General features: G+C 62.5%; 50 protein-coding genes (2 of these 50 cut by a window edge). 16 read left to right on the top strand and 34 right to left on the bottom strand.

Going from position 1 to position 57,671, the window contains the following annotated elements:
• Both QQK16_RS19945 and QQK16_RS19940 read left to right on the top strand, forming a co-directional pair.
• On the top strand, positions 1-804 hold the end of the coding sequence (locus QQK16_RS19945) for a transglutaminase TgpA family protein (RefSeq protein WP_284198252.1). 1,140 nt of this gene lie to the left of the window's left edge; the window shows 804 of its 1,944 coding nt (coding positions 1,141-1,944); its start codon lies beyond the left edge, outside the window; the stop codon is at positions 802-804.
• Positions 805-968: 164 nt separating this feature from the next.
• Entirely contained in the window at positions 969-1,418 is a 450-nt protein-coding gene (locus QQK16_RS19940) for a hypothetical protein (RefSeq protein WP_284198251.1), read from the top strand.
• Between the two features lie 177 nt (positions 1,419-1,595).
• Here QQK16_RS19940 and QQK16_RS19935 read toward each other — a convergent pair whose 3' ends face one another.
• The 13 genes from QQK16_RS19935 to pcnB form a co-directional block, all read right to left on the bottom strand.
• On the bottom strand, positions 1,596-3,008 hold the full coding sequence (locus QQK16_RS19935) for an FAD-dependent oxidoreductase (RefSeq protein ID WP_284198250.1): 1,413 nt from the start codon (positions 3,006-3,008) through the stop codon (positions 1,596-1,598).
• A 132-nt stretch (positions 3,009-3,140) separates the two neighbouring features.
• Positions 3,141-7,595, bottom strand: coding sequence for a glutamate synthase large subunit (gene gltB, locus QQK16_RS19930; RefSeq protein WP_284198249.1), 4,455 nt, complete (start codon positions 7,593-7,595; stop codon positions 3,141-3,143).
• Between the two features lie 507 nt (positions 7,596-8,102).
• Positions 8,103-8,978, bottom strand: a complete 876-nt coding sequence (locus QQK16_RS19925; RefSeq protein WP_284198248.1) for an AEC family transporter — start codon at positions 8,976-8,978, stop codon at positions 8,103-8,105.
• 7 nt (positions 8,979-8,985) lie between these two features.
• A complete protein-coding gene (locus tag QQK16_RS19920; RefSeq protein ID WP_284198247.1) occupies positions 8,986-9,552 on the bottom strand; it encodes a hypothetical protein in 567 nt (188 codons plus the stop codon).
• A gap of 211 nt (positions 9,553-9,763) precedes the next feature.
• Complete coding sequence (locus tag QQK16_RS19915) at positions 9,764-10,693, bottom strand: substrate-binding domain-containing protein (RefSeq protein ID WP_308447088.1); 930 nt, start codon at positions 10,691-10,693, stop codon at positions 9,764-9,766.
• Between the two features lie 113 nt (positions 10,694-10,806).
• Positions 10,807-11,706 (bottom strand): oxygen-dependent coproporphyrinogen oxidase, encoded by a 900-nt coding sequence (gene hemF / locus QQK16_RS19910; protein WP_284198246.1) that lies wholly within the window; start codon positions 11,704-11,706, stop codon positions 10,807-10,809.
• 169 nt (positions 11,707-11,875) lie between these two features.
• The gene (locus QQK16_RS19905) at positions 11,876-12,343 is read right to left on the bottom strand and encodes a GNAT family N-acetyltransferase (RefSeq protein ID WP_284198245.1); all 468 of its coding nucleotides are present in this window, start codon (positions 12,341-12,343) and stop codon (positions 11,876-11,878) included.
• A complete protein-coding gene (panC, locus tag QQK16_RS19900) occupies positions 12,336-13,172 on the bottom strand; it encodes a pantoate--beta-alanine ligase (RefSeq protein ID WP_284198244.1) in 837 nt (278 codons plus the stop codon). Before panC ends, QQK16_RS19905 begins: the two co-directional genes overlap by 8 nt.
• A gap of 140 nt (positions 13,173-13,312) precedes the next feature.
• Positions 13,313-14,104 carry a 3-methyl-2-oxobutanoate hydroxymethyltransferase gene (panB, locus tag QQK16_RS19895; protein WP_284198243.1) on the bottom strand — a complete coding sequence of 264 codons (792 nt, stop codon included), beginning with the start codon at positions 14,102-14,104 and terminating at the stop codon, positions 13,313-13,315.
• 375 nt (positions 14,105-14,479) lie between these two features.
• Positions 14,480-15,118, bottom strand: a complete 639-nt coding sequence (locus QQK16_RS19890; protein ID WP_284198242.1) for a deoxynucleoside kinase — start codon at positions 15,116-15,118, stop codon at positions 14,480-14,482.
• 17 nt (positions 15,119-15,135) lie between these two features.
• Positions 15,136-15,798: a DUF2238 domain-containing protein gene (locus QQK16_RS19885; RefSeq protein ID WP_284198241.1), complete on the bottom strand. Its 663-nt coding sequence runs from the start codon at positions 15,796-15,798 to the stop codon at positions 15,136-15,138.
• Entirely contained in the window at positions 15,795-16,277 is a 483-nt protein-coding gene (folK, locus tag QQK16_RS19880) for a 2-amino-4-hydroxy-6-hydroxymethyldihydropteridine diphosphokinase (protein WP_284198240.1), read from the bottom strand. The genes QQK16_RS19885 and folK overlap by 4 nt, the downstream gene beginning before the upstream one ends.
• Complete coding sequence (gene pcnB, locus QQK16_RS19875; RefSeq protein ID WP_284198239.1) at positions 16,274-17,611, bottom strand: polynucleotide adenylyltransferase PcnB; 1,338 nt, start codon at positions 17,609-17,611, stop codon at positions 16,274-16,276. The genes folK and pcnB overlap by 4 nt, the downstream gene beginning before the upstream one ends.
• A 108-nt stretch (positions 17,612-17,719) precedes the next feature.
• Between pcnB and QQK16_RS19870 the strand changes: the two genes are divergently transcribed.
• Positions 17,720-18,556: a PhzF family phenazine biosynthesis protein gene (locus QQK16_RS19870; RefSeq protein ID WP_284198238.1), complete on the top strand. Its 837-nt coding sequence runs from the start codon at positions 17,720-17,722 to the stop codon at positions 18,554-18,556.
• A gap of 4 nt (positions 18,557-18,560) precedes the next feature.
• On the opposite strand, the gene yaaA is transcribed toward QQK16_RS19870, so the two are convergent.
• Entirely contained in the window at positions 18,561-19,343 is a 783-nt protein-coding gene (yaaA, locus tag QQK16_RS19865; protein ID WP_284198237.1) for a peroxide stress protein YaaA, read from the bottom strand.
• A gap of 431 nt (positions 19,344-19,774) precedes the next feature.
• Here yaaA and QQK16_RS19860 point away from each other — a divergent pair, with 431 nt between their 5' ends.
• Together QQK16_RS19860 and QQK16_RS19855 are read left to right on the top strand one after the other, a co-directional pair.
• On the top strand, positions 19,775-20,560 hold the full coding sequence (locus QQK16_RS19860; protein ID WP_284198236.1) for a transporter substrate-binding domain-containing protein: 786 nt from the start codon (positions 19,775-19,777) through the stop codon (positions 20,558-20,560).
• An 88-nt stretch (positions 20,561-20,648) separates the two neighbouring features.
• Complete coding sequence (locus QQK16_RS19855; protein WP_284198235.1) at positions 20,649-21,305, top strand: amino acid ABC transporter permease; 657 nt, start codon at positions 20,649-20,651, stop codon at positions 21,303-21,305.
• Positions 21,306-21,590: 285 nt separating this feature from the next.
• Here the strand turns inward: QQK16_RS19855 and QQK16_RS19850 are convergent, their stop codons facing one another.
• The 4 genes from QQK16_RS19850 to QQK16_RS19835 form a co-directional block, all read right to left on the bottom strand.
• Complete coding sequence (locus QQK16_RS19850) at positions 21,591-22,703, bottom strand: ABC transporter ATP-binding protein (protein ID WP_284198234.1); 1,113 nt, start codon at positions 22,701-22,703, stop codon at positions 21,591-21,593.
• A gap of 70 nt (positions 22,704-22,773) precedes the next feature.
• Positions 22,774-23,646: a carbohydrate ABC transporter permease gene (locus QQK16_RS19845; RefSeq protein ID WP_308447087.1), complete on the bottom strand. Its 873-nt coding sequence runs from the start codon at positions 23,644-23,646 to the stop codon at positions 22,774-22,776.
• A complete protein-coding gene (locus tag QQK16_RS19840; RefSeq protein ID WP_284198233.1) occupies positions 23,639-24,550 on the bottom strand; it encodes a carbohydrate ABC transporter permease in 912 nt (303 codons plus the stop codon). The genes QQK16_RS19845 and QQK16_RS19840 overlap by 8 nt, the downstream gene beginning before the upstream one ends.
• A 201-nt stretch (positions 24,551-24,751) precedes the next feature.
• Positions 24,752-25,993, bottom strand: a complete 1,242-nt coding sequence (locus QQK16_RS19835) for an ABC transporter substrate-binding protein (protein ID WP_284198232.1) — start codon at positions 25,991-25,993, stop codon at positions 24,752-24,754.
• Positions 25,994-26,388: 395 nt separating this feature from the next.
• Here QQK16_RS19835 and QQK16_RS19830 point away from each other — a divergent pair, with 395 nt between their 5' ends.
• Entirely contained in the window at positions 26,389-27,465 is a 1,077-nt protein-coding gene (locus QQK16_RS19830; RefSeq protein ID WP_284198231.1) for a hypothetical protein, read from the top strand.
• The gene (locus QQK16_RS19825) at positions 27,462-28,262 is read left to right on the top strand and encodes a hypothetical protein (protein ID WP_284198230.1); all 801 of its coding nucleotides are present in this window, start codon (positions 27,462-27,464) and stop codon (positions 28,260-28,262) included. Before QQK16_RS19830 ends, QQK16_RS19825 begins: the two co-directional genes overlap by 4 nt.
• 42 nt (positions 28,263-28,304) lie before the next feature.
• Here QQK16_RS19825 and QQK16_RS19820 read toward each other — a convergent pair whose 3' ends face one another.
• The 3 genes from QQK16_RS19820 to QQK16_RS19810 are packed head-to-tail and all read right to left on the bottom strand — an operon-like array spanning position 28,305 to position 30,922.
• Positions 28,305-29,708 (bottom strand): sensor histidine kinase, encoded by a 1,404-nt coding sequence (locus QQK16_RS19820; RefSeq protein WP_284198229.1) that lies wholly within the window; start codon positions 29,706-29,708, stop codon positions 28,305-28,307.
• Between the two features lie 13 nt (positions 29,709-29,721).
• A complete protein-coding gene (locus QQK16_RS19815; RefSeq protein ID WP_284198228.1) occupies positions 29,722-30,393 on the bottom strand; it encodes a response regulator transcription factor in 672 nt (223 codons plus the stop codon).
• Positions 30,394-30,421: 28 nt separating this feature from the next.
• On the bottom strand, positions 30,422-30,922 hold the full coding sequence (locus tag QQK16_RS19810) for a GNAT family N-acetyltransferase (RefSeq protein ID WP_284198227.1): 501 nt from the start codon (positions 30,920-30,922) through the stop codon (positions 30,422-30,424).
• A 273-nt stretch (positions 30,923-31,195) separates the two neighbouring features.
• On the opposite strand from QQK16_RS19810, the gene QQK16_RS19805 reads away from it, so the two are divergent.
• Positions 31,196-33,889 (top strand): DUF2339 domain-containing protein, encoded by a 2,694-nt coding sequence (locus QQK16_RS19805; RefSeq protein WP_284198226.1) that lies wholly within the window; start codon positions 31,196-31,198, stop codon positions 33,887-33,889.
• Positions 33,890-33,969: 80 nt separating this feature from the next.
• Here the strand turns inward: QQK16_RS19805 and QQK16_RS19800 are convergent, their stop codons facing one another.
• Positions 33,970-34,416: a hypothetical protein gene (locus QQK16_RS19800; RefSeq protein WP_284198225.1), complete on the bottom strand. Its 447-nt coding sequence runs from the start codon at positions 34,414-34,416 to the stop codon at positions 33,970-33,972.
• A gap of 259 nt (positions 34,417-34,675) precedes the next feature.
• On the opposite strand from QQK16_RS19800, the gene QQK16_RS19795 reads away from it, so the two are divergent.
• From QQK16_RS19795 to QQK16_RS19775, 5 genes are all read left to right on the top strand, one after another.
• Entirely contained in the window at positions 34,676-35,440 is a 765-nt protein-coding gene (locus tag QQK16_RS19795) for a substrate-binding periplasmic protein (protein WP_284198224.1), read from the top strand.
• Positions 35,441-35,532: 92 nt separating this feature from the next.
• Positions 35,533-37,308 (top strand): vWA domain-containing protein, encoded by a 1,776-nt coding sequence (locus tag QQK16_RS19790; protein WP_284198223.1) that lies wholly within the window; start codon positions 35,533-35,535, stop codon positions 37,306-37,308.
• Between the two features lie 228 nt (positions 37,309-37,536).
• Positions 37,537-38,262: a hypothetical protein gene (locus QQK16_RS19785; RefSeq protein ID WP_284198222.1), complete on the top strand. Its 726-nt coding sequence runs from the start codon at positions 37,537-37,539 to the stop codon at positions 38,260-38,262.
• A 7-nt stretch (positions 38,263-38,269) separates the two neighbouring features.
• Positions 38,270-38,908 carry an RNA polymerase sigma factor gene (locus tag QQK16_RS19780; RefSeq protein ID WP_284198221.1) on the top strand — a complete coding sequence of 213 codons (639 nt, stop codon included), beginning with the start codon at positions 38,270-38,272 and terminating at the stop codon, positions 38,906-38,908.
• Positions 38,909-38,918: 10 nt separating this feature from the next.
• A complete protein-coding gene (locus QQK16_RS19775) occupies positions 38,919-39,854 on the top strand; it encodes a hypothetical protein (RefSeq protein WP_284198220.1) in 936 nt (311 codons plus the stop codon).
• A gap of 36 nt (positions 39,855-39,890) precedes the next feature.
• Here QQK16_RS19775 and QQK16_RS19770 read toward each other — a convergent pair whose 3' ends face one another.
• Complete coding sequence (locus QQK16_RS19770) at positions 39,891-40,109, bottom strand: DUF3330 domain-containing protein (RefSeq protein ID WP_284198219.1); 219 nt, start codon at positions 40,107-40,109, stop codon at positions 39,891-39,893.
• Between the two features lie 992 nt (positions 40,110-41,101).
• Here QQK16_RS19770 and QQK16_RS19765 point away from each other — a divergent pair.
• Positions 41,102-41,863, top strand: coding sequence for a metallophosphoesterase (locus QQK16_RS19765; RefSeq protein WP_284198218.1), 762 nt, complete (start codon positions 41,102-41,104; stop codon positions 41,861-41,863).
• A gap of 89 nt (positions 41,864-41,952) precedes the next feature.
• Here the strand turns inward: QQK16_RS19765 and QQK16_RS19760 are convergent, their stop codons facing one another.
• From QQK16_RS19760 to QQK16_RS19715, 10 genes are all read right to left on the bottom strand, one after another.
• Positions 41,953-43,038 (bottom strand): hypothetical protein, encoded by a 1,086-nt coding sequence (locus QQK16_RS19760; protein WP_284198217.1) that lies wholly within the window; start codon positions 43,036-43,038, stop codon positions 41,953-41,955.
• Positions 43,039-43,073: 35 nt separating this feature from the next.
• A complete protein-coding gene (locus tag QQK16_RS19755) occupies positions 43,074-43,832 on the bottom strand; it encodes a substrate-binding periplasmic protein (protein ID WP_284198216.1) in 759 nt (252 codons plus the stop codon).
• A gap of 55 nt (positions 43,833-43,887) precedes the next feature.
• Positions 43,888-45,030, bottom strand: coding sequence for an SPFH domain-containing protein (locus tag QQK16_RS19750; protein ID WP_284198215.1), 1,143 nt, complete (start codon positions 45,028-45,030; stop codon positions 43,888-43,890).
• Positions 45,031-45,098: 68 nt separating this feature from the next.
• On the bottom strand, positions 45,099-45,773 hold the full coding sequence (locus QQK16_RS19745) for a TIGR01621 family pseudouridine synthase (protein ID WP_284198214.1): 675 nt from the start codon (positions 45,771-45,773) through the stop codon (positions 45,099-45,101).
• Positions 45,773-46,543 carry a substrate-binding periplasmic protein gene (locus QQK16_RS19740; protein WP_284198213.1) on the bottom strand — a complete coding sequence of 257 codons (771 nt, stop codon included), beginning with the start codon at positions 46,541-46,543 and terminating at the stop codon, positions 45,773-45,775. Before QQK16_RS19740 ends, QQK16_RS19745 begins: the two co-directional genes overlap by 1 nt.
• 66 nt (positions 46,544-46,609) lie before the next feature.
• Positions 46,610-47,323, bottom strand: coding sequence for a SapC family protein (locus QQK16_RS19735; RefSeq protein ID WP_284198212.1), 714 nt, complete (start codon positions 47,321-47,323; stop codon positions 46,610-46,612).
• Positions 47,324-47,370: 47 nt separating this feature from the next.
• The gene (locus QQK16_RS19730; protein WP_284198211.1) at positions 47,371-48,258 is read right to left on the bottom strand and encodes a DMT family transporter; all 888 of its coding nucleotides are present in this window, start codon (positions 48,256-48,258) and stop codon (positions 47,371-47,373) included.
• Positions 48,259-48,269: 11 nt separating this feature from the next.
• Positions 48,270-49,496, bottom strand: a complete 1,227-nt coding sequence (locus tag QQK16_RS19725; RefSeq protein WP_284198210.1) for an MFS transporter — start codon at positions 49,494-49,496, stop codon at positions 48,270-48,272.
• A 181-nt stretch (positions 49,497-49,677) separates the two neighbouring features.
• Positions 49,678-51,030 carry an anti-phage deoxyguanosine triphosphatase gene (locus QQK16_RS19720; protein WP_284198209.1) on the bottom strand — a complete coding sequence of 451 codons (1,353 nt, stop codon included), beginning with the start codon at positions 51,028-51,030 and terminating at the stop codon, positions 49,678-49,680.
• A gap of 241 nt (positions 51,031-51,271) precedes the next feature.
• Entirely contained in the window at positions 51,272-54,106 is a 2,835-nt protein-coding gene (locus tag QQK16_RS19715) for a valine--tRNA ligase (RefSeq protein WP_284198208.1), read from the bottom strand.
• 127 nt (positions 54,107-54,233) lie between these two features.
• On the opposite strand from QQK16_RS19715, the gene QQK16_RS19710 reads away from it, so the two are divergent.
• The gene (locus tag QQK16_RS19710) at positions 54,234-55,241 is read left to right on the top strand and encodes a FecCD family ABC transporter permease (protein WP_284198207.1); all 1,008 of its coding nucleotides are present in this window, start codon (positions 54,234-54,236) and stop codon (positions 55,239-55,241) included.
• Between the two features lie 96 nt (positions 55,242-55,337).
• Positions 55,338-56,555 (top strand): YHYH protein, encoded by a 1,218-nt coding sequence (locus QQK16_RS19705; RefSeq protein ID WP_284198206.1) that lies wholly within the window; start codon positions 55,338-55,340, stop codon positions 56,553-56,555.
• A 161-nt stretch (positions 56,556-56,716) separates the two neighbouring features.
• On the opposite strand, the gene QQK16_RS19700 is transcribed toward QQK16_RS19705, so the two are convergent.
• Positions 56,717-57,671 carry the 3' portion of a WD40/YVTN/BNR-like repeat-containing protein gene (locus tag QQK16_RS19700; protein WP_284198205.1) on the bottom strand. The gene runs 107 nt beyond the window's last position, so only the last 955 of its 1,062 coding nucleotides appear in the window; its start codon lies off the right edge, out of view — the gene reads right to left on this strand; it ends in the stop codon at positions 56,717-56,719.

Genomic DNA, 57,671 nt, shown 5'->3' with positions numbered 1-57,671 from the left:
CAGGGCCTGCAATACACCCTGGCCCCGCCGCTATATGGTAGCAATGCGGTTGACGACTTTGTCTACGGCGGCAAACAGGGCTTTTGCGAACACTTTGCTGGGGCCTTCGTCTTCATGATGCGGGCCGCTGGCGTCCCGGCCCGGGTGGTGGGCGGTTATCAGGGCGGCGAGGAAAACGGCGACTACCTGATCGTCCGTCAGGCCGATGCCCACGCATGGGCAGAGGTCTGGCTCGAAGGCCAGGGCTGGCAGCGGGTAGACCCCACCTTTGCCGTGGCCCCCTCGCGTATCGAAGAAGGCCTGGCATCAGCCGTGAACGACTCCGACCTGCCCTATCTGCTGCGGCTGGACAACAATCTGGTCAAGCGGGCACAGCTGGCGCTGGACAGCATGGTCAACGGCTGGAACCAGTGGGTCATAGGCTATACCCCGGAACGCCAGCGGCAGGTCCTGAAACGGCTGGGTATCACCGACCTGCTGTCGGGCAAGTTCGTGGCCGTTTTCCTGGGCAGCATCGGCCTTTGCATCGCCCTGATCGCCGGCTGGCTACTCTGGCGCATGCGCCCGCCCAAGCCTGATGCCGCACGCCAGCTGTGGGACAGCTTCTGCCGCAGGCTGGCCGCCTACGACCTGGTACCCGCCAGGGCCGAAGGCCCCCGCGACTTCGCCCAGCGCGCCATGGCTCGGCTACCTCAGCGCGAAACCGAGATACAGGCCATCCTCGACTGCTATCTGGCTGCGCGCTACGGCAGTGGTGGCGGGCTGGAGCAACTGAAACAGCGGGTGGTGGGGTTTGGCCGTTAACAATCATGCACTGCCTGCGTGCGCTATCAATGCGACCTCAAACACACTGCGTGCGGGCCGAGAGCACAGACCCCTGTCGGGTGACAGATTGGTAGTGAGTAGGTAGTGTCACTTCGGATAGACTACGCCGCATAACTCACTATTCAGTCCAAGAACGACGCACCATGAAAAAGTCGCTACTACTCACTCCCTTGCTGGCAACCCTATTTGGTTGCGGCACCATGTCTGGCCGCCTGGGCGATCTGCCTCCCGTCGCAGATCGCAATACCGCCGCCAAAGTTGTGGTGGTCCGGATCAGTGACTTGGTGGGGGCCGCCAACGGCTACACCATTGCGTTCAATGGCAAAGATCTAGCCGGAATTGGCTCTGGCGAGCATGCCGAGTTTCTGGTTACGCCAGGAGAGCACTACATTGCTGTAAAGTGCTTTGGCGGATTCTCTCCTACCTGGAAAGAGGAATCGCTCAAGTTCATAGCCAATGTCTCCCAGTCCAACTTCTTCCTGGTCAGACCGAACAGCCGCTGCGCAAGTATCAAATCGGCAACCGAAGAAGAAGCGCAAAAGCATTTGCCTGATAGCCAGGCCGTCAATCTGGACAAACTCGTCAAGCCCTAAACCAGGCTCGCGAATTCCACAGGCAGATTACCTGCGGCAATAAATAGAATCGGCACAGTACACTCCCTGTGCCGATTCCTTTTCATAGCGTAAATGTGCCCACCGCAGGCAGGTGCGCCGACCAGAACCGGCGCGAAGGTGGCGGCTGCCTATGCAACCACGTTGCCCACAAAAGGCCTACCACACCCCCATATAAGCCAGCATACCTTCCGCCGCCTGCCGGCCTTCGAACACCGCGCGCACCACCAGGTCAGCGCCCCGTACCTGGTCGCCGCCGGCAAACACCTTGGGATTGCTGGTCTGGTGCTTGAAGGTCTGCTTCTCACGGGCCAGGGTACGGCCGCGCTCGTCGGTCCGGATGCCATTGCCGTCAAACCAGGGCTCGGGCTGGACCTGGAAGCCGAAGGCGACGATGACATGGTCGCATTCTATGATTTCCTCCGAGCCTGCCACGATGACGGGCGCACGGCGGCCCTTGGCGTCGGGCTCGCCCAGCTGGGTGGTGACCAGCTTTACACCCAGCTTGCCATTCAGGCGCACGATCTCGACAGGCTGGCGGTTCCACAGGAACTCCACCCCTTCTTCCTTGGCATTGGCCACTTCACGCTTGGAGCCGGGCATATTGGCTTCGTCGCGGCGATAGGCGCAGATCACCTTGGCAGCGCCCTGGCGTATGCTGGTGCGGTTGCAGTCCATGGCGGTATCGCCGCCACCCAACACCACCACCCGCTTGCCCTCCATGCTCAGATGGCTTTCGCCCTCTGGCAGGGTTGCCATGCGATGGCGAATGTTGTTGACCAGGAAAGGCAGCGCCTCGATCACCCCCGGCAGCTGCTCGCCGGGGAAGCCGCCCTTCATGTACTGGTAGGCACCCATGCCCATGAAGACGGCATCGTAGTCAGCCAGCAGGCTCTCGAATGCGATATCGGTGCCGATCTCGGTATTGAGGCGAAACTCCACCCCCATGTCCTCCAGTATGGTGCGGCGACGGCGGACGATATCCTTCTCCAGCTTGAACTCCGGAATACCAAAGGTCAGCAGGCCGCCGATTTCCTCGTAGCGATCGAACACTACCGGTGCCACGCCATTGCGCACCAGCATATCGGCCGCTGCCAGGCCCGCCGGGCCGGCGCCGATGATGGCGACGCGCTTGTCGGTCTTGATCACCTGCGACATATCCGGCCGCCAGCCCTGCTTGTAGGCCTCGTCGGTGATGTACTTCTCGACCGAGCCTATGGTGACGGCACCGAAGCCGCCCTGGTTCAGGGTACAAGCACCCTCACACAAACGGTCCTGCGGGCAAACGCGGCCGCAGATCTCGGGCAGGGAGTTGGTCTTGTGGCTCAGCTCGGCGGCCTCGAACAAGCGCCCTTCCTCCACCAGTTTGAGCCAGTTGGGGATGTAGTTGTGCACCGGGCACTCCCACTCGCAGTAGGGATTGCCACAGCTCAGGCAGCGGCCGGCCTGTTCGGCGGCGTCGCTATTCTGCAGCGGCGCGTAGATCTCGATGAACTTGCTGCGGCGGAACGCCGCCTCGAACTTCTGGCCAGGATCGCGCGGCAGGTTCAAAAACTTGAATACGTCACCCATGTGATGCCTCGTGAGGTGGGATGGGCAAGGCTGGCGGGGTCGGCCCGCAGGCGCTTGCGCATCGTTTGATCTTCACAGAGCGGGGTAGGCATGCGGTGTCTCATCCCGCCATACCGGCCCCGCCCCTCACACTTAGTCTTTCAGCAGGCTATCGAGCCTGGCCGCCTTGGGCTTGACCAGCCAGAAGTAATCGACGTAGTCGTCGAAGTCTTCCAGGATCTGCGCACCAATTACCGAGCCGGTCAGGGCAACGTGCTGTTCGATCTTCTCCTTGAGGAAGGCACGGTACTGGCCCATGGCTTCGCCGTTGATCAGATGGATATCGATCAGCTCATTGTTGTAGCGATAGGCAAATTTCTCGTCGCGGTCGTAGACGAAGGCAAAGCCACCCGTCATGCCGGCACCGAAATTCAGCCCGGTCTGGCCCAGGGCAATGACACAGCCGCCCGTCATGTATTCGCAGCCATGGTCGCCCAGGCCCTCCACCACCGCCAGCGCGCCGGAATTGCGCACGGCAAAGCGCTCGCCGGCCAGGCCGGAGGCAAACAGCTCGCCACCGGTTGCGCCATACAGGCAGGTATTGCCGATGATGGTGCCTTCGTGCGGCTGATACATCACGCCTGCCGGTGGGTAGATCACCAGGCGGCCGCCATTCATCCCCTTGCCCACATAGTCGTTGGCATCGCCTTCCAGCGTCAGGTGCAGGCCCTTGGCATTCCATACGCCAAAGCTCTGGCCGGCCGAGCCCTTAAGCTGGATATCCAGGCAGCCTGCAGGCAAACCCTCGGCGCCATGCTGGCGGGCAATCTCGCCACTGAGGCGGGCACCGATGGAGCGGTTGATATTGCGTACCGCGTACTCCAGCTGGACCGGTGTCTTGCTGCTGATGGCCGCCAGGGCGTCCTTGACCATTTTCTCGGCCAGCTCGCCCTTGTCGAAGCTGGGGTTGCCCTCGCTAATGCAATAGCGCGGCTCATCCTCGGGTATGCCACCCTGGCTCAACAGCACATCCAGCCGCAGCTGGCCCTGGCGGGTGCTTTCGCCTTCCAGCAACTCCAGCAGCTCGGTACGGCCTATCAGTTCGGCCATGGACCGCACGCCCAGCTTGGCCATCCACTCGCGGGTCTCGCGGGCGATAAAGGTGAAGTAGTTCACCACCATGTCGGGCAGGCCGATGAAATACTTGGAGCGCAGCTTGATTTCCTGCGTGGCCACCCCGGTCGCGCAGTTGTTGAGATGGCAGATACGCAGGAACTTGCAGCCTAGCGCCACCATGGGGCCGGTACCGAAGCCAAAGCTCTCGGCTCCCATGATGGCGGCCTTGATCACATCCAGGCCGGTCTTGAGGCCTCCGTCGGTCTGCACCCGCACCCGGCCCCGCAGGCCGTTGGCGCGCAGTACCTGCTGGGCTTCGGTCAAACCCAGCTCCCAGGGCGAACCAGCATACTTCACCGAGCTCAGCGGCGAGGCGCCGGTACCACCGTCGTAGCCCGAGATGGTAATCAGGTCGGCATAGGCCTTGGCCACACCGGCCGCCACGGTGCCGACACCAGGCTCCGCCACCAGCTTCACCGACACCAGCGCACTGGGGTTGACCTGCTTGAGGTCAAAAATCAGCTGGGCCAGATCCTCGATGGAATAGATATCGTGGTGCGGCGGCGGCGATATCAGGCTGATGCCTTCCTTGGCATGGCGCAGCCGGGCTATCAGGCCGCTGACCTTGTCGCCCGGCAGCTGGCCGCCCTCGCCGGGCTTGGCGCCCTGAGCGACCTTGATCTGCAGCACTTCGGCGTTCACCAGGTAATGCGGGGTAACGCCAAAGCGGCCAGACGCCACCTGCTTGATCTTGGACATCTTGGCTGTGCCATAGCGCGCCGGGTCTTCGCCACCCTCGCCGCTATTGGAACGCCCGCCCAGGCGGTTCATGCCCTCGGCCAGGGCCTCGTGCGCCTCGGGCGACAGGGCCCCCAGCGACATGCCGGCCGAGTCGAAACGCTTGAGTATGGCCTCCAGCGGTTCAACCTCATCCAAGGGAATGGGTGTGGTGCCTGCCAGCTTCAACTGCATCAGGTCACGCAGCATGGCTACCGGCCGGGTGTTCACCAGCTCGGCATAGCGCAGGTACTCGGCATAGTCGCCGTTCTGCACGGCCTTTTGCAGCTGCATCACCACATCGGGGTTGTAGGCGTGATACTCCTCGCCGAACACATACTTGAGCAGCCCCCCTTGCGAAATCGGCCGCATGGGGTTGAACGCCAGCTTGTGCAAGGCCTTCATGTCGGCCTCGAAATCGGCAAACCCCGCACCACCGACACGGCTGACAGTAAAGGGCATGCAGCGCTCGATGATCTCGTCGGCGATGCCCACGGCCTCAAACAGCTGCGCACCGCGATAGGACGCCACGGTGGAGATGCCCATCTTGGACAGCACCTTGAGCAGGCCCTTGTTGATGCCCTTGCGGTACTTGCTCATGGCCTCGGACTGGCGATCGGTCACCTGGCCGCCAGCGATCAGGTCGGCGATCACCTCATAAGCCAGGTAGGGATGCACCGCCGTCGCGCCATAGCCGATCAGGCAGGCAAAGTGATGCGGGTCGCGCGCTGTGGCGGTGTCCACCAGCAGGTTGGTCTTGCAGCGCAGGCCGGCATTGACCAGGGCAGTATGCACCGCGCCAGTGGCAAACAACGCATGGATGGCCAGACGGTCGCGGCTGAGGTTGCGGTCGCTCAGCACAGCGATAGCAATGCCGTTGCGCGAGGCTGCTACCACCGCCTCGGCCAGGGCAGCCAGGGCATCCGCCAGATTAGTGCTGGCCGGGTCGTAGCTCAGGTCAAAGCTCTGCGAACGGAACTGCTCGTCGGTCTGTCCGGTCAGCAGCTTGAACTTCTCGAAGCTGAGTACCGGGCTGCTGACTTCGATCCGCTTGGCGTGGTCGGCGGTCTCTTCAAAGATATTCTTCTCGGAGCCGAACACCGTGTTCAGCGACATCACCACCGCCTCGCGTATGGGGTCGATGGGCGGGTTGGTCACCTGGGCAAACTGTTGGCGCAGGAAATCATAGGGCGAACGCACCCGTTGCGACAGTACGGCCATGGGGGTGTCGTCACCCATGGAGCCGACAGCCTCCTGGCCATCCTCGGCCAGCACCCGTATCACGGCGTCGCGCTCCTCGAACGACACCTGGAACTGCTTCTGGAACACATTGAGCTGCTCGCGCGACAGCTCAGGCCGGCCGCTGTCCTCGTCCATGCTCAGCTCCAGCCGGTTGGCGTACTGCTTGATCCAGCGCCGGTAGGGGTGGGCAGACTTCAGTTTCTGGTCGATCTCATGCGGCAACAGCAACTGGCCCGACTGCAAGTCCACGGCAATGATCTGGCCGGGCCGCACACGGCCCTTCTTCACCACATCCTCGGGCTTGTAGTTCCACACCCCGATCTCGGACGAGATGGTGAAATGGCGGTCGCGGGTCAGCACATAGCGGGCCGGGCGCAGGCCATTGCGATCCAGCATGCAACCAGCGTAGCGGCCGTTGGTCAGCACGATGCCGGCAGGGCCGTCCCACGGCTCCATATGCATGGAGTTGTATTCGTAAAAAGCCCGCAGCTCCTTGTCGGTGCTGTCCACGTTCTGCCAGGCCGGCGGTACCAAGAGGCGCAGCGCGCGGAAGAAATCGATGCCGCCCATCAGCAGGCCTTCGAGCATATTGTCCAGGCTCATGGAGTCCGAGCCATCGGTCTGCACGATGGGGCGGATGGCATCCATATCCGGAATCAGCGGCGAAGCCATGATGGCTTCGCGGGCGCGGGCCCAGGAGCGGTTGCCCGAGATGGTGTTGATCTCGCCGTTATGGGCCACATAGCGGAAAGGCTGGGCCAACTTCCACTGAGGCCAGGTATTGGTGCTGAAACGCTGGTGGAACACCGCCAGCGAGGCGGTGAAGCGTTCGTCCTGCAGGTCGGGGAAGAACACCGGCAGGTTTTCGGGCGTCACCAGGCCCTTGTACGAAATGGTGTGGGCCGACAGCGTGGGTATGTAGAAGCTGCCATCGCCGCCATTGGCCTTCTCGGCCAGGCGGCGGCCGATATAGAGGCGGCGCTCGAAGCTGGCGGCATCCATATGCGGCGGGCAGTTGACGAAGATCTGGGCAATGGCCGGCAGAGTCTTGAGCGCATAGGCGCCACAGGCACGCGTATCGGTCGGCACGGTGCGGAAGCCGGCCACTTCCAGACCCTGCTCTTCCAGTTGTGCCTTCAGGGTGGCCAGCGACTGCTTGCCCAGTTCCAGATCGGCACTATGGAATACCAGGCCGGCGGCGTAATGGCTACGCAGCTCCAGACCCTTCTCCTTGGCCACGGTACGCAGGAAGCTGTCGGGCTTGCGGAACAGCAGGCCACAGCCATCACCCGATTTACCATCCGCCGCGACTGCGCCACGATGAGTGAGGTTGGCCAGCGAGGAAATCGCGGTCGAAACCAGCCAGTGCGATGGTTTGTCGTCCATGTTGGCGATCAAGCCAAAGCCGCAGGAATCCTGCTCGAAGCTGGGTCGGTAAAGCGTGCCGTCAAGGCGGCGCTGTCTGTCATCCATGTCGTATTACCCGTACGCGAGCGGGGCGGCATTCGTTCATGCGAGCCGCTTGTGGCGGCAACATGCTGACGCGGCCCCTTTTTTTGGGGAGTGGCGCTTGGTTCCGGCCGGCGTGGAAACACGCTGGTGTGGCGTTGCGGCCGGCCCGGCGAGGGTCACTCTGCCGGGCGGCGGGTGCCGCGCGGGTGTCGCGGCATGGGGAGGCAACTGCGGAGAGGATGGCGGAAACAGCCGTCCAAGCGCTTCGAAAACAAAGCCTGCCGAACCAAGTGAGGTTCTGACAGGCTTGAACGATTCTAGCGGAGCGAGGGCGGCCGGCGCAATGGTTTTGTGCGCCGCACGAATTGTTTTTAATCAACAACTTACGTCATTATAACTGTCAAATATTTTCAACACATCGACAGATTATTACGAAAGCGCGACATCGACCCTCATGTAGTGCTCTGGCCACGACAACATGGACACAATCCGGGATTACGGCAATGTATGGACAAGTTGCCCAGGACATTACGCCAACGCCAGTGCCAGACCCAAGGGTACGAACAGCAGGCTGGCCACATTACCCAACAGCACGATGGAGGCGACCTTGTCCGGCTCCTGCTGGTAGCGCTCGGCAATCATGAAATTCATGACGGCTGGTGGCAGTGCCGCGTACACATAGAGCTGGCTCACCGCCATGCCCTGCAAGGGCAGCAGTTGCGCCGCCAGCCAGGCCACGGCCAGGCCGGCCAAGGGCCCCAGCGAAGCCCCGACTATGCCTACCCGCCAACCGGCCAGGCTGATATCAAGCATGCGTGCACCGAGGGAAAACAGCATCAGCGGAATGGCCGCCTCACCCAGCAGCTTGATGGGCAGCGACAGCCACTCCGGCAGGTGCATGCCCGCCAGGTTGCAGGCTATGCCCGCCAGCGAGGCCAGTATCATGGGGCTGCGCAACATGGCCCCCAGCGAGGCCCCCGGGTTGACCATGCGGGTGCCCACCGTGAAGTGCAGCATATTGGTCATGACAAACAGGGCCACCGCCGGTGGCAAGGCAGCTGGGCCAAATGCCAGCACAGCCAGCGGCAGGCCCATATTGGCGGTATTGCCGAACATCATGGGCGGCACAAAGGTACGCACATCCCAACGCCGCCAGCGTGCCACCAGCCAGGCCAGGGCCCCCGAGCCGAACACCACCAGCGCGCCCCCCAACAGCAACCAGCGGTTGGCCAGCAGGTCAAAATCGCGCGAGGTCAGCCCCGAGAACACCAGCAAGGGTGCCAGCAACTCGATGGTGAGGGTATTCATGGCCGCCAGATCAGGCTTGTGACGACGGGCATAGAGGTAACCCACCAGCACGATCAGTAGTACCGGGGTAATAATGGCAAGAATGCGAAGCAGCACTTAATACTCAGGGTTTGGTGGCGCCAGGCCATTCTCGGCGCACTTGTTGATAGTAATCAGACAGCCCATGCCGAGACCAGATGGGCTCCGTCGATTCGGCGAACAGGCCTTCGCGGAGCGCAAGCCTGAGTTTAGCCACCACCAAAGGGCTGGTCTTGGGGTGGCAGGCCAGCCAGCGATCAGCCCGCAGCACGACAAGGCGCCGCTCCAGCGGCGCAACACTGTTAGCCGTCTCCAAGGCGGGGCCGATATCGCTGAGCAATACATCGAATCTACCGGCCGCCAGCATTTGCGCACCTTTACCACTGATCTGCAAGGGCTCGTAGGCCACGCCCTCTTGCTCCAGCAACAGCCTTAACTCTGCCATATTGATCGCACCAACCCTGTAGCGCTTCAAGTCGCCCACACGGGTCAGCCGCCCGGACCAACCGCGCTTGGCATAGGCCCACACATACATGGGTGCCACCCTGCCAAGATAGAGCAGCACCTCGGTGGTTTCCGCCGCGTAGTTCAGCGCCAGCACGCAATGACCTGGCGACTTTTCGGCCATGAGCAGCGCACGGCGTATAGGCACCAGTTGCATCCTCGCGGCAACGCCTTGTGCGGCGGCTAACTGCGTGAAGGCCTGAACATATGGGCCAGCGGGCGCCGTGCCGCCCTCATTCACGAAGGGCGGGTAAGATTCAACCATGACGGTGACCGGCTCGCCAGACGGCGCAGCCTGCAGTAATGCGCAGCACATCAGGGCCAATAGCGCCCGCAGATAGGTTGCAGCCCTCATCACGTCACTTGACCACCAGCTTCACAGGCGTTTGCACCATGGCCGGCAACAATGCCTGCTCGGTCTTCTCCTGTATGGCCTTCAGCACTAGGTCAATTCCGAATGCCGCTTGCTGGGCAGCATACTGGTCGGCAGTTGCCAGCAGTTGACCACTTGCCAGCAATGGCGCAGCAGCCGGGATATTGTCATAACCCACTACGGCGACTTGGCGTTGGCTGGCGCGCACAGCTGCAACCGCGCCTAACGCCATGCTGTCGTTACCGCAAAGCAAGGCCTTCAGGTCGGGATGGGCCTTCAGCAAATCAGCCGCCTGCTTTTGGGCTGGCGCGGTTTCCCACAAACCACTGCGAACCGCCACCACATCGGCGCCAGCGCTGGCCATAGCCTCCCGAAAACCCGCCGTCCTTGCCTGGGCATTGGTGGTACTGGAGATCCCCTCGATGATGGCGACCTTATCGCCAGGTTTGAGCTGGCGCGCCAGGAACGCCCCCACTTCACGTGCACCCTGGCGATTGCTTGGGCCTACAAACGGAATATTGATGCCCTGCTCCGCCAGCACGCGATCATCGAACTTGTTGTCGATATTGACTACCAGGATGCCCGCCGCCAGCGCCTTGCGCACCACCGGTACAAGGTCACGCGAATCCGCAGGAGCAATCACGATGGCACTGACCTTGTCGGAAATCATTTTCTCGACCAGCCGTATTTGTCCGGCCTTGTCGGTTTCATTCTCAATACCCGTCAACACCAGCGTGTATTTGCCCGCGTGCGACTTTGCATGGACTTTGGCGCCATCCGCCATGGCAACAAAGAATGGATTGGCCAGCGACTTCATGACCAAACCCACACGCGGCAGTTCAGCCGCATGGACACACAGCATCGAAAGGATCAGGTAGAGCAAGGGTGCCAACAGCCTTCGTCTTGGCGACATCATGGTCATATCTCCTTAAAGCCATACCCACTCAGCTTAGCCAGAACACCGCAGTATTACCGACCAGAATTGCCAGACTTGTTGACCATGCTCAATAGCGGCCCGTTTAGCGGAGCTTATGCCAACCAGTCACGCCCTGTCAGAAAGTCGGTCAGCAGCGCTGCCTCCGCGCTACCTGCCTCGGGGTGGTAGTCGTAGCGCCAGTTCACCACCGGCGGCAGCGACATCAGGATGGACTCGGTGCGCCCCCCCGATTGCAAGCCAAACAGCGTACCCCTGTCCCAGACCAGGTTGAATTCGACATAGCGGCCTCGCCGGTAGGCCTGCCAGTCACGCTCGCGCGGGCCGTAGGCCATCTGCCGGCGGCGTTCGACGATGGGCAGGTAGGCCGCCAGGAAGGCGTCGCCCACGGCGCGCGTCATGGCAAAGCTGCCCGCCTCGCCCAGCTCGGCAAAGTCGTCATAGAACACACCGCCTATGCCCCGTGGCTCATTGCGGTGCTTGAGAAAGAAATACTCATCGCACCATTGCTTGAAGCGCGGGTATTTGTCGTCGCCTGAAGCCTGCAGTGCGTCGCGGCAGGTGGCATGGAAATGCACGGCATCTTCCTCGAAGCCGTAATAGGGCGTCAGGTCCATGCCGCCCCCAAACCAGAACACATCGGGCTCACCGGCCTGATAGGCCCGGAACATCCGCACATTCATGTGCACGGTAGGGATATAGGGATTGCGCGGATGGAACACCAGCGACACGCCCATGGCCTCCCAGGCGCGCCCTGCCAGTTCGGGCCGGTGTGCGCTGGCAGACGGCGGCAGCTTGTCGCCCATCACATGGCTGAATCCCACCCCACCGCGCTCCAGCAGCTCGCCCCCTTCCAGCAGGCGGCTGATGCCACCGCCGCCGGCCGGCCGGGTCCACTCATCGCGCAAGAAGGCCTGCCCGTCGGCCGCCTCCATGGCACTCACGATGCGTTGTTGCAGATCGAGAAAATAGTCTTTGATGGGGCTGGTATTCATGGTGTCTGTTCTGTATCCGGCCGCATAGGGCCACTTTTATCAATAAGCGCCGCCAGCCATCCCCGCCGCCGCCGTGTGCAAGCTTGCCGTATGACCTGTTACTGCGCGTCTGGCATGCGCTGCCGGGCTGGGCTATAGCGCCAGTTGCGCAGCGCCTGGGCCGCCAGCGCTATATCCTGCCCGGGTGCTGCAGCAGCACATCGGGGGTACGTTCCTCGTTGCCCGCGCCGTCCGTCGCATCGATCTGCACAAAGCCCTGGCCCTGGTAGAACCGTCGCGCCCTCAGATTGGCCGCAAAGCACCATAGCTGGCGCGGTTGGCCATCGGCCAGCGCCTGGCCGAGCAACTGCGCACCCAAGCCCTGCCCCTGCGCTACGGGTGCCAGGTACAGGTGGTGTACCCACTGCGCATCGAAGCTGACAAAGCCTGCCAGGCAGCCCGCCGCGTCGTGCGCCAGCCAGACATGCTGCTCCGCCGGCAGCCCCGCCAGATAGGCCTGGGTCTCCGCCTCGCCATGCAGCTCCGGTAGCCAGGGCATGGCCTGCCGGCGGCTGGCCAGGAACACGGCGGTCAACGCCGCCAAACAAGCGCTATCGGCTGTCGCCAGGCGGCTCAGCACAAAGGCGGATTCAGCCAAGCGTTACCTCTAGGTTGTCTATCAGCCTGGGCTTGCCCAGCCGTGCAGCGCCCAGCACCACCATCTCGCGGTCACCTGGGCGGGCGTGCTCCAGCCTTTGCTGGTCGCGTATTTCCACGTAATCCACGCGCCAGCCGTGGTTCTCCAGGTCTGCCCGCGCCGCTTCGGTCAACTTCACAAAATCTGTGGCGCCCGCCTCCAGCGCAGTCTTGATGGCCATCAGATTGCGATAGAGCCTGGGCGCCTCAGCTCGCTCCTCGGCGGTGAGATAGCCATTGCGCGAGGACAGCGCCAGGCCATCGCTGGCGCGGCCGGTGTCCACCGGCACAATCTCGATGGGCATATCGAGGTCGGCCACCATGCCCTCAATCACCTTGAGCTGCTGGTAATCCTTTTTGCCGAACATGGCGGCATCGGGCTGGACGATATTGAACAGCTTGGTCACCACAGTGGCGACGCCACGGAAATGACCAGGGCGGAACTGCCCGCACAGCTCATTCTGTATGGCTGGCGGTTCCACCTTGTATTGCTGTTCGGTGCGCGGGTAGAGCTGATCCACCGTGGGGTGGAACAGTGCATCCACGCCGGCAGCGACCAGCTTGTCGCAATCTGCCTCAAAGGTCCGCGGATAGGTGTTGAAGTCTTCGCCCTGCCCAAACTGCAGCGGATTCACGAAGATGGATACCACCACCTTGCCTCCCCGCGCCTTGGCGGCCTGGCAAAGGGAGATATGGCCCTCGTGCAGGTTGCCCATGGTGGGCACGAAAGCAACCTGGCCGGCAGTTTTGCGCCAGGCCCTGAATTCAGCAACGGTAGTGAATATCTGCATGATATTGATGGACTGTAGAAAGTGCGTTGATGGCAGGCCCGGCAAACCCCGTTCGCCAGGCCCTCGCAAGTGCGTGCTAGGCGAGCTGGCTGGCGTGTTCCTGAGGTGGCTGGCAGCCAGGCGTGCCAGCCCTGCAACAATCAGAACGTGTGTTCAGGCGCAGGGAAGGTCTTGCCCTTGACCTCGCGCACATAGGCTTCGATGGCGCCATGGATGCTGGTGACGCCCTGCATGAAGTTCTTTACAAAGCGTGCCTTCTTGCCGGGATAGACGCCCAGCATGTCATAGACCACCAGTACTTGGCCATCGACGTCGACACCGGCACCTATGCCTATGGTGGGCACATGCAGGCTCTCGGTGATTTCGCGGGCCAGCGTCGCCGGCACCATCTCCATCAGCACCATGGCGGCTCCTGCCGCCTCCAGCGCCTTGGCATCGCGTTTCAGTTGCTCGGCGCCTGCATCGGTCTTGCCTTGCACCTTGAAACCGCCAAACATATGTACCGATTGGGGTGTGAGGCCGATATGGGCGCATACCGGAATACCTCGCTGCACCAGAAATTGCACCGTCTCCGCCATGTACTCGCCGCCTTCCAGCTTAACCATCTCGGCGCCGGCCGCCATCAGCCTGGCCGATGCCTCAAAGGCTTGCTGCGGGCTGGCCTGGTAGGCGCCAAACGGCAGATCAGCCAGCACCAGCGACTGCTTGGCATTCTTGGCCACACAACGGGTGTGGTAGACCATCTGCTCCAGGCTGACCGGCAGTGTCGAGCTTTCGCCCTGTATCACCATGCCCAGCGAATCGCCGACCAGCAGCACTTCCACTGCGGCATCGGCCATCATGCTGGCGAAGCTGGCGTCGTAGCAGGTCAGCATGGTGATCTTCTGCCCTTCCTGCTTGAGCTTCTGTAGCGTGGATACGGTGATCTTCATAGGCTTACGTCCTTGGGCTGCTCGCCCCGCCTGGATAAGGCAGGGCGCAATAAATTAGGTTTGCAGCGGCGCAACATACGGGCCTGCTCCGCCAACCCTGTCACCTTGCGCATGGCAATGGCTGCCATGCTGGAAACAGGGGCTTAGGGCAACACCCTGCAGCCCCTTTCGGACTGCTGCCATGCACCACCAAGTTGCAATCAAGCGCTTGCTTGCCTAGTTTCGACTGTCAACGCCTTCTTGTCCAGCCTGCCGATTCAAGCATTTAAGTCGCTTGAATGGCCTGCCGCCGGGCGCGCACGCTTTCGATGCGGCGCAACAATAGCCCAAACCCAAGGCATCACTCAACCTCGGCCCATCGTAGCCGGCAGCCCGCTAGGCCTTGTTGAAGTATTCGCGTGCGCTACGCATGCCGGCAATACGGTCCAGCAGGAGCTGAAAATCGTCGCTATTGCCGGCCAGGTTGAGATTCTCGGTATTGACGCTCAGCACCGGCGCCTCGGTATAGTCATAGAAGAAGCGACTGTAGCGCTCGGTCAACCGCCGCAGATAGCCATCGGGTATCTTGGCCTCATAGTCACGCGAGCGGCTCTGTACTCGGCTGATCAGGGTATCGACGTCGGCTTGAAGGTAGATCACCAGATCGGGCGTCGCCGCCCTTACCCGCAGGTGGCGGTAGATGTCGGCATACAGCCGGAATTCATCGTCGCTCAGTATCAGCTCGGCGAACAGCGGATCCTTGTCGAACAGGAAATCCGCCACAGTCTGGCCGCCGAACAGGTCTATCTGGGTCAGGCTCTCCACCTGCTCCACCCGCTGGAACAGGAACGACAGCTGGGTGGGCAGCGCATAGCGCTGCATGTCCTGGTAGAACTTGGGCAGGAAGGGAATGGCATCCGGATCCTCCAGCAGGAGATTGGATTCAAGGCGCTCGGCCAGTTTGCGGGCCAAGGTCGTTTTGCCTACGCCTATGGGGCCTTCCACGACGATATAACGGTAACGCTCCAAACCCATGCCCAGCTCTCCTGGTATCACTTGGCTGCAAGTACCCGCGCACCGCCTACTGTAGGCGCCAATCTGCGGGTATACCCCGTTTCCTCATGGTGTCGATAGAAAGGCCACCAGCACAGCGCCCCTATCGTCGCCAGCAACATATCCTTGTGAGCATCCCACATATCACCCTGCTGGCCGTTGTAGGCCTCGGCATCCAGCGGTGACAGCGTAATGGCAATCAGCCACTCAAACCATTCATAGGCCACACTGCTGGCCACTACCAGCAACACCGCCAGTTGCGCGGCCGGCCGCCAGGCGATGGCATAGCGCCGGGACAGCCACTCCACCAGGGCGGGCGTCAGGCACACGCCATACAGCAGGTGGATCAGGCGATCGGTATGGTTGCGCGTCACGCCCCAAGCCTGGCCTGGCGACCAGCCAAACATGGCGTCCATCCAGCGGTCGTACGGCACATTTGAATAGAGCCAGCGCGCCGCCAGGCAGTGGGCAGCAATAAACAGGCACACCAGGGCGTAAGCCCGAATCGTCATGGCAGCACGCCTATCATGCCAGTACAACAGTATCAGCCCGATCACCGTAAGGCTGCTGTGCAAGGCCTGCTCGCGTGGCCAAAGGGGGTATAGCCAGCTGAGCCCGAATACCAGTAGCGTCATGCCCATCAGGCTGTGTTTGCCACTCATGCCAGCCTTTCCAGATCGCTGGTATCCAGCTTCGCCAACAGGCCAGCGCCATCTCCCAGTCCGGGTATCTGTATGGTCGGTGCTATCTCCAGCAGGGGCAGCATGACAAAACCCCGCGACGCCATACGCGGATGCGGCAAGGTCAGCCTGTCGTCGTGGCACATCGTGTCGCCATACAGCAGCAGGTCCATGTCCAGCGTACGCGGTGCGTTACGAAAGCTGCGCTGGCGACCGAAATGCTGCTCAATGGCCAGTAGGCCATCCAGCACCGCATGCGGTGCCAGCTCGGTCTCGATGGCGGCCACCGCGTTGGTGAAGTCCGGCTGGTCAAGATAGCCCACAGGGGCGCTGCGGTAGAGCGAGGATCGCAGCAGCAGCCGGGTGCCGGGCAGGCTGCCCAAGCGCTGCACGGCCTCATCCAGCGTGGCAGCCGCGTCGCCCAGGTTGGCGCCCAGGCCGATATAGGCAAGGGTACTCACTGGGCGCTATCCGCCGCGGCCTCACCCTTGCCACCACTACGCCGACGCCGGCGCTTCTTGTTGGCACCCTCGCCCGCTTGCGGACGCACCAGCATGGCCTCGCGCGTCTGGCTATCGGCCTGCTGGAAGGTAGTCCACCAATCGGCCAGCTCCTTGTCCACCTCACCCACCGAGGCGCGCAGGCACAAGAAATCATAGCCTGCACGGAAGCGCGGGTTCTCCAGCAGACGGAAAGGCTTGATCCCGCTACGCTGCTCAAAGCGCGGCTGCAGGGTCCAGATTTCCTTCATGGCTGTACCATAGCGGCGTGGAATGGCCAGCTTTTCTTCCTGCACGGCCTCGACTTCATCGATGGCCGAGAACAGGGCCAGCATGGCCTTCTCACCGGCCTGCTTGCGCTTGTCCCAGTTATCCAGCACTTCCAGCCACAGCAAGGCGGCAAACACATAGCCTGCCGATACCGGCTTGTCCTCGCGGATACGGCGGTCGGTATTCTCCAACGCATTGCGTAGGAAAGCTTCGCCCTGGGGGGCCTTCATCATCTTGTCCAGCAGCGGGAAGAAGCCATGATGCAGCCCTTCGTCACGCAGCTGCATCAGGCAGGCCCAGCTCTGGCCGCTGAACAGCAGCTTGAGCATCTCGTCGAACAGCCTTGAGGACGGCACGTTCTCCAGCAGCGAGGCCAGCTCACGTATGGGCTTGCGGGTATCGGCATCGATGCTGAGCCCCAGCTTCGCAGCCAGGCGCACCGCACGCAGCATGCGCACCGGGTCTTCGCGGTAGCGAACGGCCGGCGTGCCTATCATGGTCATGCGCTTTTTCTCGATATCGGCCACGCCGCCGTGGTAATCGATGATCTCTTCCCGGTTCGGGTCGTAGAACAGCGCATTCACGGTGAAGTCACGGCGCTTGGCATCATCTTCCTGGCTACCCCAGGTATTGTCGCGAATGATGCGCCCGGCTTCGTCGGTCAACGATTCGCCACTGCCCCGGAAAGTGGACACTTCCACCACTTCGTCGCCGAACAGTACATGTACCAGCCGGAACCGGCGGCCGATGATGCGAGAGCGGCGGAACACCTTGTGGACTTCTTCCGGCGTGGCATTGGTGGCCACATCGAAATCCTTGGGATCCTTGCCCAGCAAGAGATCACGCACGGCACCGCCCACAATGAAGGCCTCGTAGCCAGCCGCCTGCAGCTGGTCCGTGGTCTTGAGGGCAAAGGAAGGCAAGCGGTTACGGCGTATGCCGTGGCGCTTGAGGGGAATTACCACGCGGCCGCCGCCATGACGCTTCTTAAGCTTGAGTACGCGACCGATCAGTTTGCGAATCATTGTGTTATTCGAGGGTTAGCGCTTCAGGAAGCCCGATTATACGGCCAAGCGTGCTCTCGCCTGTGAAGAACTATTTTGTCCACTGGACACCTTGCCAAGGAGTGTTTGATGCCTGCAATACGCTATCGCCTGCTGAATGTGTTTGCCGAGACCCCATTCGGCGGCAATCCCCTGGCGGTGATCGAGGATGGCAGCAGCCTGTCCGATGCTGAAATGCAACTGGTCGCCCGCCAGTTCAACCTGTCAGAAACCACTTTTATTCTGCCCTCCACCCAGGCCACCGCCCGGGTGCGTATCTTTACCCCTGGGTATGAGATGCCCTTCGCCGGCCATCCTACCCTGGGTAGCGCCCAAGTGGTCAGAGCCTTGCAGGGTACCGGCGACGCCATCACGCTGGAGATGAAGGCCGGCGTCATTCCGGTTCTGGCAGACGGTGATCGCTGGACCTTGCAAGCCATGCCGCCAGTCAACCGCCCGCTGGAGGCAAGTCCCACACAGCTGGCCGCCATGCTGGGCCTGCCGGCAACATCCATCGCCGGTCCTGGCCTGTGGGTGAGCTGTGGCAACGAGCAGCCCATGTTGCAGCTCAACTCGGTAGCAGCAGTTCATGCCTGCCGGCCCGACAGCGAATTGGTACGCCGCTACTGTACCAATGCCGACGGCAAAGCCAAGGTCTATGTGTTTGCCCGTACCGACGAGGGTTTCGAATCACGCTTTTTCTGGACGCCCGATACCGGCATCAGCGAAGACCCCGGCACCGGCTCTGCCGCCGCCAACCTGGGCGGCTGGTGGCTGGCTACCCAGGGTGGTGCAGCGCTGAACGCCACCATACGCCAGGGCACTGCCATGGGCCGCCCCAATGTGCTGCGCCTGCAGATAACCGACCAGCGTATCTACGTGGGAGGACGGGTGGTGGAGCTAGGGCGTGGCGAGCTGAACTGGTAGCGCGTCAACGCGCAGGCGGCGCATCGCGACGGAATACCAGCCGGTCTTCCTGGCTGAGTGCCGCCTCGTAGCGATAACCTTCCACATCAAAATCACGCAGCCCGTCCACGGTGCTGATGCGGCGCGTCAGCGCGTAACGCGCCATCAGGCCGCGGGCCCGCTTGGCGTAGAAACTGATGATCTTGTACTGCTCGCCCTTGCGATCCTCGAACACGCACTCCACCAGCCTGGCCTTCAGGTGGCGGGGCCGGACAGACTTGAAGTACTCGTCGCTGGCCAGATTGACCAGCACGGCTGGCTTGTCGTGCGCCAGCTCCTTGTTCAAGGCCTCGGTAATGCGGTCGCCCCAGAAGGCGTACAGATTGCTGCCCGCCGGATTGGCCAGCCGCGTCCCCATCTCCAGCCGGTAGGCCTGCATGCGATCCAGCGGTCGCAAGACCCCGTACAAGCCTGACAAGATACGCAGATGCTGCTGGGCGTAATCGAGGTCAGCTGCATCCAGGCTGGCCGCATCCAGGCCCTCGTAGACGTCACCCATGAACGCCAGTACCGCCTGCTTGCTGTTGTGGGCGGTATAGCGTGGCCGCCAGGCCTGGTAGCGTGAAACATTGAGCGCAGCCAACGGCTCGGAGATGTCCATCAGGCTGCCGATCTCAGCCGGCGTCTTCTGGCGCAGCAAGGCAATCAGCTCGGCCGACTGTTCGGTGAAAGCAGGCGTGGTGAACTTGGCTATATGGGCAGGGGTATCGTAATCGAGGGTCTTGGCAGGCGAGATGACAAACAGCATTGGCAGGCAGCAATCGGGGCGAAAACCGCATTTTACCTGCGGCCGGCCAGCCGTGCGGCGCGTATCCCCAAGTACCCCCGGTTCCTGGGTTGGCCCTGGGTCACCTGCCCCTCCCGACCCCAGGAGTGATGGGGCCGGGAGGAGATGCCGCGCTCCCCAACGCGGTAGGTGATCTTGCGCTCGTAAATTGGCCTAATCTTGCTGACAGTACCCGGGCCGCTAGCGTCGCGTTCTGGCTAGGTGCCGATGCAGCACCTGGGATGTAGCATCGGTCAGACTTGATATTCACAAAACGAATTAAAAATTCATTTAATATAACTTTTTATATAGTTTAAGATAGTCCTTATGCTTGGCCAATACAGTCAGGCACCGCATACCGCATGCCCACAATTCCTTGATCTATCAATGCCACCCCCTAGAGAGGACAGCATATGAACAAGCGCACTTTCCTTACCACCCTGCTGGCTGTCGCCCTGGCCGCTACCGCCGGCGCTGCCGATCTGCTTGATACCGTGAAGCAGCGCGGCACGCTGAAAATCGCCCTGGAAGGCACTTACCCTCCCTTCAACTTCAAGAACGGCAAAGGTGAGCTGGATGGCTTCGATGTGGAGATCGGCCGTGCACTGGCGCAAAAACTGGGGCTTAAGCCCGAGTTCATCACCAGCGAATGGAGTGGCATCCTGGCCGGCCTGCAGGCAGGTAAATACGATGTGATCGTCAACCAGGTATCCGCCACCGACAAGCGGCGGGAGATTTTCGACTTCACCCAGCCCTACACCCTCTCCAGCGCCCAGCTGATCGTGCGCAAGGACGAAAAGCGCCAGTTCAAGAGCTTGGCTGACCTGAAAGGGAAGAAACTGGGCGTAGGCCAAGGCAGCAACTATGCCGACCTGGCCAAGGGCGTCGAGGGTGTCGAGGTCAAGACCTACCCCAGCGCCGCCGAATACCTGCAGGACTTGGCACTGGGCCGGGTGGATGCCGCCTTGAACGACAGCCTGCTGGTACCCTATCTGGTCAAGCAGGCCAAGCTACCGCTCAAGGGTGGCGCGGGCGTCGGCTCGGTTGAAGGCAGTGCTATCCCCTATCTCAAGGGCAACCCACGGTTTGGCGCGGCGCTCGACAAGGCCCTGGCCGACATCAAGGCAGATGGCACCTTCCGCAAGATATCGATCAAGTACTTTGAGCGCGATGTCAGCCGGCCACTAGGTGCCAGTTGATACTATGCTGTAGCAGCGCTGGCACGGCATGGCGGCCGCAACCAACTGGTTGGCGGCCGCCTGCCATTGAATGGAACCCCCTACCACGATGACTGAGCTTTACACCCTGCTGCTGGACGCCGCACCCATCCTGTTCAAGGCCACCGGCTGGACCCTGGTCTTTGCCCTGTCAGCCATGGTGGGCGGCCTGCTGCTGGCCAGCATCGTCGCCACCCTGCGCCTGCTGGGGCCACGCTGGCTGCAATACCTGCTTGATACCTATGTCAGCGCCTTCAGGGGCACGCCGCTGCTGGTGCAGGTATTCGTCATCTACTACGGCCTTCCCAGCGTCGGCCTGCAGTTCGAGCCGCTCACCGCCGGCGTACTGGCGCTCAGCCTGAATGCCGGCGCCTACCTGGCTGAAAGCCTGCGCGGCGCTATCAATGGCGTGCCGCAGGGCCAGTGGCTGGCCGCCAGCAGCCTGGGGTTCGGCCGGGCCCAAAGCCTGCGCTACATCATCGCCCCCCAAGCCCTGCGCCTGGCCCTGCCCAGCATGGGCAACACCCTGATCAGCCTGATCAAGGACACCTCGCTGGTATCTGTCATCGCCGTCACCGAGTTGATGCTGGCCACCAAGGAGCTGATCTCCACCACCTTCCAGCCCCTGCCGCTCTACCTGGCCGCCGCCGCCATCTATTGGGCTCTGAGCGCCCTGCTGGAGCGGTTGCAACGCAAGCTGGAGCAAAGACTGGCACGTGCCTATTAGGCAAAGTGGCATTACTCAAATACTTGGTTACAACCCGAAGCGGGGCTTATAGCCATACGGTACACCCTGGAGCACAACGCCTCACACCCTGCTTCGACTTCGTCGCGTTGGTGCTGATTCGCGTCAGGTCTGCCCCCAGCAGCAAGCACGCCAGACATTGTGGGGTCAGGCTCCTCGCCCAGCACCGCATAGCCTGCACCAGACGCCGCAGGACTCCCACCAAAAAAACGGGCGCACCTTGCGATGCGCCCCCGAAGTGAGACCCTAAGTAAAACACGGTAGTGATCAGGCCAGGCGTTTCTCGCTGGCCGGATCGAACAAAAGCGCCTTGGTGGGGTCCAGTGTCAGTTCCACCTGCTGGCCGGGCGCGCCCGCTGCGCGGGGATGGCAGCGCGCCACGGTCTTGATGCCATTGAAGGTGACAGTCACCAGTGTATCGGGCCCGGTCGGTTCGGTGATGGCTACGGTGGCCTGCAGGGTCTGCAGATTGCCGCGCTCGCTGTGGGCGCTTTCGGGGTCGGTCAGTTGTTCCGGCCGTATGCCCAAAACCACCTGCTTGCCCACAAAGTCCCGCTGGCTGTCGCTAATGGGGCTAAGCCTGACCTTCTGCACGGCACGGCCATTGTCCAGCTCCACCACAGCATGGCCATCCTCCTCGTGCAGTTGCACCGGGATGAAGTTCATCGATGGCGAACCAATAAAGCCTGCCACATAGAGATCAGCCGGGGCATCGTAGATTTGCTGGGGTGAGCCGAACTGGCGCACTTCGCCATCCTTCATCACGGCAATGCGGTCGCCCAGGGTCATCGCTTCGATCTGGTCGTGAGTCACATACACGATGGTCGTGCCCAGGCGCTGGTGCAGCAGCTTGATCTCGGAGCGCATCTCCACCCGCAGCTTGGCATCGAGGTTGGAGAGCGGCTCATCGAACAGGAACAGGGTGGGGTTGCGGGCCAGCGCCCGGCCCATGGCCACACGCTGGCGCTGGCCACCCGACAACTGCATCGGCTTGCGGTCCAGCAGGTGCTCTATCTGCAGGGTCTTGGCCACCCTGGCGATGATTTCCTCCTGCTCGGGCTTGGGCACCTTGCGGATATCCAGGCCAAAGGCGATGTTCTTGCGCACCGTCATATTGGGATACAGCGCATAGCTCTGAAACACCATGGCGATGTCGCGATCCTTGGGTGACAGCTTATTGACCACCCGGTCACCGATGGCGATTTCGCCGGAGGTAATGTCGTCGAGGCCGGCGATCATATTGAGCAGGGTGGATTTACCACAGCCCGAGGGGCCGACCAGGATCAGGAACTGGCCCTTCTCTATCTCCAGGTCTATGCCCTTGAGTATGTGGGTGTTGCCAAAGCTCTTCTTGACGTTGCGTATGCTGAGTGCGCCCATGTCGATTCTCCGCAAGGTGGGGCAAGTAAGGCGCCTGGGCAGGGTGCCGGCACCGCCTGCCTGTCCTCGGTTAGCCCTTTACCGCGCCGGCAGTCAGCCCGCGCACAAAATATTTGCCGCCCACCATGTACACCAGCAGGGTAGGCAAGGCCGCGATGATGGCGGCGGCCATGTCCACGTTATATTGCTTCACACCGGTACTGGTGTTCACCAGGTTGTTGAGCGCCACCGTCATGGGCTGGCCCTCGCCCGAGCTGAACACCACGCCGAACAGGTAGTCGTTCCAGATCTGCGTGGTCTGCCAGATCAGGCACACCATGATGGTGGGCACCGAGATAGGCAGCAGTATCTTGAAGAAGATGCGGAAGAAACCCGCGCCGTCTATGCGCGCTGCCTTGACCAGTTCGCCCGGCACTGTCACGTAGTAGTTACGGAAGAACAGCGTAGTGAACTGCAGGCCGTAGATCACATGCACCAGCACCAGCCGACCGGTACTGTTCTCCAGCTCCAGCCAGCCCAGCACCTGGGCCATGGGCAGTATCACCACCTGGTAGGGCAGGAAAGTGCCAATCAGCAAGGCCATGAAGAACATGTCCGAGCCCTTGAATCGCCACATCGACAGGATGTAGCCATTGAAGGCCCCCACCAGGGTGGAGATAAGCACCGCCGGTATCATCATCTTGAGGCTGTTGGCGAAATAGCTCTTCATGCCGCCACACTCCACCCCGGTACAGGCTGTCGACCAGGCTGCGCTCCAGGCATCCAGGCTGAAGGTGCCAGGCAGCGACAGCAGGTTGCCAGCGCGGATTTCATCGAGAGTCTTGAAGCTGGTGCTCAGCATCACGTACAGCGGCGCCAGATACCACAAGGCCATCAGCACCAGCACGGCATAGATGCCGAAGCGTATGAGCTTTGCCTGCAGGGATTGTTGGTAATCAGCCACGACGCTCCCTCCTCAGTTCGGAATACAGCAGTGGCATGACCACAGCGCAGGCGGTGAACAGCATCATCATGGCGCTGGCGGCGCCCAGGCCAAGCTGGCCCCGGGTAAAGCCATGCTGGTACATGAAGATGGACGGCAGATCGGTGGCGAAGCCGGGGCCGCCGCCGGTCAAGGCCATCACCAGGTCAAAGCTCTTGACCGCGATGTGCGCCAGTATCATGAAAGCACTCAAGAACACCGGCCGCAGGCTGGGGATGATGATGCGGGTGTAAATGGTCGGCAGGGAGGCGCCATCCATCTGCGCCGCCTTGATGATGCTGTCGTCCACCCCGCGCAGGCCCGCCAGGAACAAGGCCATCACAAAACCCGAGGACTGCCACACACCGGCAATGACCACGGTGTAGATGGCGAAATCGGGGTTGATGATCCAATCGAAGGTGACGCCGGTAAAACCCCAGTCGTGCGCCAACTTTTCCAGGCCCAGGCCGGGGTTCAATATCCATTTCCAGGCGGTGCCGGTCACGATGAAGCTCAGCGCCATGGGGTAGAGATAGAGCGTACGGATGGCGCCCTCAAAGCGGATCTTCTGATCCAGCAGCACAGCCATCAAGAGGCCCAGGGTCAAGCTGACCAGAATGAACAAGCCACCGAAGACGCCCAGGTTCTGCATGGCGCCCCACCAGCGATCATTGCCGAACAGCTCGACATACTGGACTAAGCCTGCCCATTCATAGCGTGGCAGCATGCGGGATTCGGTGAACGACAACCAGGCCGTCCAGCCTATGAATACATAAAAGCCGACCAGGCAGGCCAGCACCGTGGGCGCCAGCACCAGCTTGGGCAGGATCACATCGGCGAGCCGGCTTAAAGAAAAACCGGGTGCGCCTTGACGGGAAGCAGTCATGGCGTCTCCTTGTGCAGGTTGGAAAGACAGCGGGTAGGGGACTCCGGCAGCCATACAGGCCTGCCGGAGCGTTCACTCCTCGCTGGCGCGAGTTATTTACTGCTTGTTGTACTTATCAGGCACAGGCCTGGCCGCAGGGCAAAGCGGGACGCTTGCCCACGGCAACCCGTCACGACACCAGCGCTGCTGGCGACGCGGCGCTTAGCGCTTCTTGGCGGCAGCCAGCAACTTGGCAACGGCATCCTTGCTGCTCATGTTCGAGTTCATGAAACTCGACACCACATCCTGGATAGCACCTTGTGCGGCAGATGGCTGGGCCATTTGATGGGCAAAGGAAGGCACCAGGCCGCCCGACTTGTTGGAAGCCACGAAATCGGCCGCCGACTTCTTGGCGCAGTCGTCAAACTTGCTCATGTCGTGCCCCAGGCGCACCGGGACAGAGCCCTTGTTCTGGTTGAACACTTCCTGGAAAGGCGTGGACAGCACGGTGGAGGCAAAATCGGAAGTCGCCTTGAGATCCTTGTTCTTCTGCGCAAAGACGATAAAGGAGTCGATATTGAAGGTGAAGGCATTGGCCGTACCCGGTGCCGCCAGGCAAAGATAATCGGTACCGGGCTTCTTGCCAGCGGCGGCAAACTCACCCTTGGCCCAGTCACCCATGAACTGCATGGCCGCCTTGCCGTTGATCACCATGGACGTCGCCAGATTCCAGTCGCGGCCCGGCATGTCCTTGTCCATGTACTTGCGCACCATGCGCAGGGTATCGAAGGCCTTGATGGTGGTGGCGCTGTTGATGGCCGCCGGGTCCAGCTTCACGAAAGCCTTGTTGTAGTAGTCGGCACCACCCACCCCCAGGGCGATGGATTCGAATACCGTGTTGTCCTGCCAGGGCTGGCCTCCATGGGCCACCGGAATAAAGCCAGCCTTTTGCAGCTTCTCGGCCACGGCGGGGAACTCATCCCAGGTCTTGGGCGGCTGCACGCCGGCCTTCTTGAATACTTCAGGATTGGCCCACATCCAGTTGACGCGGTGTACGTTCACCGGCACGGCCACGTAATGGCCCTTGTACTTCATCACATTGGCCACCACGGGCGGCAGCAGGGTGTCCCACTTCTCCGTCGCCGATACACCGTCCAGATTGGCCAGCACGCCTTCGGCAGCCCATTCCTGGATGGCAGGCCCCTTCACCTGGGCAGCCACGGGCGGATTGCCCGATACCACGCGGGTCTTCAGTACGGTCATGGCATTGTCGCCACCACCGCCGGCCACGGCGAAGTCCTTCCAGGTATGGCCCTTGGCCTCTATCATTTTCTTCAGTTCAGCGGCGGACTTGGCCTCGCCACCGGAAGTCCACCAGTGCAGCACTTCAACAGTACCGGCAGAGGCTGGGAGGGAAAGCACACAGGCGGCGGCCAATGCCAGGGTCAGGCGACGGGGTTGCATCTGTCTCACTCCTTATTTGAATTAGGTCGGCTGCGTCATGCACACGACTGGAGCGAAATATAACTACGCATGTAAGCTTTGTGAAGGATTTTTGTAAGTTTTCAGTAAGTTTCAATATTGCATTGCACCATAAAAGCGCAGAGCTCCAGCCTGTGCTCCATTTCAAGGCGATCGCAGCACAGCATCGGGGCAAGGCCCACTGTGGTGTGGGATACACTTAGTCATAGCCAACTGGGCAACATCTTGTTTTGTTACACAGTCGGTCGCCACCCCGGCCTGCTAGCAACCCACCACCGCAACCCGGCACCGCGCACTGGTATTGGTACCAAGCAGCCAGCTGCGTCTCAGTGGTAAAATTTATGACATATAACTGAGCTGATATCCTTACCCATTCGATGCCCTTCATCACCAAGCCCCGCACCCACGCAGAATCCGTCGTATTCAAGCAGGCACATGCCCTGCGTCCGCAAGCCGTCATCGAACCCGGCATGGCCTACGGCAGCGCTTCGCGCTCCTGCAGCCGCTACCAGTTCGATGAGTACGCCATGCCCTATGATGGCGACTTCGCCCTAGACAAGCCCGTACTGGCTGCGCTGCTGCCCACCCTGGTGCAGACTGATCCAGAAACGGCGGTGCTGCTTGTCGCCAGCACCCAGACCCTGCCCGACAAGCCGATGACACCGGAGCAGGCCAATGCCAGCTTCAACGCCTGGTATGGTCCGCTGAAGGATTCCTTGATCGGGCCGGGCAATATCGCTGGCAACATCCATGGCGTGGTTGAAAGCAGCCTGAGGGCCTACTGGGCCCGCCATGCCGCCCAAGGTTTTGCCCGCCTGCGGGCCGGCGGTGCACAGTCGATACGGCTCAGCCCCAACATCACCATCTACGCCCACCGCATCGGCGCCAACGGCCAGTTGCGGCGCGGCGCCCAGATACGGGTCAAAGTCAGCAATCTGCCGGTGCAGGTGCTGCACCAGATCCCCACGGCAGCCTTTGGCGGCCGCGCCACCCAGTCGTTTGCCAGCATGCGCAGCAGCGCCCATGACATGCGCCGCCTGCAGGCCCTGGCCGATGGCGTAGCGGACTCCCGCGCACAGTCGAGCATGCTGCTGCGCGCCGCCGGCAGCAAGGTTGGCGGCGGCATCCTGGCCTTTGGCCCCACGGCCGCCTTCGATTTTTACGACAGCACCAGCCGCACAGCCGATGGCCTGGCAGTGGACTGGCGCGGCTTCGCCGTGCGCTCGGCCAAGAGCCAGAGCGGCAATGTGTTGGGTGTTGCCGCCGGTACCGGCACCGCCGTGGCCGTGGGCATGATGGCGGCACGTGGCCTGCTGCTGCTCACGCCGTTTGGCTGGCCTGTGTTTGCCCTGAGCCTGGTTGCCGGGGTCGCTGTGCAGGCCGCCTGGAGCCGCTACGGCGGCGACGAAGCCGCCGGTAACGCCGCCGCCTCGGCGCTCGGCGTCAAGCGATGACCCACCCGCCGGCATCCCTGCCGCTGCTGCTGGGCAAAGCCTGGCATGGCTGGCTGCTGGCCGTGCCGGCCAGCCTGGCCGTATGGGCCCAGGCCGACTGGCGCTGGGCCTTGGCGGCCTTTGTGGTCCTGGGATTCTACTTTCTGCTGGATGGGCTGGCGGTCTGCTATCTGTCGCTGTTTGGCAGCCGGGCAGCCATCATCAGCAGTCTGCACGCCTTGCTGTTCATGCTGCCCCTCTCCTTCTGTCTGGCAACGCTGGCCTTGGGCCAGGCACAGGCCGGCCTGATCTGGCTGACCCTGCTGGCGGCCTACTTGATCGTGCTGGGCTGCATGGTCGTGCTGGAGTGGCGCAAGGCGCCCTGGCCCAGCCCCGACGCCAAGACCCTGGCCTGGCCCGGTACCCAGATCAAGCTGGACAGCCGCCAGTTGCAGGCCAGCACCACAGCGGCGCAACGTAGCAAGGCCAGTTGGCTGATCGCCCCAGCCGCCTCAGTTCCGCTTTACCACCTGCTGCGCCCCTGGCTGGAGCAAGGCAGCGGCTTGCATTGGCTGGCCCTCTTGGGCAATTTGCTATTGCTATGGATGGCGGCCACCCTGGGCCGCCCCCTGGCCCAAGGCTGCAAGCTGCGACTGCTGGAGCTGCGCAACCTTGCCAACAGCCCGCCGTTTACCAGCAATAGGCTGGCCGAGCTGGAACAGCTACGCCAACAAACCGCGCCGGGCCGCTGGCTGCGGGCACGCTTCCCGCTACCCACTGGTGTCTCTGCCCAAGCCAAGCCGGGCAAACGCACCTAGCCCGTCCTCACTACCCATCAATGGCCTGAGTCCAAACAGGCTCTAAGTAAGCCTGAACCGAACCACCACACGCAGGCCATGGGGTGGGTTGTCCTGTAGCAGCACCTGGGCATGATGGCGGCGGGCAATTTCCTGCACGATGGCCAGGCCCAGGCCGCAGCCCTTGCCCTGCCCTTCCATGGCACCACGATAGAAACGTTCGAACACCCGGCCACGCTCAGCTTCGGCAATCCCTGGCCCGTTGTCGTAAACCGCCAGAACGGCATGGGCACCTTCGTCCACCACCCTGACACCGATTTCACTGCCTGCCGGGCAATACTGGATGGCGTTGTCGATCAGGTTGCCCAGCAGTTCCCGCAGCAGACCGTCGTGACCACTGATCAGCAGCTTGGCCGGCGCATCATCCAGCCCCAGGTCTATCTGCCGTGCCAGTGCCCGGGGTACGGCCTCCATGGTGACCTCACGGGCCAGCCGAACCAGATCCAGCGGCGCCAACGGTAACGCTGCATCGGGTTCGGCCCGAGCCAGTGCCAGCAACTGGTTGACCAACCGGATGGCGCGGGCCACGCTGGTCTCGATCTGCGCCAGACGCTGCAATAGGGCAGCACGGTCAGGCTCGGTCTGGTTCAACTCGCCGCGCACCAGCTCGGACTGGGACTTCAAGCCCGCCAGGGGCGTGCGCAGCTGATGGGCGGCGTCGGCGATAAACCGCCGCTGCGCCGCCACCTGGCCATGCACCTCTTCCAGCAAGCTGTTGATGGCCCGTGCCAGCGCCCGCACCTCGGCCGGGGCGTTTTCCACCTCCAGCGCACTCAGCTCACGCGGCGAATGTTTCTCCACCAGCCGGCGTAAATGCCGCAAGGGGGACAGACCACGGCTGATACCGGCCCACACCAGCACGCTGGTCAACACCAGCAGCAAAGCCAATGGCAGTGCGGTATCAATCAGGATATCCCGCTGCAGCTGGGTACGCAGCGCCGTGCTTTTGGCCACCTGCACCAGCATGGTCTGGGGCCGCTCCTCGGTACCTATGCGCAGGTACAAGGCGGCTACCCGCACCACACGGCCACGCAGGACGCCGTCGTAAAAATAAGGCTTGCCCACCTCACGCGCTAACTCACGCGGGGTGGGTGGGATATCCTTCTCACCAAGGATGAATTCACCGGGAGGTGTGCTGACCATGTAATACAAACGGTCGCTGGGGTCTTCTTCCAGTATCTCGCGGGCAGCGCGGGGAAAATCGATATACAGCCCCTCGCCCAGCGGTTTCACCTGACGTGCCAAGGCGCGGCTGGATTGCACCAGGCTGCGGTCTATCACCTCATCGGCATAGCGCAGCGCCACCGAGTACGACACAAATGCCGCCGCCAGCCACAGCAACAACTGCGGCGCCAGCAGCCAGATCAGCAGTTGCCGGTGCAGCGATAGCTTGCGTGGTTTGCTCATGGCACCGGGCCTCCTACAGCGGCCGGGCTTCCAGCAGATAACCCAGGCCCCGTACCGCCCTCACCCCGACACCGGCTGGCTCTATCTTCTTACGCAGGCGGTGCACATACACCTCGATGGCATTGGCGCCCAGTTCGTCGCCGCTCAGTTCAGCGGCAATCTGTTCCTTGGTCACGACCCGGTCGGCATTGCTCAGCAGCACATCCAGCACGGCCAGCTCCCGGGCCGACAGATCCAGCGGTTGATCATCGGCCCAAGCCCGCTGCCCGGCCCGGTCCAGACGTAGCCGTCCAAACCGTGCCTCGTCGCGGGGGCTGCCCGCCGCCTTGCTACGGCGCAACAGCGCTCGCAGGCGCGCCTCCAGCTCGACAAACTCGAAGGGCTTGGCCAGGTAGTCGTCGGCACCGGCATCCAGCCCGGCCACCCGGTCTTCCAGCCCGTCCAGCGCCGTCAGTATCAGGATGGGCAGGCCAGGCTTCTGCGCGCGCACCTTGCGCAACACCGCCAAGCCACCCTGGCCAGGCAGGCCCAGATCCAGGATCACGGCATCGTAATCGGCAGCCAGCAGCCTTTGCTCGGCCACCAAGCCATTGCTGACATGCTCAGCGGCAAAACCCAGGCGTGCCAGGCTGGTCAGCAGGGCATCGGCCAATACGGCATCGTCTTCGGCTAATAGCAATTTCATAAGGGGTCGCCTGCTTGGTCCATGCGGCTCACAGTGTGCAAGCCATCAGATATTCGTCGTGCCATGTGCCATCCACCTGCATGCAGTGGGTCTCGGTGCCATACACGGTAAAACCCAGCGCTGCATACAGCGCCAGAGCCGGCGCATTGCGGGTATGCACCCCCAGGTTCAGCTGCCGCAGGCCTGCCATCCCGGCAGCCTGCTGCTTGAGTGACTGCAGCAAGGCCAGCGCCACGCCGCGACGCCGATGGCTGGCCGCCACATACATGCCCCAGACCACGGCCTTGTGCTGCAGTTTGCGCATGCGCTCTCGGCCCAAACCTACCACACCGACCAGCACATCTCCGTCGAAAGCACCCAGTATCCAGCCGTGTGGGCCGGCCTGCAGCCATTCGCTCATCTGGCCCGGTGGCAGTTCGGCTTCCTCCTCCAGGCTGGCGGCAAAGGCCGCCGGACACTCGCGCAAGCCTGCCAGGCGCAAAGCCCTAAACAGGTCCAGATCGGCAGGAACAAGCTGGCGTATCAACATGGGATGGAAAAACGCGACGGACGGTAGCGGATTCTATGCCGCCGCCCGCCCAGACGCCATGTTGCTTGCACACCACTCCCCACTCGACCAAGATAAGGCCACACTAAGAGCGGCTAACAAAACCCAGCGTAGCGGTTCTGGCTAGGCGTGCGAGCGACGACAGTACGTGGGTACGGCAAGCTCGCACAACAACGCCAGAAGGGTTTTGTTAGCGGCTCTAAGAAATGTCTGATCGCCTCTTCGCCTAGGGTGAACTGGCCTCAAGGAGCATCTATGGCATGGCTGGGTTTGTTTGTCGGGTTAGTCATCGGTGCCGTGATATGGCACGACAGCGGCTGGCTGCTGGGCGGCCTGCTGGGCTGGTTACTCGGTCGCGAGCGCGATCACAGCGCACAGATACGGGCACTGCAGGCCAGGCTGCAAGCTGAAGCGCCACCATCCCCATCGGCCGTGCCTGCGCCCCCCCCACCGGAGACCGTTGCCAGCCCGGTGCCGGAGACCCGCATCGACGCCGCTCCCGCGCTGCCCCCCCAGCCCGCAGCAACCGCAGCGGTGCAGCCTGCCGTCCAGGTAGCCGCGCCGGCGCCAGCGCCCGCCGCCTTCCCCGAGCCAGCCTATGCCGCAGCCGTAGAGACCGGCCCCACCGTGGTTGATCGTGTATTGGCCTGGATGATGGCGGGTAACCCAGCCGTCAAGATAGGCGTGCTGCTGCTGATCATAGGCGTGGCCTTCCTGCTCAAGTACGCCGCCCAATATGTACGCTTTCCGGTGGAGAGCCGCTACCTGGCCGTCATGGCCGGCTCGGCTGCCGCCATCACCTTCGGCTGGCGCCAACGCGAGCGCAAGCCGGTGTTTGCCCATGCCTTGCAGGGCGGCGGCCTGGGCATTGCCTTCCTGACCGTGTTCGCAGCGCTGCACCTGCACCAGTTGCTGCCCGCAGGCGCTGCCTTCGCACTGCTGGCGGGCCTGGCCACCTTCTCCGCCGCACTGGCAGTCACCCAGTCGGCCCAGTCACTCGCCATCATCGGGCTGGCGGGCGGCTTTCTGGCCCCCATCCTGGCCAGTACTGGCCAGGGCAGTCATATCATGCTGTTCAGCTACTACGCGGTGCTCAATCTCGGCATCGCCTGGGTAGCCCGCCTGCGGGCCTGGCGCGGACTGAACCTGTTGGGCTTCCTGTTCACCTTCGTCATCGGCGCAGGCTGGGGCACCTTGCGCTACACCCACGAGCACTTCGCCACCACGGAGCCTTTCCTGGTGGGATTCTGGCTGCTGTACGTGGCGCTGGCTGTCGCCTTTACCCGGCATAGACAGGCAGAGGCCAAGCTGGGCCAGCTGGTGCGCGATCCCGTCGATGCCACCCTGGTGTTTGGCGTGCCGCTGGTCGGCTTTGGCCTGCAAGTCATGCTGGTCAGCGATTTTGCCCATGGCAATGCATGGTCTGCCGCCGCCATGGCCCTGGTCTACGGCGCGCTCTGGCTAAGCCTGCGCCGCCGCCCCGGCATGGGGCTGCTGGCCGAATCGTTCTGCATACTGGCCACCGGCTTTGCCACCCTGACCATACCGCTGGCGCTCGACGGCCGCTGGACAGCCGCCAGCTGGGCTCTGGAAGGCGCCGGCCTTTTGTGGCTGGGACATCGCCAGCAGCGCCTGCTCAGCCAGCTGACCGGCTATCTGTTGATCTTCGCCGCAGGCCTCATCGTACTGGCACAGCTGTCTCAGATAGAGCGGGAAATACACTGGTGGAATGGCCGCCTGCTGGCAGCCAGTCTGGTAGGCATCGCTGCCTGGCTGGCCGGCGCCGTATGCTATCGAGCCAGCCCCCGCACGCCGCACCTGGTCTTGCTGTTGTGGGGCTTGCTGCTGTTGCTGGCCGGCGGCGGTGTCAGCCTGGCGCAGTTCATGCCCGACCAACACCTGATCGTAGCCTGGCTCGCCCTCTTGTCCGGCCTGGCCTTGCTGGCCACGTTGCTGTCCGGCCCGTTGGCCTGGCCGGCATTGCGCTGGCCCGGTCTGGGTTTGCTGCCCGCACTGGCCGTGGTGTTGCTATTGGCAGCCGACCGCCAGGCCACCCCGCTGCAACAGGGCGGCTGGCTGGCTTGGCCGCTGGCTTATGGGCTGGCTATGGGCTTGCTGTATTACCGTGAGAGCACCTTGCCCAGGCTGGGCAGGCAACTAGCCCACCTGATGGGAGGCTGGCTCCTGACGGCTTGGCTGGTGTGGGTGCTGGCCGATGGCAGCAGCCGCATCGGCAGTGGCTCGGGCTGGATCTGGCTGGGCGGCCTGGCTGCCCTTTGTCTGGCGCTGCTGTGCCAGACACTGGCCCCGCTGCAGGCCCGCTGGCCGTCACGCCGCTATCGGCGCGACTACCTGTGGCACCTACCCCTGCCCATCGCAGCCCTGACTGCCGGCGCCCTGCTGATCGCCCCCTGGGCCAGCAGCGGCAGCGCCAGCCCGCTGGCCTGGTGGCCCCTGCTCAATCCGCTAGACCTGGGCTGGTGGATGGCCGCCCTGGCCCTGCTGCGCTGGCTGCGCAGCCCCTACCCTGCCGCCAAGCTGGCCGAACTGCGCCCAGCCATCCAGGCGGGTCTGGCCCTGCTGCTGTTTGCCTGGCTCAACAGCCTGCTGGCCAGGGGCTTCCACCATCTGGGCGGGCTGAACTTCAGCCAGGCATCGCTATGGCCCGACCAGGGCTACCAGGCTGCGCTATCGCTGCTGTGGACCAGCGTCGCCCTGGCCGCCATGTGGTCCGCCACCCGCGTCCGCTGGCGCGCGCTATGGGTGACAGGGGCCTGCCTGGTGGGGGTAACGGTACTCAAGCTCTTCGTGGTGGATCTCGCAGGCGCAGGCAGCCTGGCCAGGGTGGTGTCCTTCCTCGGTGTGGGTCTGCTGCTGGTCGCTGTGGGCTGGTTTGCGCCTGTACCGCCGGCACAGGCTGGCGCTGAGGCACACAGGGAAACATCCTAACTTTCTGGGAAATGTTGGAGGCACGCCAGCCCCCCTTGGCGGGGCTCTATGCTGATGCCGTGACCCTCGTGAAGCGTAATCTAGCTGAGCATTGGTAGCAGCAACGCGATCACTCGATAAATGGCAAAAATCAGGTAGGCGATCACCGTCACAATGCCTAGGAGAACCGCATGCTCCCATGTCGTCTCATTTAACCAGGAAGTCTTTCTCTCAGGGGAGTGCGTGTAATTCTCATGCGATTGGGAGACGTAAAATTTTAACATTTGTATGTCTCGGACTTCTTGGGTAGATGGCATGACAAGCATCCGCTCACGCTCCTCAGCGCCCCTTTTTAGATTCTCAGTTTCAAGCGTCAGCTTGACAATTTCCAGCTGCAGTTTTTTCACTGTTCTGAGATGAATTGCGAAACAAATAACAGCAGTGATAGCTCCTCCAGCAACTCCGACAAGCTCCCAAATTGTTGGCACATCCATATCCAGCACCTGTTCCGCATCAAAAGTAGAGTTATAGCTGTCTATCTGCTTCAAGCAGATGTGATCCTACGGGCTATGCCACTTGCATCGCGAATAGGTGCCAAATTTAGTGCCCCGGTAATACGGCGCTCGACAGCGAGCTGAATCAGTTTCAGCTTTTCAGTTACTTAAGTTCCTAACAGGCTCTAAGCTGAAGGCTGGATGCGCTATGGGACACGACACATCCTGCGATCCTGCCTTACGGAAGACGGCGCCATATTGCAGGCTGTCGCCTGACCATGACTCGTACCAACTTAGAAAGTACGTTGAACTCATGCGACTGTTACGGCTGGCTACTGCAGCCTTACCTGCCGACTGGCGAACGCTGCTGGCGTCGATTGCACACCTTGCCATGGCCCTGCTGCTGTGCCTGCCCGCGCAGGCTGCCCCCTTGACCGCCTATACGGTACCGGTCTTTCCCTGGACCTTTCCCGATCAACCCGAGCGCGGCGTCTCTCCCGAGATACTGCGCTTTCTGTTTGACCGTGCAGGCGTCACGATTTCCCTGTCCACCCTGCCCTATGTCAGGGCGATCAACGGCCTGAAAAGTGGAGAGAACGTGGCCGCCGTCCTGATACCCGACGCCGAGCGAGACGAGTTTGCATCGCAGCTGTGTCAGATCGGACAGATACGCTCTGGTGTCCTTTACAAGCGCCAACGCTATAAGCAGTTGGCCCCCTCGCACCTGAGTGGCATGGTGGTAGGCGTACCCCGCGGCACGCGCGCGCTCGACAAGCTGAAATCGCTGGACGCCAACCTGTATCCATTGGAGTCGGTGGAACAAGGGCTGCGCATGCTGATGGCCGACAGACTGGATGCCACTTTCGTGTCCCGCCCCGGCTCCATCAGCGCACTGGAGCAGGCTGGGCTGAAAAGCCGCGACTACCACTGGCTGGAGATCGATGTGCAGCCCGTGGTGATCTATATCTCGCATAAATCCCCGCTGATGCAGGATCAGGCTGCAATGGCCAGACTCAAGGCTGCTTGCGAGGGACCCGGACAGGCCAGAATGGCCGCCTTGCTCAAGCGCTACCAGTAGCTTGGTGGCACGCAGCCAATAATTTGTCAGGATTTAACCCGTTTCATCGCATGGCGCCGTTCAAGCATCATTCCACCCACGCGGAGAACGCCATGACCCCCAAGCACCTGACTGCCCTGCTGGCCAGCATCTGGCTGGCCGCCTGCTCCACCCACCAGCCTGAGATCACTACCACGGCAGAAGGGAGCAAGGCAGAGAAGGCCGACAACGCCCTGCAAATAGCCGAAACCGTTGCCCCACTGCCGCCACAGCAACCCTTGCCGGCCGCAGAAGCCCCCGCAGCGCCTGCGGTGAGCCCCCTTACCAGCGCCGATAGTGTTCGGGCCACCGGCCTGGCCAAGCCGCAAGTCTCGCTATCCAAGCGCATGCCCATGGGTGGCAACAGCCTTGCCTCCCCAGCAGTACGGCAGTATGTCCCGGCTGCACCGGAGAACCGCGAGCGTTACCAGGCATTGCAACGCAATGGCATTACCCTGGCAGCGGAATCGCCGGTCTCCACCTTCAGCATTGATGTCGATACCGGCAGCTACAGCAATGTGCGGCGCCTGCTCAACGGCGGCCAACTGCCCCCACGTGACGCAGTGCGGGTGGAGGAGCTGGTCAACTACTTTCCCTACGACTACCCCCTGCCCCAAGGCAAGGCCCCGTTTGCCGTCAGCACCGAACTGGCCCCCACGCCCTGGAACCCGAACAGCCTGCTGCTGCGGGTAGGCATACAGGCGGCCGACCCCGCCAAGCAGGCACTGCCACCGGCCAACCTGGTGTTTCTGGTCGATGTTTCGGGCTCGATGAACTCGGCCGACAAGCTCCCCCTGCTGCGTGAGGCGCTGAAGCTGTTCACCCGCCAGTTGCGGCCGCAGGATCACGTCTCGCTGGTGACCTATGCCAGCGGGACCCGCGTGGTACTACCGCCCACCAGCGGTGCCCGGCGTGGCGAAATCATGGCGGCCATCGATAGCCTGGAAGCGGGCGGCTCCACCGCAGGCGCCGCCGGCATCCAGCTGGCCTACCAGATGGCCGAGCAGGGTTTTGTAAAAGGCGGCATCAATCGCATCCTGCTGGCCACCGATGGCGACTTCAATGTCGGCATCACTCGCTTTGAGACCCTGAAGAACCTGGTGGAAGAAAAACGCCGCTCCGGTGTATCGCTGTCGTCGCTGGGTTTTGGCACCGGCAACTACAACGAACAGCTGATGGAGCAGATTGCCGATGCCGGCGACGGTGCCTACAGCTACATCGACACCCTGAACGAAGCGCAGAAAGTGCTGGTCGACGAGTTCACCTCCACCCTCGCCACCGTCGCAAGCGACGTCAAGATACAGATGGAATTCAACCCGCAGAACGTGCAGGAGTATCGCCTGATCGGTTTTGAGAACCGCGCGCTCAAGCGCGAGGATTTCAACAACGACAAGGTGGATGCCGGCGAAATCGGTGCCGGCCACCGGGTGACTGCCCTGTATGAAATCACCCTGGCGGGCAAGCGCGGTGCAGTGGAGCCGCTGCGCTATGGCATCAACAAGCCGCTGCTGACCGGCAAGGATCAGGAACTGGGCTATCTGCGCCTGCGCTACAAGGCAGCGCACGGAGAGGACAGCCAGTTGCTGGCCTTCCCTGTACGGCGCGATGCGATCAGCCAGCGCCCCAGCGAAGACCTGCGCTTTGCCGCCGCCGTGGCCGCATTTGGCCAGCGCCTGGCAGAAGGCGGCAAGCATCTGGGCCGCTTTGACTTTGGCCAGATCAAGGCACTGGCCGCTGGCGCGCAGGGAGAGGATCGCTACGGCTACCGAGGGGAATTCCTGCGCTTGATCAGCCTGGCAGAAACACTGGTAGGGCAGGATGCGAAGGTGCAGCCGCAGATTGCCGAGTAAGCGCCCCTACGCTGGGTTTTGGTAGCCGCTCTAAGTTGCTGACCAGGCTGCCCGCACCCTACCCAGCCACAATGAGCGTAGGCAAAGGCGGCCTGGCAGGCTAGGCTTTTCCCTGATAGCGGCAGCATGCCGGGAACCAGACGGCGAGCCCGCTACCAAAGCAAGCCCGCACGCTGCCTGCAGGGCTGGCCTGCACAACAACAATCGATAGAAAGAGGAAGAATGGTCATGCGCCAAAGAAACTACCTGTGGCTCCCCCTGGTTCCGCTGCTGCTCAGCGCCTGCAATACCGAGGTTGGCGTGGGTACACCCGAGCAGCCAGGCACCAACCTGACCTATGAGTACAACCTGGATACCAGCGCACAGGGCTGGGTATCCGGCTTTGCCGATTTTGAGCAAGGCCAGGATACCTACTACGAGCTGACATCGTCCTGGCGTGCCTTGCCCGTGCCGTTTACGGTCAGAGGCATACATATGAGCGGCAACAACCACAGTACCGATCTGTGGATGTATGTGAAGCGCAAGATCGACAAGCTCAAGCCCAACCAGGCCTACAAGCTGACCTTTGAGGCGGAGTTCGCTAGCAACGGCAGCGCAAACTGCACCGGCGGAACCGGCTCGCCAGGGGAGTCGGTCTTCCTCAAGGCTGGGGCCAGCGTGCAGGAACCACTAGCCCTGGTGGACGCCAACAAGAACTGGCGGATGAACTGGGACAAGGGTAACCAGGAAACCAGTGGCCGCGATACCCGGGTACTGGGCAATGTCGCCACCGACAGCACCGATTGCGTCAACCGCCCCTACCGCAACAAGCTGCTGAGCAACAGCAGCAACCCGCTGTCGCTGACCACCAACGGTTCGGGCGAGCTGTGGGTGATGTTTGGCACCGATTCCGGCTACCGGGGCCTCAGTGGCATCTATTACACCCGCTTGAAGATCACTGCCAAAGAGGGCTGATCAGCCAGTGGAAGGCTACCACCCCAGCGTGGACAGTGCAGGCGGCGAGTCCGGCATTCCGCTACACTCGCCTGCCATGCAGCCCGCCCATGACGATACTGCCTTGATGCTTGCCTACGCCGGTGGCGAGGCGGTGGCGTTCGAGCGCCTGTACGCCCTGCACAAAGCCGGCTTGTACGGCTTTCTGCACCGGCAGTCGCCCCGTACAGCCTGGGTTGATGATGTGTTTCAGGAAACCTGGCTGGCGGTCGTCAACGCCCGCCACGATTATCGGCCCACGGCCAGCTTCCGTACCTGGCTGTTCGGCATCGCCCGCAACAAGCTGATAGACCGGATACGATTGAAGGAACCCGCCCTGCTGGGCGACTTTCTGAATGAGGACGACGAGGACCCGCTGGCCCGTGTAGCGGGAGACAGCCGCCAAGAGCCCGCCAGCCGCCTGGAAGGCAAGCAAGCGGGCCAGGCACTGGACACCGCCTTGCGTGCATTGCCTGCGGTGCAGCGTGAAGTGTTCCTGCTGCGCGAGCAGGCCGATATGAGCCTGGAAGACATTGCCGCATTGACCGGCGTGCCCATGGAAACGGCCAAGAGCCGGCTACGCTATGCCGTGGCCAAGCTCAAAGCCACGCTGGCGGGGGTAAGCTGAGATGGACACCATGAAACCCGATGACGACGACAAGGCACTGAGCCAGGCCTACGCGGCACTGGAACAACCCTTGCCGCCGCCAGCACTGGACAGCGCCATCCTGGCTGCCGCCCGTAATGCAGTACAAGACGGCGCCAAGGTCATCCCCTTCCCTGCCCGGCCCCGCCGCAACTGGGGCGTCCCCCTGGGATTGGCCGCCACGGTCATGCTGGCCCTGGGTGTCAGCCTGCAACTGCGCGACAGCGAGGAAACCCGGCTGGACGAGCCCATGCTGGCAGCAGAGATGTCAGACCCTGTGGCGGTGCCAGAAGCCACGGCGGCCCCGCCTGCCAATGCAGCGGTCGGGAGCAAAGATGAAAAGAATCTGGAATCGGCAAGCACCGCCGCAGCCGCTCCTCCGCCACCGCAAGAAGAACCGGTGACCAGCAGCGTACCGGCTACCCGCCGCAGCCTCGCACAGCCTCGCCAGATACCGCCGGCAGAGATGCGCCCAGCGATGGAGCCGGGGTTGATGGAAAGCGCCAAGCATGCGGCACCAGCTGCCTTGGCCGCACCAGCACCGGAACCAGAACCGGCGCAGGAAGCCGAATCGAAAGCTGGCGACCCAATGGCCAGGCAGGACAAACGCAGTCAACCCGCCCTGGCACCGGCCGCACCGGCACCGCAGGCGATGCCCGCACCGGCACCTGCTGCGGCCAAGCCTGCCGCCGGCCGCAGCCAGGAGCATACCGCCCCAGCGCTACGCAAGATGCTGGAAAGCATGCCACCACCGACGACCAAACCGGACGCTACACCGGAGCGCTGGATTACCAGCATCCGCCAGTTGTTGGAGGTGGGAAAGGAAGATGAGGCGCGCAGGCAAGTCCGGCTGCTACAGCAGCGCTGGCCAGACCACCCTTTGCCAAGGGAGCTGCGCTACCTGCTAGAGGACGCAGCCCAGCCCTGACGGGAGGTTTTCAGAAGGCGAGAAGGCCGGGTGACACTAAGCTTCGGCAGCCTTCTCTCCAGCCGGTGGCGGCTCTGGCACCACGGCGCCGGTCTGAGCCTGCCACTGCACGTAGCATTCCAGCCCGCAGACGGCCGCCACATAATCGGTAGCTTCGCTGCTGGCGGCTTCAGAAGCAGGAATCTCGGCCAGGCATACCTGGCAATTCAACGTGGGCAGGGCCGGTACCTGTGCCTGGGTGGGATGAGCATGCATGGCAATCTCCTGGTAAGCAGCATGGCTGCACCGATACACTCCCCTAGAGCCTATTCAGGGTCTTTTCGTCTCGTCGCGGCCCGCTGGGCATACCCGAACAATGGCTGGCACAAGGAATTAAGCGCCGACCATAACGGCCTAACGCCGCATACAGGCTCTCACACCACACTACGCCCACCCCAGCAGCTTGTGAAGTTGATACAGGCAATCAATCCGATAGCCGGCGCTATCCCAATCCTCACAAGCCAAGCTAACGTCATAGCAAGGATGCCTGATTTCTCGCCATCGATCAGCGTCCTGCCTGGGAGGAACGGCCTCTCTTAGCGCAGCGCCGACACCAGCTCCACTGCACGCACGCTGCCGATTCTCGCTTCTCCAGCGGGACCTCGGCCAGCAGGAGAACGATCGTTTGCGCATGATCACCTTCGGGCTTGGCAACTTGGTCCAACAAGTCGCCCATCGAGCACCTCAGCGCTCCGGAAATGTCCTGCCGCCAGAAAATCGCCGGAGCGACCACCCCATTCTCCATCCTGCTGAAGGTCTGCTTCGACAGCCCAACCTGCTCCCCCAGCCATTCCTGGCTATGTCCCAGGTCCAACGCGCGTCGGCGCGCAGCAATCGCCCGCTCCACCGCGGGCAAGATCAGCCCACTTGGCTTCTAACTGTTCACTAGCCCCTTGTTCGGTCGTCCTGTGTTGCGCACCTGTGTAATCGCTTCACGCTACTTTCGGCCGGCCAATTCATACGATGTCGCAAAGCGCCCATCATGTATCCCTATCGCGTACCTATTTGCGGCACCGGCTCTTAGCCGGCCATGCAGAAGGGCCATTTGAACGCCAAGGGAGCCATCAAAGGCATGTGGAACAAACGACTTTTGGCCAGCCGGGCGCGGAGAGCGTTACCGCATGTCTCCGCGTAACCTTGTCCTGGTCGTTGCAGCCATAGGGCCGGCCTAGGCTTGTTGTAGCAGCGTTGCCTGCTAGACTCGCCCTATGAAAATCCGTATCTATTCCGACATTCATCTGGAGTTCTGCGCCTTCGCGCCACCGAAACTCGAGGCCGACGTCGTCGTTCTCGCCGGCGACATCGGAGTGGGTGCCAAAGCCATCACCTGGGCAGGCTGCGCATTCCCTGACACGCCGGTCATCTACGTGGTGGGGAACCACGAATTTTATGGCAGCAGCGTCGAGGCAACCTGGGAAGACTTGCGCCGCGTCTGCCCACCGAACGTCCACTTACTGGAGAACGAATCGGTCGTGATCGACGACATGCGTTTCCTGGGCTGCACGCTGTGGACCGACTATGCCTTGTTCGGCACATATACGCAGTTGGGCGCCATGGACGAAGCTGCCGGCAGCATGTCGGACCACATCCGCATCTCGACGCGCGCAGGCAGATCCAAGCGGCCTTTCGAACCACGCGATGCGCTGGCGACACATGTGCGCAGCCGAAGGTGGCTGGAGGAAGAGCTGGCCACCGGCCAAGCTACCAATACCGTGGTTGTGACCCACCACGCGCCGCATCGGAACAGCATTGCGCCGGATTACGCTACTGATCTGCTTTCTGCCGCATATGCGAGCGACCTGGGCCATTTAATGGGCAAGTCAGGGCTGTGGATCCACGGCCACATGCACAAGTCCTTCGACTACCGCGTTGACGGCACGCGGGTGGTATGCAATCCGCGCGGGTACCGGCTCAGCCACGGCGAGATGGAAAACCGGGACTTCGATCCAGGCTTGGTCGTTGAGGTGTAGCCGTGTTCATCCGAGCAGCGTTAGTCAGCTAGAGCGCCGCATAACATAGGCTTAGCTTGCGGGCGTTGGGCGCCCCCGCCAGGCAGCAGCTATTCCCCGCTCAGGTAGATCACCACAAACAGCAGCAGCAAGGCCAGCAGGATGGCGCCGGCGATCTTCCAGGCCGACCAGGGACGTTCGCCCTGGACTTCGCCAGTCTGGCCATTGACGACAAAGCGCCAGGTCTTGCCGCCATACTGGTAGCTGGATAACCAGATGGGCAACAGGATGTGCTTGAAGGTGATGTCGTAGTAGTGCGGCGACATATTGTGTATGCGCTGCTCGTCACCACCGATGTCACGCCGGATGGCCTCCCGGATGGTGGGCTCCATCAGCCCCTGCGCTGCGGTAAAGCCTGGTTGCAGGCCCAGTTGGTAGGCTTCCACGGTAAAGCCGGTGAGGTAGTCCTCGCGATACGGCTGCAGCTTTTCCAGGCGCCAGGGTTGCAGTCCATGCAGGTACTGCGTGGGCAGCGACTGGGTTGCCGGCACGGTGACATCGTCAAAACCCACGTGGACCTCGCCCACAGCCGAAGACCAGCGGGTACGGCGTACCTGCCGGGTCTTGGTGACACCGTTGTCGGTATAGGTCTCGCTCACATAGTAGTAGTCGCCCCGCTCGCCACGGTAGGGCGTGTCGGTATTGGCATCATACGTCCAGTAAGGCAGGTAGATGCCCTTCAAGCCGCTGGCGGCGCGGTAGGCTTGCTTCAGGGCATTGGGGGCGAACCACAGCCCATGTATCCAGTCCTTGAAGCTGGCCCTGGCCTGGTTTTCCTTGATCTCGAACGGCGCTACCGCCTTGGGCTGTATGGTGCGCTGGGCATAGGCATTGCTGGCGATCAGCGGCACGGCACAGAAGGGGCAGCGGTCTGCCGTGGTATTGGCCGGCAGCTGCGATGCGGCACCGCAGCCGGGGCACTTCACCGTCTGTCGCTCTATCTGCGGCTCATTGCCAGCTGCCTGGGCCAGGTAAGCCTGGTAATCGAGTTCGGCTACTGCGGTTTCCTGCTCTGCTGCGTCCGCCACCGCGATGGCGTTCTGCGCACCGCAATAAGGACACTGGAGCGCGTGCTGGCCAGGCGCGAATTCAAGCTTGGCACCGCAGGCCGTGCAAGGGTAATGGTTGGTGGTCATGTAGGCTGACGACTAGGTCGGGTCGAAGGTTGAGGTTAGGGCTTGTGCTTGCCGAGTGCATTGTCGACTTGCTGTGCCGTGACTTGCCGCAGCGCGCGGTCGATGAAACCATCCTTGCGCATGGCCAGCAAGGCTTGCTCAAGCGGCACGATCAGATGGGTGTTGCGGGTATGGACATAATGGTAGACCGGTATGCTGTAGAACTCCTGCACCAGCAAACGGGTATCCGCTGCCAACTCCCCGCGCTGGCGCATGCCCGCTAGTACGGCCGGCATGCTGATGGGGCTGCCCAGCACGACATCGACCCTGCCCGCCAGCAACATGCGCACCATGGCATCGGGCGTCGTGGCGAAACTGACATCCATGCCAGCCGTCCTGGCTTCTACCACCTTGACGCCGCGCTGCGCCGCCAGCCGCCAGCCCCGCAGGTCTTCCCAGTCACGTACCACGATTTCCGGCTTGAGCGTCAGGGCCGCCACGGTGAGCGACAAGGGTGAGGTCGGGACGACACGCAGATTGCTGTATTGCTGCTCCATCCCAGCGATACGCCCCAGCTCGGCGTCATACTTGCCGGCATCCACTACCGCCAATGAACGCAGACCGGGCAGCTTCTCCAGCTGCATCTCGTAGCCTATGCGCCGGTAAGCCTCGCGCAGGACCAGCTCCCCCACCTGCACGGTGGCGTCCATGCCCTCAGGCGCGGCGACACGCACCGCCGGCAGGGCTGGTGGCGGTGCAGCCGCCAACAGCACGCTACAGAGCAACAGCAGGACCTGGCCGAGCATTCGTATCATGGCGATGGCGGGGTGGTGAAAGAAACCCGGCGCCCACGGCGCCGGGTAGACCACATTACTGCGGTATGGGTGGTGGCATATGAGCAAACAGGGCTGCCAGTTCCGGCTGCTCGCCGGCCTTGCCCCAGGCGGCCATGCCGGCCTTCCAGACCAGGCTGTCACGATTGAAGCTACCCGCCTGCAGCTGCCCTTGCAGTGCCGCCAGGTCGAACGGGCCGGCCTGTTGGCCGTTCACCGCCACATGGAAGCTGACCGCACCCGGTATAGGCGGCGGAACCGGCGCCGCTGGCGCAGGCGCCGTACCGGAGATGCCGCCACCGGCCTGGGCAGGCTGCTGGAACAGGTTACCCATGCCCTGGTTGAGCATGCCGCCCACCCCTATGCCCATCATGGTACCGGCCATGCCGGGGTTCTGCGCAGCATCGCGCATGGCCTGGGCTGCCTGGTACTGGCCAAACTGCTGCATATTGCCGATGGCACGCATGGCGCCTTGCTGGTCGATGGCTTTTTCGACTTCTTCGGGCAGGCCGATGTCCTGCACCTGTATCTCACACAGTTCCAGGCCCATACCGGCGAAATCGCCCGCGATACGCTCACGTATCTTCTCGCCGACCAGGGTGACCTTGCCTTCCAGGTCTATCACCGGCACGCCGATCTCCGGCATCACTTCCTTGATACGGGTACCAACCTTGCCGCGCAGGTTGGCCTCGATATCCTCGGTGGTGAACTCTGCCTTGGTGCCCATGATGTCGACCAGAAAGGTCTTGGCATCGGCAATACGGATCACATAAAGGCCAAAGGCGGTAACCCGCACCGCGCCGAACTCCGGATCGCGCATGGTGGCCGGGCCTGCCGTGCCCCATTTGAGATCGGTGAACTTGCGGGTGTTGAAGAAATACACCTCAGCCTTGAAAGGCGAATTGAAGCCATACTTCCAACCCTTGAGGGTGGCCAGTATGGGCATGTTCTCGGTATTGAGGGTGTACATGCCGGGCGTGAACACATCGGCCACCTGGTTCTTGCCCAGTTGCCCCTCGTTCACCACCACGGCCAGCTGGCCTTCGCGCACCGTGAGCTTTGCGCCCATCTTGAGTTCATTCTGATGCCGCTCGAAACGATGGGCCATCACCTCAGGCCTGTCCTCGGTCCACTCGACAATATCGATAAACTCAGCGGTGAGCTTGTTCCACAGACTCATTTCCATACTCCTTATGTATTGATCCCCCGGCTGCCTGGCAACCCGGAGGTTTACAACAATAGCCCTAGTCAGCTTCTAGGCCAAGCAAGACACCACGGTTCGGCAAAACGACCAAAGGCAAGCTGCCCACCGGGGCTATGCCAGTGCTCGCCCTCGCGGGGTGGGCAGGCATAACGGTAGTGGGTCTCGCCCAGGCTGAATTCAAGGGCATAGGCATGCAGATAGCCCCGGTCCGCCTCGCTGCCGCCGTAGCGCACATCCCCCAGTATGGGGCTGCCCAGCGCCTTGAGGGCCACCCGTATCTGGTGTGTGCGGCCGGTCAGCGGCCTGACTATAAAGGCGCGCTGGCCATTGCCTACGCCTGCGGTGAAGAACTGGGTCACCGCCGGATCCTGGCGGCTTTGCAACAGACGCCAGCTGCCATTGCGGCCTTTTTCCATATCGCCGCTGAGCGTGCCCTGCTTCTTGCCAGGCGCACGGTCCGACAGCGCCAGGTAGTACTTGCGTATCTGCCGCTGGGCAAACAGCTGGCCAAAATCCGCCGCCGCCTCGGCACCCTTGGCCACCAGCAGCAACCCCGATGTCAGTTGGTCCAGCCGGTGCACTGCATGCAGCTCCCCCACGCCAGTCTGTTCACGCAGCAGCTCCAGCACGCCCCGCTGTTCGCCTTCGCGGTGAAAGCTCTGGCCGGCAGGTTTGTCTATCAGGATGAAGTGCGGCTCGTCCGCAAGCAGGGTCAGCATCAGGGGGAAGTATGCATACGCAGTATGACCTCCAGCTTGCGCTCACGCTGCAAGCGGGCCAGTCCAGTATTGAGAATCTGCAGAAAGGCATCGGCATCCGCCATCTGCGGGCTGATGGCAAAATGGGCCACCACCGGCGGGGTTTCCGGCAGTGGTCGGCCACGCAACAGATCGCCATCGTAGGACAGGCGCCCAAGCCGACGTTGTCCTGCCATCACTTCCAGTGTTTCGATCAATATCTCGCAGCGCCCGAAGGCCAGCTTGGCCATGGCCGCCGGGTAATCCAGCGCACCGTTGTCCATCTGTTCTGGCCGCAGGCGGGTAAAGCCATAGTTGTAGCCATACAGGCCACACACTTGGTACCGGCTCAGCTCATCCAGCTGGCGTATCTGCAAACCCTGCGGATAGCGCCTGTGCAGATAGAAGTAACCCGGCTGAAACCGCAGATAGGCATCGCTGAAGCGATAAAGCCGCGCCCGTTCCGGGCTGTGCAGCATGCCCATGGCCAGCTGGAAGCGCTGGCCTAGCTCCACCTCACGCTGGCAACGCAACCAGGGCAACAATGCAAACTCGACCCGGTAACCACTGCCCTGCAGGGCGGCGCGCAATACATCGGGTGAATACCCGGCCACTTCGGCGGTCTTGCTACCGTCGACGCGCTTGAAATAGCTGGAGGGTATCCACTCCCCCTCGCCACCGCAGGCACGCACCACGACCTCGGCCCGCAGCGGCAGGGAACACACCAGAATCAGCAGCAGTAAACGCAACATGGCGACGCTCATCATGCCGGGCTTCCAGCATAGACCGAGGACGTCGCCATGTGTTCAACAGACTGATCAGGCGGCAGGCGTACGCTTTTGCAGGCGATTGACCAGGCCATCGAGATTGGCCAGCGAGAACAGGTGGGCGTAGATCAGCGACATGGTGCCGTTCTTCAGCCACTCGTCAGCCTTGGCGGCCGAGATATTGCGCAGCTTGGTCTCGTCCACCACCCACATGCCGTCCATGCTGACCGGGCCGCCTGGCAGCTCGGCGCTGGCCGACACCTGATGCAGCAGGCCTTCCTTGCCCAGCTCATTGGCCAGGTCGCCGGAGCGCTTGCCATCGTCGCGCGACTGGAACATCAGTTGCGCAAACTGCTTCATGGCATCGGTGGGCTTGCCGTCGACGAAGATGGCAGCATCTTCTTCGCGCTGCATGGTGCGTGCCACGCTCTCTTCAATGCACAGCACGGCATCGTCGTTCTCGACTTCGACGGTGACAAAGGGGAAGCGGCGCACGAAGAAGGGGATATAGGGCGCATCCCAGTTGCCATCGGCATCGACAAACAGGTTCTCCTGGGCACGCATGCCCAGCATCACGGTGGGGGAGTAGGTCTTTTCACCGGTTTCAGCAAACACGATGGCGTAGTCGCGCATCAGCGAGGAGAACTCGGCGCCGACCACGGGTACGGCATGCACCTTGGCAGCAAAATTGAAGCTCTGCGCCAGACTCAGTTTCAGGTCAGCATGCTTGGTAGCATCCAGCGGGACGACGTTGTTGTAGAACATGGGTATTACCTCGAAGGTGACCCTGGGCGCATGCCCAGGCCATTGAATTATTCCGGCGGTGTGCCGCTGGCAGGTGACTTCGCCAACAGCAGGACGGCAGCGATGATAACCGCACCGCCCAAGCACTGCGAGACCGACAGTCGTTCACCCAGCAAGCAGGCGGCCAATACCACGGTCACCACCGGCTCGAAAGTGGACAACATGGCGGCTTCAGAGGCGCCCACGCGTGCCAGCCCGGCAAAGAAGGCCAGTGCGGCTAACACGCTACACATGACCCCGATAGCGGCGATGGCCGCCCAGCCCAAAGGGCTGCGCGGCATGACGGGCGCTTGCCACAGCGACACCAGCAAGAAAGTCAGGGCGCCCCCCAGCATGACCACGGTTGCACTGGGCAAGGCCCCGGCCTGGGGAGTCAGCTTGGTACCCACGGCGATATAGACCGAATAGATCAGCGCAGCCCCCAGGCCAAAGGCGATGCCCACCGGCGAGCCGGACAAGGCATCGCCCACTGTCAGCGCCAGGCCGGCCGAAGCCAGCAGCAGGGCCACCACCTTGCGACGGGTCAAAGGCTCATGCAGCCAGACCGCCGCTATCAGGGTGACGATGACCGGAAAGGTGTAGAGCAACAGGGCCGTCAGCGAAGCACTGGCATACCTGAGCGCGGTGAAATAGCTGAAGGCCTGGCCGGCATAGCCCACGGCCCCCATGGCCAGCAAGCCCAGCGCCAGCTTGCCCCGTGGCCAGCGCTCGCGACGCAGCAGCATCAGGACGGCCAGCAAGGCGCCGGCAATGACAAAACGCAGCAACAACACGGCCTGGGTATCCGCCCCTTCGGCATACGCCAGCCGGCCGAACAACGGCATCACCCCGAAGCACAGGGCTGACAGCAGTATCAGCAGTGCGCCGCTGAGACGGCGGTTGTTGAGCAGGGACACGAACTACCTCACTATCCTTGTTGCGGCATGACAGCAGCTGGGCTGCGGCCATGCAACGGCGCCAGCAGCCAGCCCAGCAGCGCACTGATCAGCAAAGCGCCGCCCGCCAGCAAGGTGGCCGTGCCGGCACCCAAGTACTGTGCCGCCACACCCAGCAACAGCAGGCCTAACGGGCCGGCACCAAAGCTGATGGCGCCCATGCCTGTAAAGACTTGGCCTGCCAGCGCCTTGGGGGTTTCTTCTTGCAGCAGGGTCTGCTGCAGGGGGTTGCCGGCCCCCAACAGCAGGCCGGCCAACGCTGAAGCGGCCAGCAAACCCGCTGGCGCCTGGGCCAGGCCGCACAACACAATGGCCAGCGCCGTGCATAGCTGCCCGCCATAGAAGATGGCACTGCGGCTGAAATAGCGGCTCAGGCGCGCAAAGGCCAGCGCCCCCAGCGTGGCACAGATGCCAAAGGCCGACAGGCACAGCCCCAGCAGGGTGGTGTTGTGGTGTACCTGTACGGCCAGCAAGGGCAGCAGCAAGCCCAGAAAGGGCGAGAGCACGAAGTTGCCCATCATGCTCAGCAAGGCCAGGGGGAGCAGCCTGGGGTGGCGCAAGATAAAACGCACACCGGCCAAGGCCGATTCATCCTGCTCGCGCCGTGCCCGTACCGGCTTGCGCGGCACCAGCAAGGCCACCAGCAAGGCGCACAGCAGAAAGCTGGCCGCATTGACATACAGCGCGCCGGCCGCCCCCAGCAACCCAACCAGACCGACAGCCAGCATGGGGCCAGCGAAATCAGCGCCATTCTCCAAACCGCCCCGCAAGGCATTGACCCGCTCCAACGGCTGCCGCGCCAACCGCGCAAGGCTGGGCACCAGGATCTGGCGGGCGGCCGAACCACTGGGGTCGAACAAGGCCCCCACGAATACCAGTAGCAGTATCCAGGCCAAAGGCAGCTGGCCATGCCAGGCAAACGCCAGCGGCAGGGCCAGCACCGATACACCGCTCAGCACATCGGCCAGCAAACTGATGCGCCACGGCCCGAACCGGTCTATGGCGCGGCCCCCCACCAGGGCCGCCAGCAGGATGGGCAGCACCGCCACCGCACCCGCCAAGCCCGTCATCAAGGCGGAGCCGGTTTGCTGCAGCACCAGCAAGGGAATGGCCACCGCTGCCACTTGATTACCCAGCAGCGAAAGGGTCTCCGCGCTGACCAGCCCAGCCAGGGGCAAATGGATTTTTTTGAACGACATCAACACTCACTTTGTAAAACAAGTACCCATGCAAGCTGTGGGTGCGGGAAAAAAGCCAGGGATAGTGCCACATCAAGCTACCGTCGCGGCTTGAGACCCACGACATGGTCAGCCCCCTGGTTTCAGGGTGACCAGCGCGGCGTCCAACACACAGTACTGCTTGCGCGCTGATGCCAGGCCCTCACATCACATCGAACACCGACCCCATCTTGGGCATGAACAGCTTCTGGAACTGCCGCGCCGCCTGCTCGTCGGTCAGGCTGGCGACGTGATCGCACACCACCCGGATGGCCGCCTCGGCATCAAGCGCTTCGGCATGCTGGTGGCGGGCCGTCTCGGGCAGGAAGCGCATGGGGTCGCTGGCGTAGACAGAAAACAGGTCACCGACGATGCGCTGGCCCTTGAACTCCAGCATCTGGGTGCCCGGCAAGCCAATAACACGGCTGACCACCATGCCATGCAGACTGCGCAGCAGACAGCGCTCAGCCGGCGGCAGGCTGGCTTGCCAGCGCAACATCGGATGCTGGAAGGCCTCATCCTCCACCAGCACGATGGACAGGATCAAGCGATGGACGATCTCGCCTATGGCCTCCTTGCGCTGATAAGGCTCGCCAAAGAACAGCTTGCCCAGCCTGTCCTGGTCAAACCAGGCCGGTAGATTGTCGGCCCTGGCCATGCTGGCCGCCCAGTCCTGCGGCCGCACCAGATCCAGCGAGGTGGCATCCTCCAGGTCATGCACGCCATAGGAGATATCGTCCGCCAGCTCCATCAATGCGGTATCGAAACCCTTGTGGCAGGGCTTGGCATGCTCCCCCTCAGCGCCAGCGACGATGGCCTGCAGCCGCTCGCGGTCATCGCCGGCAAAGGGTGCCAGCAACCACGCCACGATATCGGCCTCGCTGTCGAGGTAGCATTTGGGCGGTTTCAGTAGGCCGGCCCGCAGCTCGGTCAGGGCCACGCCCGGGTTCAAGGGCTGCTGATTCACCACCTTGCTATAGGGTGCTGGGTACTTGAGCACCCCCAGCAGGCTACGGCGGGTCAGGTTCATGCCGTGCTGCTGGCTGTAGCTTTCCAGCCGCCCAAGTATGCGCAGGGTCTGCCCATTGCCCTCAAAGCCACCATGCTCGCGCATATGGAAATTCAGCGCCATCTCGCCACCATGGCCAAACGGCGGGTGGCCGATATCATGCGCCAGGCAGATACACTGAATCTGCTGGTCGCTGGGCAGGAGCGCGGCCACATCGGCCCGCTGGGCCTCACCCAGGCCCAATGCCGGGCCATGCCCAGCCAGCCGGCGGCGCAAGGCCTGGACTATGCCACTGCCTATGCGTGCCACTTCCAGCGAATGGGTCAGCCGGGTGCGGGGAAAGTCGCTTTCTGCCACACCCAGCGTCTGGGTCTTGCCCTGCAGGCGGCGAAATGCGGCGGAATGGACGATACGGGCGTAGTCACGCTCGTCCTCGGTACGGGTTTCATAACTGCGCTGGCTGACACCGCCCATGCGGTCGGCCAGTTGTTGCATGGATATCGTCATGACATTTACTCCAGAGCCTGTTCTGCGCACCTTGGCCCATGGCCGATGCGCATCCGGTCTTGTTAGGGAAGCGCTGAAAACAGCTTGTTTGCGTCCGCGCGGCGCCTTGGTGGCGGCGCTTCCGACAGGTGATTGAATCGTATTTGCAGCTACCACAGTCCCGGCTATGCGCCGGGTAAAGCCTAGCTTGCCATAAAAAAAGCGCGCCACTAAGGGCGCGCTTCCCGCTACAGGGTCAAACTCAGGCCAGCTTTTGCAGCTGGGCCCGCATTTTCTCTACCGTTTCGCTGAAGTCGGCCAAGCGCTTGCGCTCCTGCTCCACCACGGCTGCCGGTGCCTTGTCGGCAAAGGCCGGGTTGGCCAGCTTGGCATTGGCCTTGGCAATTTCACCATCCAGCCGCGCCACTTCCTTGCTCAAACGCGCCCTTTCGGCCTCGCGGTCTATCTCGACCTTGAGCATCAGGCGGGTGCCGCCGACTACCTGTACCGGTGCATCGTCGGCCGGCAACTGCGCCACCACCTGCACCTCGCTGAGGCGACACAGCAAGGTCAGGTAAGGACCGAACTCGGCCAGCTCGGCCGCAGTCCCTTCCAGGAACAAGGGCACCCGTTGCGACGGCGACAGGCTCATCTCGCTGCGCAGGGTACGGGCCGCCATGGTCAAGGCCTGGAACTGGGCCATACGACTGTTGGCCTGCTCGTCTATCTTCTCGACCTGCGCCAGTGGCCAGGCCGCCAGCATCAGCGACTCGGTCTTCTTCGCATTGGCAAACGGTGCTACGGTCTGCCACAGCTCTTCGGTAATGAAGGGGATGATGGGGTGAGCCAACCGCAAGGCCACTTCCAATACCCGGACCAGAGTGCGGCGCGTGGCGCGCTGCTGTGCCTCATCACCTTGCTGTATCTGCACCTTGGCCAGTTCCAGATACCAGTCACAATAGGCATTCCAGACAAACTCATAGATGGCCTGCGCAGCCAGGTCGAAACGATAGGTATCCAGCGCCTCTTTCACCGCCATTTCGGTCTTCTGCAGCTCGCCGATGATCCACTTGTCGATGAAGCTGTAACTCAGCGGCAGGCTTTCATCCTGGCCGGTATCCTGGCCTTCCACGTTCATCAGCACAAAGCGGGTGGCGTTCCACAGCTTGTTGCAGAAGTTGCGGTAGCCTTCGGCACGCTTGAAATCGAAGTTCACATTGCGGCCCAGGGTGGCATAGCTGGCCATGGTGAAACGCAATGCGTCGGTACCGTAGGCCGGTATGCCCTCGGGGAACAGCTTCTCGGTGGCCTTGGCAATCTGCGGGGCCTTCTCAGGCCGGCGCAGGCCGGTGGTGCGCTTGCCCACCAGCTCAGGCAAAGCAATGCCGTCTATCAGGTCGACCGGGTCGATGACGTTGCCTTCCGACTTCGACATCTTCTTGCCTTCATGGTCACGCACGATGCCGTGGATGTAGACATCCTTGAACGGTACGCGGCCCATGAAATGGGTACTCATCATGATCATCCGGGCAACCCAGAAGAAGATGATTTCATAGCCGGTCACCAGTACACCGGACGGTACAAAGGCATTCAGGGCCGGGTTGGCGGCATCCTGCTCGGCGTCGCCGGTCCAGCCCAGGGTGCTGAACGGCACCAGGGCCGAGCTGAACCAGGTGTCGAGCACATCATCGTCGCGGCGCAGCACCTTGCCACCGGCCTGACGGACGGCATCCGCCTCGTTGCGGGCCACATAGACATTGCCTTGCTCGTCATACCAGGCAGGGATCTGATGCCCCCACCACAGCTGGCGGCTGATGCACCAGTCCTGGATATTCTTCATCCACTGGTTGTAGGTATTGACCCAGTTCTCGGGGATAAACCGGACCTGGCCGCTTTCCACCGCCTCGATCGACTTCTCGGCAATGCTCTTGCCGGTCGGATCACCCTCACCCACCCGTGTCATGGCCATGAACCACTGGTCGGTCAGCATGGGCTCCAGCACCGAACCGGTACGGTCGCCACGGGGCACCATCAGCTTGTGCGGCTTCACTGATTCCAGCAAACCCTGGGTCTCCAGGTCGGCCACGATGGCCTTGCGGGCCACATAGCGCTCCTTGCCGGCATAGCCGGCCGGCAGCGGGATGCTGCCCTGCACGCTGCCATCAAAGCCGAACAGCTGCGCCTCATCCAGGATATGGGCGGTCAGCGACATCACATTGATCAAGGGGAAGCCGTGACGCTTGCCGACCTGATAGTCATTGGGGTCGTGTGCCGGGGTCACCTTCACCACGCCGGTACCGAACTCCTTGTCCACGTATTCGTCGGCAATCACCGGGATGTCACGATCGCACAGGGGCAGGCGCACCCGCTTGCCCACCAGGGCGGTATAGCGCTCATCCTCCGGGTGCACCATCAGGGCTACGTCACCCAGCATGGTTTCAGGCCGGGTGGTCGCCACGGTCAGGTGGCCGCTGCCGTCCACCAGCGGGTAGCGGATATGCCACAGATGGCCGTCTTCTTCGGTGTTCTCGACTTCCAGATCCGACACCGAGGTACCCAGCACCGGATCCCAGTTCACCAGCCGCTTGCCGCGATAGATCAAGCCCTGCTCGAACAGGCGGACAAACACCTCGGTCACGGTTTCGGAGCGCGCACCATCCATGGTGAAGTATTCACGCGACCAATCCACCGAGCAGCCCATGCGGCGCATCTGGCTGGTAATGGTGCCGCCGGATTTCTCCTTCCACTCCCATATCTTGCCGACAAAGGCTTCGCGGCCCAGGTCGTGGCGGTTGACTTTCTGTTCGGCCAACTGGCGCTCCACCACAATCTGGGTGGCAATGCCGGCGTGGTCGGTACCCGGCAGCCACAGGGTGTTGTGGCCTTGCATGCGGTAGTAGCGGGTCAGGCCATCCATGATGGTCTGGTTGAAAGCATGGCCCATGTGCAGCGTGCCGGTGATATTGGGCGGCGGCAGCTGGATGCTGAAGGACGGGACCGATGTGTCCATGCTCGGCTTGAAATAGCCGGCCTGTTCCCAGGTTTGGTACCAGCGGCGCTCAATGTCACCGGGTTCGAAGCTCTTGGCGAGTTCCATGATGCGAATCTGTCTGCGTTGCGGAAGGTGCCGATTATACGGGCAAATCTGCAATCGCCAGTGTCGGGCAGCAGCCTGATGCATAGCCGGCATGACGGTTATTGGGCCGGGCAGGTAACATCGCCCCATGTCCTACCTCCCCCTTCCCTCCCGGCGCGCACCCAAGGCCCTGGCCCTGGGCGCGCTGGCGCTGGTATTGCTGGCCCTGCTGGCTGCCGGCAGCGGCGCCATCGACATCCCGGTGAGCGAGATTCCCGCCCTGTTGTGGAGCCGCGCCAGCGACGACCTGCGGCAAACTTGGCAGAGCGTACTGCTGGATGTCCGGCTGCCACGCATCCTCCTGGCGCTGGCAGTGGGCGCGTCCCTCGCCGTGGCAGGCTGCGTGCTGCAAGCGGTGTTTCGCAATCCCCTGGCTGAGCCCGGCCTGATTGGTGCCTCCAGCGGCGCGGCCCTGGCCGCCACCCTGGCGCGTGTCATGCTGCCGGGCATGGCCGTTGCCCCCGCCGCCTTTGCCGGTAGCCTGATGGCCACCTGGCTGGCCTGGGCCATTGGCCGGGGGCAGGATGCCGGCCGTCTGCTGCTGGCCGGGGTCGCCATCAATGCACTGGCCGGCGGCGGCCTGTCACTGCTGACCTATCTGGCCGATGAGACAGCATTACGCGGCAGCACCCTGTGGGCGCTGGGCAGCCTGGCGGGTGCCGGCTGGATGCAGCTGGCCTGGCTGCTGCCGGTGCTGGGCATCTGCCTGGCGCTGATGTGGCGCGAATATCGCGCGCTGGATGCCTTGCTGCTGGGCGAGCGTGAAGCCTGGCACTTAGGCTATGAGCTGACCGGCCTGCGCCGTCGCCTGGTGACGCTGAGTGCGCTGACCGTCGCGCTGACGGTCTCGGTCTGCGGCGCCCTGGGCTTCGTCGGCCTTATCGCCCCCCATCTGGCGCGGCTGCTGCTGGGCCCGAGTCACCGCCACCTGCTGCCTGGCTCAGCACTGCTGGGTGCAGCCTGCCTGCTGGTCGCCGACTGGCTGGCCCGTACCGTGGTGGTACCGTCCGAACTGCCCATAGGCGCGGTACTCAGCGTGGTGGGCGCCCCCTTCTTTCTGTTCCTGCTGGTCAGGGCACGTAGGCAGGTCGCCTGACCTTCCCTGTGACCCTAGTTCGAGCTGTGCCTGCTCTCCATAGTTGCCCCACATTTGGTGCTTAGAGTCTGGGACTACATCATGGAGGACGCCGCTATGCCGCTCGCACACCTGCCCCGCCTGCTGGTTTGTCTGGTCAGCGCCGGACTGACCGTCCAGGCCCACAATATTGATACCAATCAGGTCTCAGACACCTATCTGAGCGCCATCATCGTGCCGGACGAGGCGGAGATAGGCAGCACCACCCAGGTCTGGCTGGGCGCGCTCTATGGTGGACAGTGGTTTCTGCGTAATGCAAGCGGCGGCTGGCAGGCTTTCGAAGGCAGCTACCCGGTAGCGGTACCCAGCCTCACACTCGGCCCCGTCAATGCCATCGATATCAACCAAGGCCTGGATCTAACCAGCCTGCCAGGCCTGGAGGTGTACCTGGGCTATGGCAGCAGCGTAGCCGCCTTTAACAACACCCCCGGTCACTTGCGCAAAGTACACACGGTCACGCCGGCCGGCTCGGCCGGACTATCCGCCGCGGTCGATGTCACCCGCTTGCCCATGGGCGACGGCAAGATCAGCAGCAGCCCTACCCGAGGCAGCATCTGGGCCTGCACGACCACTGGCGGTGGGGGCGGCGCCAGCCAGGCAGGCCCGTGGATACGCGGCGATGGCACCTATGACCTGACCGCCAAGCTGTCGGTCATCGGCTCGGTACCCTGGAGCGGCAGTTTCAGCGCCGTCGTCAGTGGCAGCAGTCGTATCCTCAGCGGCAATGGCCTACCCGGCCACACCACGGGCAGCTATCCCATTGCCAGTAGTGATCCGGCCTACCAGTATGACCGCAACCCCAACAGCATCAGGGGCCAAACCGTCAGCCTGACCCTGCCGGCCCTACCTCAGTTGGCAGCAAGCAGCAGTTGCCTGCCTGGGGGCGCCATCGGCATCCTTACCAGCGGCGTGGTGATCTTCAATGGACTCGACGGCGAGAACCGCGATGCAGTGGCACACGAGGTGCAGGATCGTTGCCAAGGCCATCCCGAACGCAACGGCAGCTACCACTATCACAACATCAGCACCTGCATTGCCGAGAAGTCAGAACCCTCCGAGCACTCGCCGCTGGTCGGCTATGCCTATGACGGCTTCGGCATCTATGGCCGCTATGGCGAGGGCGGCAAACTACTCACCAATGCCGACCTGGACGAGTGCCACGGTCACACCCACACGCTGGACTGGGACGGCCAGCAGCGCAGCCTGTATCACTACCATGCCACCTGGGAGTACCCCTATACCCTAGGCTGCTTCCGCGGCAACCGGGTAAGGTAGTCGCCTGAGCATCAGTCCCTCCCAGATCGGTTGCGGGCGAGTGCAGGGGTGGGAGTCAATCAAGGTGGCACCGCGGCCTGAGTTACCTCAAAGGGCCAACACCCGGGGGCCCTGCGCGGCACGTTTGCACCCTGCATTGTTTGAACACTACATGCAGGCTCTCAAGCAAAACTCACACAGGCTATAGGCGGCAGCTCGGCCGACAGCCTCAGCCAGCTCTCGCCCGCATCCTCACTCAGCCATAGCGAACCGGTGGTGGATGCCATGGCCAGCCGCAGGCCCTGATCGTCCACCGCCAAACCATGCCGATAAACCAGATGGAAAGCCGGTGCAGCTGGCAAACCCAGATTAAGCCTGTCAAAGTGACGACCGCCATCGCGGGTACGCAGCACATAGAAGTCGCCTTCCAGCGGTATCCGACGGTCATCAGCCGCCGCCGGAACAAACCAGGCAGTGTGTGGATCAAGCGGGTGGGCCGCCACGGCAAAGCCGAAATTGGACAGCGGCTCGGCAGGCCATATTTCCTCCCACTTGCCCAGATCATCCTGCGTGACAAACTGGCCGTTGTGATGCTGGCACCAGACCGTTTGGGGCACCGCGCGGCACTGCGCCAGTCTGTGGGTGTCCTGTATATCGGGGTCTTCCTTGGATTCGGGCGGCATATAAGCCGCCCATAAGCCGGTACTGGCGTTTTCCCAACTGCGCCCAGCATCGCGGCTACGCAAGACACCACCGCAGGAGATGCCCACCACCAGCCAGTCCGGGTCACGCGGGTCAACCAGGATGGAATGGATGCCGGGGTGGTCATACCCACCGCCAAACCATTTGGCCCGCTCGGGTCGCTGCCACAGGCTTTCCACCAAGCTCCAGCTACGCCCAGCATCGGTAGAACGGAACAGGCCCGCCGGTATGCCACCTGCCCATAGCGTACCGTCCAGGCCAGCCACTAGCGTCCAGATCAACTCCAGCACAGGCGCGCCTTCCATCCCCGTAGCAAAGGCCGGCATTTCCAGCTCGGTCCAGTTGGCGCCGCCATCATCACTGGCATGCAGCTTGGGGCCGAAGTGGCCATCCTGCAGCGCCGCATACCAGCGCCCGCCCGTGGCCAGCACCGCC

Origin of the sequence: Chitinimonas prasina (assembly GCF_030160395.1) — a bacterium.
GTDB lineage: Bacteria > Pseudomonadota > Gammaproteobacteria > Burkholderiales > Chitinimonadaceae > Chitinimonas > Chitinimonas prasina.
Note: the sequence above shows the minus strand (reverse complement) of the source record. Positions and strands in the feature narration are given on the sequence as shown.

Coding starts and splice junctions, on each gene's coding strand:
- QQK16_RS19870 (WP_284198238.1), top strand. CDS start 17,720: ATGCCTGCAATACGCTATCGCCTGCTGAATGTGTTTGCCGAGACCCCA.
- QQK16_RS19755 (WP_284198216.1), bottom strand. CDS start 43,832: ATGATACGAATGCTCGGCCAGGTCCTGCTGTTGCTCTGTAGCGTGCTG.
- QQK16_RS19850 (WP_284198234.1), bottom strand. CDS start 22,703: ATGGGCGCACTCAGCATACGCAACGTCAAGAAGAGCTTTGGCAACACC.
- QQK16_RS19810 (WP_284198227.1), bottom strand. CDS start 30,922: ATGTTGATACGCCAGCTTGTTCCTGCCGATCTGGACCTGTTTAGGGCT.
- QQK16_RS19885 (WP_284198241.1), bottom strand. CDS start 15,798: ATGAGTGGCAAACACAGCCTGATGGGCATGACGCTACTGGTATTCGGG.
- QQK16_RS19760 (WP_284198217.1), bottom strand. CDS start 43,038: ATGACCACCAACCATTACCCTTGCACGGCCTGCGGTGCCAAGCTTGAA.
- QQK16_RS19715 (WP_284198208.1), bottom strand. CDS start 54,106: ATGGAACTCGCCAAGAGCTTCGAACCCGGTGACATTGAGCGCCGCTGG.
- QQK16_RS19750 (WP_284198215.1), bottom strand. CDS start 45,030: ATGAGTCTGTGGAACAAGCTCACCGCTGAGTTTATCGATATTGTCGAG.
- QQK16_RS19805 (WP_284198226.1), top strand. CDS start 31,196: ATGGCATGGCTGGGTTTGTTTGTCGGGTTAGTCATCGGTGCCGTGATA.
- QQK16_RS19785 (WP_284198222.1), top strand. CDS start 37,537: ATGCGCCAAAGAAACTACCTGTGGCTCCCCCTGGTTCCGCTGCTGCTC.
- QQK16_RS19710 (WP_284198207.1), top strand. CDS start 54,234: ATGTCCTACCTCCCCCTTCCCTCCCGGCGCGCACCCAAGGCCCTGGCC.
- QQK16_RS19830 (WP_284198231.1), top strand. CDS start 26,389: ATGCCCTTCATCACCAAGCCCCGCACCCACGCAGAATCCGTCGTATTC.
- QQK16_RS19770 (WP_284198219.1), bottom strand. CDS start 40,109: ATGCATGCTCATCCCACCCAGGCACAGGTACCGGCCCTGCCCACGTTG.
- panC (WP_284198244.1), bottom strand. CDS start 13,172: ATGCAGATATTCACTACCGTTGCTGAATTCAGGGCCTGGCGCAAAACT.
- QQK16_RS19735 (WP_284198212.1), bottom strand. CDS start 47,323: ATGTTCTACAACAACGTCGTCCCGCTGGATGCTACCAAGCATGCTGAC.
- QQK16_RS19795 (WP_284198224.1), top strand. CDS start 34,676: ATGCGACTGTTACGGCTGGCTACTGCAGCCTTACCTGCCGACTGGCGA.
- QQK16_RS19765 (WP_284198218.1), top strand. CDS start 41,102: ATGAAAATCCGTATCTATTCCGACATTCATCTGGAGTTCTGCGCCTTC.
- QQK16_RS19835 (WP_284198232.1), bottom strand. CDS start 25,993: ATGCAACCCCGTCGCCTGACCCTGGCATTGGCCGCCGCCTGTGTGCTT.
- QQK16_RS19745 (WP_284198214.1), bottom strand. CDS start 45,773: ATGCTGACCCTGCTTGCGGACGAGCCGCACTTCATCCTGATAGACAAA.
- QQK16_RS19820 (WP_284198229.1), bottom strand. CDS start 29,708: ATGAGCAAACCACGCAAGCTATCGCTGCACCGGCAACTGCTGATCTGG.
- yaaA (WP_284198237.1), bottom strand. CDS start 19,343: ATGCTGTTTGTCATCTCGCCTGCCAAGACCCTCGATTACGATACCCCT.
- QQK16_RS19720 (WP_284198209.1), bottom strand. CDS start 51,030: ATGACGATATCCATGCAACAACTGGCCGACCGCATGGGCGGTGTCAGC.
- QQK16_RS19840 (WP_284198233.1), bottom strand. CDS start 24,550: ATGACTGCTTCCCGTCAAGGCGCACCCGGTTTTTCTTTAAGCCGGCTC.
- QQK16_RS19740 (WP_284198213.1), bottom strand. CDS start 46,543: ATGTTGCGTTTACTGCTGCTGATTCTGGTGTGTTCCCTGCCGCTGCGG.
- gltB (WP_284198249.1), bottom strand. CDS start 7,595: ATGGATGACAGACAGCGCCGCCTTGACGGCACGCTTTACCGACCCAGC.
- QQK16_RS19725 (WP_284198210.1), bottom strand. CDS start 49,496: ATGTCGTTCAAAAAAATCCATTTGCCCCTGGCTGGGCTGGTCAGCGCG.
- QQK16_RS19860 (WP_284198236.1), top strand. CDS start 19,775: ATGAACAAGCGCACTTTCCTTACCACCCTGCTGGCTGTCGCCCTGGCC.
- QQK16_RS19775 (WP_284198220.1), top strand. CDS start 38,919: ATGAAACCCGATGACGACGACAAGGCACTGAGCCAGGCCTACGCGGCA.
- QQK16_RS19825 (WP_284198230.1), top strand. CDS start 27,462: ATGACCCACCCGCCGGCATCCCTGCCGCTGCTGCTGGGCAAAGCCTGG.
- QQK16_RS19940 (WP_284198251.1), top strand. CDS start 969: ATGAAAAAGTCGCTACTACTCACTCCCTTGCTGGCAACCCTATTTGGT.
- QQK16_RS19935 (WP_284198250.1), bottom strand. CDS start 3,008: ATGGGTGACGTATTCAAGTTTTTGAACCTGCCGCGCGATCCTGGCCAG.
- panB (WP_284198243.1), bottom strand. CDS start 14,104: ATGAAGATCACCGTATCCACGCTACAGAAGCTCAAGCAGGAAGGGCAG.
- QQK16_RS19815 (WP_284198228.1), bottom strand. CDS start 30,393: ATGAAATTGCTATTAGCCGAAGACGATGCCGTATTGGCCGATGCCCTG.
- QQK16_RS19890 (WP_284198242.1), bottom strand. CDS start 15,118: ATGGGTTTGGAGCGTTACCGTTATATCGTCGTGGAAGGCCCCATAGGC.
- QQK16_RS19705 (WP_284198206.1), top strand. CDS start 55,338: ATGCCGCTCGCACACCTGCCCCGCCTGCTGGTTTGTCTGGTCAGCGCC.
- QQK16_RS19855 (WP_284198235.1), top strand. CDS start 20,649: ATGACTGAGCTTTACACCCTGCTGCTGGACGCCGCACCCATCCTGTTC.
- hemF (WP_284198246.1), bottom strand. CDS start 11,706: ATGAATACCAGCCCCATCAAAGACTATTTTCTCGATCTGCAACAACGC.
- QQK16_RS19915 (WP_308447088.1), bottom strand. CDS start 10,693: ATGATGTCGCCAAGACGAAGGCTGTTGGCACCCTTGCTCTACCTGATC.
- QQK16_RS19790 (WP_284198223.1), top strand. CDS start 35,533: ATGACCCCCAAGCACCTGACTGCCCTGCTGGCCAGCATCTGGCTGGCC.
- pcnB (WP_284198239.1), bottom strand. CDS start 17,611: ATGATTCGCAAACTGATCGGTCGCGTACTCAAGCTTAAGAAGCGTCAT.